The organism is Acinetobacter sp. MYb10 (assembly GCF_002980175.2).
Classification (GTDB): domain Bacteria; phylum Pseudomonadota; class Gammaproteobacteria; order Pseudomonadales; family Moraxellaceae; genus Acinetobacter; species Acinetobacter guillouiae.
On the sequence record NZ_CP058272.1, the window covers coordinates 4,382,059 to 4,439,729 of the forward strand.

Sequence of the window (57,671 nt, forward strand, 5' to 3'; positions counted from 1 at the left end):
TAAAGACTTTGTGAACCGCAACGATGTTGATTGGAATAAAATTATTCTTGCTCAAAAGGGATGGGACTATAAGTCTCAAGGTTTAACTGGAGCAGCTGCTGCAATTATTGTGATTATTGTTGCAATTGTTACCTATGGAGCAGGAACAGCAGTCGCAGCAGGAACAGCGGCGGGTGGGACAGCAGCAGGAGGTACAACAGTAGGTTTGGGTGCCAGCATGATAGGTACAGCAGGTATCACAACCACAACAACTGCTGGAGTAACAACAATTGGTGTTTCGACATTAGGAACTATGGCAAATGCTGCTGTAGCTTCGATTGCAACACAAACGAGCATTAGCTTGATTAATAATGGTGGGGATGTCGCTGCAACATTTAAAGAGTTAGGTAGTAAGGAATATATAAAGAGTTTAGCGACTTCTGTTGTTACTGCTGGAGTAATTGATAAGCTTGGTGGTACAAACTTGATGTCTCAGTTAAAAGGTACAGGAATAACAGATCGGGTTGCTACAAATTTAATTAATTCAACAGCATCTGCATTAGTTAATTCGGGAATAAATGGGGGGAGTCTTTCAGATAATCTACAAACAGCCTTATTGACTGGTTTTGCAGATGCAATTCAAGGTTTTACAGCTGAAAATATTTCAGGTCTACAGAAGGGAACAAATTTAGATATAGATTATATTGTTCATAAAGTAGCTCATGCAGCAGCTGGTTGCGTGGCAGGAGCTATACAAAAAGACTGTGAGGCTGGAGCATTAGGAGCTTCACTTGGTGAGATTTTTGCGCAAGCAATTACAGGAGATAAGTTTACTTATACTGATCAAGAGCTGATTAAAATAAAAAATATTAGTAAAGTTTTTGCTGCATCGGTTGCAGCTGCTGGTGGATATGATGTAAATATTGCTGCAAACTCTGCAGAAAATGCATTAACTAATAATTGGCTCGGAACACAGCAAAAATTTCAAAAAGATTTAGAATATGCTAAGGCTAATAGTTTAGGTGATGTGGCTGTATATGTTAAATATGGCAGTTTAGATAGTGTGCAAGATAAATTAACTAAGGCAGGATTTGCTGCAGGGGTAGTCTATTCTGCTGGTTCTGATGCAAAAGGTGTTGTAGAAGCAATACTCAGTCCAGTTGATACATTTAATGGATTAAAATCGATAATCACTGATCCAGAAGTTAGGGCTCAGTTAAGTGACTCAGCCTTTGCTAGCTTAAATACAAAAATGCAAAGGATAGATAATAATTTAAAAACTGGCGGTTTATCACAAGCGAGTCAAGTAGGCTATGATTTAGGGACATTAACTTGGGAGGCTGCGGGATTACTTGTACTCGTCAAAGGGGCTGCAACTGCAACTGCAAAATTAGGTACTGTTGGTGTAAAAATTACACAAACTACAGCAACCGCTGCTAAAAATGCAGCGACTTATAATATGCCTGTCCTGACAGGAATGTCAGCAGTTCAATCAAAAAAAATCATTAAAGCCATTCAAGTTCCTACTCTATTTAGAAAGTTCAATGATGTTGTATTAGACCCTAAACTACCAGATCCTGTGGCTGGGTATGATTATAAACCTCCAGTTTTAACTAACGGAACATCAAAAAATCAATATTCTCAAGTAAATGGTTATAAAACAGAATTATACTTAGCAAATGATGTTGCGAATCTACCAAACCAAGTGGTTTTAAAATATGGTGCAAAAGGGCATGGTTCAGACATTATCTCTGTTGATGTTAGTAATGGTAGCGTATACCTTTGGGATGCGAAATATCGAAGTGGGAAAGTAAACTTGAAGGAGGCATCAACTACTTTTACAAGTCCATCAGCTTTTGCTAACGTTAAGAAAGAAGCATTGGACTATATCCAAAAGTCTAATTTATCATCAGATGTAAAAATATTGGCTTTAAATAACATTAATTCAGGGACTTTCACAACTTACACTGTTGCGGCTGGGAACGTTAAAAACTCAGTAATTTATAGGTGTGTAAAAGGTGTGTGTAATTAATTCGGAGATTTTAAATGTTTGATCCAAAAAGAAATAAAGTGGTCTTTTTTGAGTTTACTTTAGGTTACATGCATCATATGACGACAAGTTCTGAGCCATTTCCTCTAGGAAATTCAGCTATTTATTTACTAGATCAAGTTATATCCGGGTACTTAGTTGATATAAAAAAAGATGTTGATATTTATCTACCTACAATACATAGATGGCTTGATATAGCAATTGAAAAAAAAGAGATTTTTGGTCAAGGTGATAGTCTAACATTTTATCACTCTCAATTAATTAAGAACAAAGCATTAGCACTATGGTTGTCTAATACAGTTAATGCTGAGGAAGAGTGGGAAAAGTCTTTTCAATTTTGGTCAAAATTTGATGATCCAAATATTAATATTTATCCGAAAAGGTCCCTTAAAACAGATTTTTTAGATGATTTTATGCAATTGTGTGTGCAATGTGAGCAATATCAAGCAGGTATAGATCGTTTTGAGCAATATCATGGAAAAAAAGAAATCTCTATTAAGCGTAAATTAACACCTCGAGAGTATGGATATTTATTATGTCTAAATCATTTAGAACCGAAATATACTCCTTTAGAACTTGCTGAGTGTGGTGGCAAAATGCTCAGTCGATATATGGAGGAGCCATGGCTGCGTATGGGACTTTATAGTTATGCTGCTACTTGGCTCAAAATAGTCTATTGGGATCATAAAGTTACGACGAATGCATTTGATACAATTAAAAAAGCCTATGAATGTATGCCAAATACAGAACCACTTTAATTAAATAAGCATTCAAATTATGATTTTTTAACTAAGTAGAGTACAAAAATGAATAAAACGTTATTCGCTATATTTGCAACAACATTTCTTTTTACAGGATGTGCGTCTGTACCTGTTGCTAATCAGGAACTAACAGCATCAGCTAAACAATTTAAGCAACCTGAACAAGGTAAATCTGGATTATATATTTACCGTACTGGTGGGTTTGGTGGTGCACTTAAAAAAGATATCAAAATCAATGGTAACTGCATTGGTGAAACAGCACCAAATGTTTTCTTTCATGAGGAAGTTTCAGGCGATCAGGAGTATACCATTTCAACTGAATCAGAATTTTCACCTAATGACCTTAAACTTCAAGCCAAGAGCGGAGAGAATTATTATATTAAACAGTATATGAGACCTGGTCTGGTGGTCGCTGGAGCAGGGCTAAAATTGGTTGATAATGCAGAAGGTCAGAAAGCTATCCAGAAATTGAAACTGGCAGAAAAGGGTACTTGCAATAAATAAAATACTTCCATTTCATGATATCAAATTAATTGAAATTTTTAGATTTTTTATTTATAGACTTCTGAAAATATGGGCAGTTCATCATGATGATAAGCTGCTCCAATAATTTTTAACGAGTTCCCATCTTATTGATAATGGTAATAGGTACTGTATATCCTTGAGTCGCATTAGGTCTTGGTTCGAGGAACTCCTGAATTGGTTGATACGTAATAGGGTCCGCTCGCCATAACTCTACACCATTAACAAGTTCAGTCACAGGTTTTTTTGCTTCTAAATCATTAACCCAAAACACACAACCTTGTTGTTTATTTGGATTTAATTCATAGCCGACTTGGTAACTTTTATTTGGCTGAATATGTACTTTGACTAAATTTGTATAGTTAAATGCACCTCGACCACACCAAATTTGTAAATCATGTTCACCAGCTTGCAGAATTAAAGGCTCTTTGAGCTGATGGTAGCCATTCTCTACTTTCTTTTTATCTACTGCAAAGACAAAAGCAATCGTGTCTGCTAAATATTTACGATCATAGAGATCACCAATGATGGTTGCTGTTTGTGATGGTGCTTGAGGTGGAGAATAGTATTCAATAGCTGGTTTACTCTTGGGTGTACTAATACAACCAATGAAAATGATCGGTACACTTAGAATTGAGATTTTAAAAAATAGATGCATATTCAATCCCTTTATTTATTAATAATGACAGGCATATAAATTTGTTGAGGTTGATTTGCTACTGTATGAGCAAATTGCTTTTCTGTTATCACCTCACCCGTTGTTAAATCTTCAATCCAAAACTGAATGCCTTGTTTATGGCTGTTTTTATCCGCTTGATTGGTTTTGATTTGATATTTTTGCCCTGTTTGAGCAGTAAAATTGAGCTCACCTGAAGAAAATAATTGCTGAGCATCAGAGGTGAAGCGAACAGTTGTCTGTGTGGGTAGAATGGAATAGGTTTTATTCCAGTCTTTTGATTGGTTTAATGTGGCTTTGCCATTGATTTGATTAATATAAATACGGGCATTTACAAACTTAAATGGCGTACTTGTATTTTGAAAACCTTCAATTGTTGCGAGTTGTGCTGAATCAATATTTTGAGGTACTTGATAAAGTAATTCTTTAGGAATCTCTGCAAAGATTACGTGTGAATATAAAAGAGAAGCAAGCGATATTGTCTTAATTAATTTATTATTCATACAAAATTAAGCCTATAATGTTAGAAGCTATCTTTAGAATTTTACTAAAACTGTTCATTAGTAAGTATATAACAAATGACATTGGCTCAGCAGACTACATTTATATTCTTTTAAAGTAACTCATTCTGAATTGCTAAAACAGTACATAATTCTTTCCTAATGACATTTCTTGGAGTGCCTGAAAAAGTGATTCATTTGACGCGAGTGCATCTAAATCCACAGCCAAAACTTAACAATTGCTTTATCCTAGGCCTGTAATTTTTACTATTACAGACTTAAACCAGCTTTATTGAACAAACTTATTCTTAAAGTCTTCTTTAGCAATATAATTTTCGAATAAAGAAGCCTGCGCCAAAACTCTTTCGTACAACTAATTGGTCCTCATATAATCGTGCTTTAACAAATCGTGGAAATATGTCAATTTGGTTTGATACTAAGACTCCATACTATGCTTATTCGCAAGGAAAGCATGGACGAAATCAAACCTATTCCGATACAGCGATTCAATGCTTTTTGATGATCAAATCTCTATTCCGACTTTCTTTGCATATATTAACAGAGCTTTGCTTAAAGCCTCATTAGCTTATAAGGTTTGACTTGGACAGTCCCAAAGTTTTTCAATGTAAACTTCGCGTAAGGGGGGAATTATTACGAGTTTGAAAATTGATACGATATAGAAATAGTATCGAACTCTAATCAGCTAAGGTAAACAAGTCTTGGTTTTGAAATAGATAGATACAAAGAAATTATAATGAAGTAAAAATAGCAGTAAAAAAATTAAATATAAAATATTTTATATATTAAATATTTATACCTTAAATGTGGCTATAACCGCTTCCGCCAAATATCTTAAAGGGAATCAAATGAATAGTTTGATTCCCTTTTTCTTTGGCACAATTTTGGAACTATTCGAAATTGTAGCTGATGACTATTCAAGTCCATTGACGACGCTACGCAACATTTGGCTGCTATTGTATTGATCGCGATCTCAGCGAATAGCGACATCCAGAGCCATTCCAAAATGGACAAAATATTTTTCTATAGATTTTAGCTGCAGGCTTATTCACCTAAGAATCATATTGCTGAATAAGCCTTAGAGATAGGTTTGTGCAACAAAACCGTTTCTAAGCAAAATGCCGCTTTAAAAAGGGTATTACGCATTCTGAATATTGTTCAGGGAAATCTCGGTAAATATAAGTATGTTCTGCATCCGCGAAGATTTTAATTTCTACTTTTGTTACATGGTCGAGCCCTACTTTAAGCCGGTGGCCAAACTCGGGTGGGGTATAAATATCTTTTTCTCCATACATTAATAAGATGGGTGGTTGATATTTTACCTGTGTAGATTTTGCTAACGGATTGAGTTCCTGATTAAGCTTAGGTAGCAGTGTATTTGATACCTTGAGCATTGCATGAGCGACTGGATAATGTTTCCAAAACTCTGGTAATGTCGGAAATGCGCCTTCAAATACTGCAATTTTATATGGGTGTCCATCTTTTGCTAATGAGCATAGTCCCCAAGCTGCACCAAATGACGCACCAATTAAACCTACATTTAATTCGGGTGTTCGCTTTTGAGCATATATCCCTGCATGATATACATCATTGGGATAGTCAAATGAGAATCCTTCACTTTCTCCAAAACCATTAGCATCATAAATAAGTACGTTATAGCCATTTTTTAAAAATAGATCCGCATGTCCGTAACGGAGCCAAAATGCTTTAGCCGCTTTTCCCATTGGATGAGCAAGTACTAAAGTTGCTTTTGCCGCTGGTGCACTTTTCCAATAACCAGCGAGTGTTTGCTGGTCAGTTAAGGGAATAGTGACAGCCTCCCAGTCTTCTTTAGAAATAGCTTGAGGCCAAATCCAAGGTACTTCGAATCTTCCAAAAAATGGCTTTCGTAGAATTTGGTGAGCAATTTTTTTCATTTTGGTTATCCAATATTTTTCAAAGTTTATAATATCTAATAAAGTTCCTTTTTGGAACTTGTATTTCAAAATGTATTACTTATTGATTTTCTTTATGGAAATTGGGTATAGCTCATATTTTAATCATCTTAATGATACATCGGAAAAACATGACGAATACGTTGAAATCAAGAAATGGAATAGATCAATTATCATTTATTTTTTAATTACATATAGAGCTCAATACCCATAATTCGAGTTAATAAGCCAAATTACTGAAAAAAGATCCTGCAATAAAAAAATTGTCGTGTTTTAAAAGTCCAAGTAGTGTTTCTGGCATATTGTTGTTTTACCTTTATGCAGATTAATAAAGGCAAAATCATCATTTGCGGTGTGAACCAGTAAATTATGTTTTTGTTAGTGCTAATATCCGAGACTACAACCAGAATATACAATACGACAAGGTTGTAAATTTTCACTTAAACAAAACACTAATGCACCTTTTTTAGCCCCATCCTCTGAAAAATCAAGTAAAATTTTTGATTTTTGACCATCATTAATTGGATCAGCTATAGCAACACAGCGATTAGAATATGTTTTAGATACTTCACATTTTTGTCCGCCATCCTGTTGACACGCTTTTAATGCTTTTGTTTGTGCCTCATCTTTAGATTTAAAATTTCTTGTAAAACCAATTGGACGCCCTTTTAAGCCTTTACTTTTATCTTCTGCAATTGCACCCCATAATGTTTCAATCATAGGGTACAAAGTTGGATTTTGATTCGTATATCCACCACTTCCTCCACCTGGAATAGGTGCGCAACCTTGAGCACCTTGCCCACCTATTGGATAATAGCCTGAAGGACAATTCCCTTCAGCATGTACATTCTCAATAGTTAAATAAATGATAAGAATAAAGAAAATGGATAAATAAAAAAACTGATTATTTGTCAATGTCATTCATTAAACTCCTTTAAGATCATGGCTTAATAATAAGAAAAGCTATGAATTATTTTAAATAAATTCTTTATTCTAAAAACTAGCATTTTTTCAAAAACAAAGGAAATGATTCTTCGGAATACTATTATATTTTCGCAGTATTCTTTTCGCTTGATTCCAAAAATTTTCGATTCCATTAATATGATTTTTCCCATTTGCAAAGCGATTAGAACAATTAATTCTATGATGGCAGAACCCCGCATCATCTAGAGCATTGTAACTACGCCATTGATCAGTATAGACGATGCTATCAGGTGTTATTTTCTTTGCAATTACAGACATTAAGGTACTTGATTTAGTATCTCGAATAACAACGGTATAGGCCACGCCATTACGCTTTAATAATCCAAAAACTATCATTTTATTCGTGGCACCACGACAAGGCTTACCCTTAGAAGTGCAGCCAAAATAGCTTTCATCTAACTTAATCTCACCATCAAATATTTCGAGAGCTTTTATCTCTAAATAATAAGCAATAATTTTACGAATTTTAGTAATGAACAGCGTAGCCGAATTATGATGAATTTCTAATAAATCAGCAGCTGCTCTTGCAGTCAGATCGAGCACGAAAATACTCGAAATTTTAATTGAGTTTTCTTGTTTAATTTACAATTGGTTCGCTTTATTTTCATAGATTAGCACCTTGTTAATCTAGTATAGCTTCTAATTTTTTATACCCAACGAAATTTTAATAGGGAACTAAATTGCCTAAAACTAATTGATTGTATATAAAAAAAAAGTTGTTGCTCTCCTTATTTAAAGAGGAAAGAAAATATAAAAATAAAAGGTGTAAATATATTTAAAAGATAAATAATTTAATATGATAGGAACGCAAAATCACCCACTATGAATCAAGGTGGCTTAGTAAAGAATTTTGAAGCATTATCAGCCCTCCTTTTTTAAAGGAGGGTGTTTTATGAATTTTTATCCAATAATTTAGCTTAATTAACTGGCAATACTTACTAGTAGATACTTTCTTATCAGTTCAAGTTCACTACTATGGGGAGTTTAATTTCAAATCATTCAATACGCTGTATTTTACGAGGAGCTGTTTCTTTAATAAAGAAACTGATGACTACACCAATACTTGTACCGACTAAGCTCAAATAAAAAATATTTTGAATACCATAACGTTCTGCGACTATTCCCGATAGGACTGGCGCAATACCTCCACCAAATATTTCTCCAGCACCGACGACTAAGCCGATTGAAGATGCAACTAAACCCGCGGGCGCAGATTCTGCCGCAATCGGTCCAGAAAGAAGTGCAATCAATCCTAAACTGAAAAAAGACAAGATAAATAATAAACTGAATAGACCAAGTAACGAAGGTGCTGCATTTGAGAATAAAAGAATAAAGATGGTTGAGCCAATGAAACTTAAGATTGATGCTGCACGACGGCCAATCCAGTCAGAGAATGATGGGATCAAGAATTGTCCTAAAAAGCCACCAAAACCAATTGCAGATACAATGATTCCCATGTCCTGTACATTCAATTTAAGGTGATTCTCTAGATAAAGTGGTAGCATTGCACTGATGACAAATACACAAGACATTGTGCAAAATAATCCAATCATACTGAGTAAAATATTACGGTTTTTTAATACAGCAATCCAATTCACTTTTTCTTGATTCTGAGTTTGTTTCTCTAAAATAAGTAATTGTCCACCTTGCGTTTGTTCAGGTTCACGTAAAACAAAAAAGAGAAATACTGCAAGAATAAAACCAGGAATAGCCACGACCCAGAAAACTTCACGCCATGAAGGAAGAACAAGCATTAATTGCGTCGCAATAATGGGTCCTAATCCTAAACCAAATAAAGCAAATCCACTCTGTTGTAGTCCTTGTAACATTCCTCTACGTGATGGTTTTGCTGCTACAGCAGTTGCTGCAAAACTGGTCGGACAAAAGGCACCCTCTGAAACACCCATGAGCGCACGTATAAGAATCAAACTAGTTAGCCCCATGGCAGCACCAGAAAAGCCAGATGCGAGTGAGAAAACAACCAAAGAAAGAATGAGGATTTTACGATGACCAATTTTATCTGAAAGCCGACCAGCAAAGATTGCGAAAACACCCCAAGTAACACCTAGAGCACCAAAAATTAAACCGACATCTTGATAGTTTAAAGAAAGATCTTTCATGATGGACGGAAGAAGAGGGGCAATGATCCAGCGATCTAATCCGACTAAACCAAATCCGAGTGTGAGTAAAAGTACGATCTTCCATTCGTAAGACGTGTCCCATTGTTTTTGCATTTTGTATTCCTTGTCATTCGCGAAGTGTTTAACTCGCGATTCCTGCGAGTTGACAAAAAGTATAATTTGCTTTTTTGGACTTTTTTGTTCGATTAGACCGAACAGTCTTGTCGATAAAACGTCCATTGTTATCGACTGTGGTATGACTTAATTTTTAATTGTGTCATGAGGACGATTGAGGAAATAGGATGAATACATATACAACAAAATTCGGAAGTATAGATAATTTCGAAAAAGGTTCAATTGAAATGATTCAAGGCAAACCATCACATTATGTATTTTCTAATGTGTTTGAAGTTGCGAGTCTAGCGGAGCCTTATGAAAAAACGGTTGTAGGGATTAATCAAAAATATGTGATCGAATCAATTCGTGCAGAAGGTACTTCAGAGTGGTTCTGTTGTGCACACGATGAATTTGTCATTTCAATGGATTGTGAGGTTCGTGTTGAATTTTTAAAACTGGAACAAGCAATAGATACTTCAATCGAAGGGACTCAGGCTGCAGGTGATCAACCGAAAGGTAAACCCATGGGTTATGTGGTGCTAAAAAAAGGCCATCAAGCCATTCTGCCTGTAGGCACAGCCTATCGTTTCAATAGTCAAAAGCCAGCAACGCTGATTTTACACACAATTAAAGGACCACTTTCTGTCGAGAAATGGTCAGAAATTTGTTTGAAGTAATAGGAGATTAGGGATGAACTCTGCACAAAATACATTTGCAAGTGAGCAAGTTGAAATCATTGGGAAAAATGAAACTACAGGGTATATCACATTTAAACTTGGCAATTTCATGCTTAGTCGTGATGAGTATTTTGCCAAGATTACATGGACTGCAAAAGGGAGTGAGCACTCACACTTAATGTCTGTCGATGCATTTTTAAGAGCAGTTATGCGTGATGTTGCTTGGGGGTTCTTCTACGGTTGGGTCAACTTCGATCATGTGATTGGAACTCAAAATCACTACGGTAGCGTCGATATGTATGCTGGTACATTTAATGGTGTACTCAATGCTGCTGGTGTGGACTACGTTGAAAATTTTGAAACACCAAAAATCATGGCAACATTTAAAGCCATTTTACATGATTGGGTAAATGCAGACTTTGATCCATTTGCAGCACCGGAAGAAACTGGTAGCGCGTTCGGTCGAAAAAATGGTGAAAATATTGAAGCGATTGATCGTTATCGTATTGCAACCAAGCGCATGCCAGGTATGACAGGAGATTCGCCATTACGTGATGATTTACCAGTCAATCGCCAGTTTGCAGATGTAGATCAAGACGAGCCTTTAGTGCATTGTGAGCCTGGATTTGAAGGTGAACTCAGCGCATTTAATTTGTTTAAATATATGTCTCGTTCAGATGTGACGTGGAATCCGTCAGTGACTTCAGTTTGTAAGGCGAGCTTATTCTGTCCAACCACAGAAGAATATATTTTACCGATTTTCCATGGCAATGACCGTGTGGAATGGTTTATGCAAATTTCTGATGAAATTACATGGGATATTGCTGATAAAAATGATGGAAAACCTTTTGCACGTATTCTCATGAAAGCAGGTGATATCTGTGCAATGCCTGCCAATATTCGTCATCAAGGCTATTCAACAAAACGTTCGATGCTTTTAGTTTGGGAAAATGCAACACCTGATTTACCAGAAAAATATGCATCTGGTGAGTTACCACCTTATCCAGTGTCATTCTAAGCACATGTTCTCGGGCTAAGTTGAACTGTGAAGTAGATTTAGCCCTATTCAAAAGGTTTTTAAATATGAATACGCAATTACGTGTTGATGGGACAGTTGTACCTGAACAAAAGGTATTGGATCTGATGAAAGTAAATACACAACTTTTTATCAATGGTGAATTTGTTCCTGCCAAAAATGGTGGAACGATTGATGTACTCAATCCAGCAACAGGTGAAGTAATTACCAAAATTGCTGCAGCAGAAGCAGAAGATGTGGATGTTGCAGTGCAAGCCGCACAAAAAGCTTTTCCTGCATGGGCGGAAACACCAGCAGCAGAACGCGGTCGTTTATTATTGAGATTGGCTGATTTGATTGAAGAAAATTCAGAAGAATTGGCTCAGCTTGAATCTTTGGATACTGGGCATCCAATCAAGGATTCACGCCGTTTAGATGTACCGCGTACAGCAGCATGTTTCCGTTATTTTGGTGGTATTGCCGACAAGATTGAAGGCAATGTGATTCCCGTTGAACAAGGTTTTTTAAACTATACCACACGTGAGCCGATTGGCGTGGTTGGTCAAATTGTGCCATGGAACTTCCCACTGATGTTTACCAGTTGGAAACTTGGTCCAGCACTTGCAGCAGGTAATGTTGTGGTGATGAAGCCTTCAGAAATTACACCATTATCCACCCTTAAAATCGCTGAATTGATTAAAAAAGCCGGCTTTCCTGATGGGGTGGTGAATATTGTTCCTGGTTATGGTCATACCGCAGGTCAACGCTTAGCTGATCATCCTGATATTGGAAAAATCTCTTTTACAGGTTCAACACAAACAGGGCGCAGTATTGTCAATGCCTCTTCAGGCAACTTGAAACGTGTACAGCTTGAACTGGGTGGTAAAGGGGCAAATATTGTTTTTGAAGATGCCAATCTTGATGCCGCTGTAAATGGTGCGGCTTGGGCAATTTTCCATAATCAGGGACAAGCATGTATTGCGGGTTCGCGTTTGGTATTACATGAAGAAATTGCAGATCAATTTTTAGAGAAGTTCGTTGCTTTAGCACAATCTATTCGTTTAGGTGATCCTTTAGATCCGAATACAGAAATGGGGCCTTTAACATCAGAATTACATCGTGACAAAGTTTTGGCATACGCCAAAATTGCAGTGGAGCAAGGTGGGAAAATTTTGCTCGGTGGTACTGCGCCGCAAGATGTTCGTTTGAAAAATGGATATTTCGTCATGCCAACTATCGTTGAAGCAAAAGTAGATGATCGTGTTGCGCAAGAAGAAGTTTTCGGTCCTTTTGTTACTGTTATTCGTTTTAAGGATGATGCCGAAGCATTACAAATCGCCAATGGGACTGAATACGGCTTGGGAAGTGGTTTATGGACAAACAATCTACAACGTGCACATTTATTTGCTAAGAAAATCAAAGCTGGCATGTGCTGGATCAATAGCTATAAACGTGTCAATCCAGGTAGCCCATTTGGTGGTGTAGGCAAGTCAGGTTATGGGCGTGAAATGGGCTTTGAGGCGATCCATGACTATACCGAAGTTAAATCGGTATGGGTCAATGTTGATGCCATAATACCGCCGCACTTTCAACGAGGGGAATGAAATGCAAAATTTTCATTATAAAGCACTCCCAATCAATGTTTATTTTGGAAATGCAGAATCGCAAAAGACCAAAAGTATTTTAGTGGACAATGGCTTTTCTTCAGTTCTGGTGATTACAACACCAGAACAAGAAGAAACAGGCTTAATGATGGCAAAGCAGTTGGGTGAATTGGCTGTGGGTGTTTACCCACATGCAGTGATGCATGTTCCAACCGGTGTTGCTGATGAAGCGATTCAGTTTGCAACCAAAAAGAATATTGACTGTTGTTTGGCTTTGGGTGGTGGTTCGACGATTGGACTTGCTAAGGCGATCGCATTAAAAACTGGAATTCCAATTGTCGCTATTCCAACGACTTATGCAGGTAGTGAGATGACCACAGTCTATGGTTTGACTGAAAATAATCTCAAAAAAACAGGCAAAGATATCAAAGTACTTCCTAAAGTCGTGATTTATGACCCTGAATTAAGTCTGACTTTACCTGCTGGTATTTCCGCAAGTTCAGGAATGAATGCAATGGCACATGCGGTTGAGGCACTGTATGCACAGGATAAAAATCCGATTATTAGCATGATGGCAATTGAGTCGATTAAGTCACTTAGTCAGGCTTTGCCAAAAATTGTGAAAAACTCACAAGATATCGAAGCGCGTAAGCAAGCCACTTATGGTGCTTGGCTTGCTGGGATTTGTTTGGGTTCAGTTGGCATGGCAATTCATCACAAACTTTGTCATACCTTGGGTGGAACTTATAATCTACCCCATGCACAGGCACATGCTATTACTTTGGCATATTCAGCACATTATAACCGCAATGCAGATATCCAAGCGATGGATCAACTTGCTCAGGCACTCGGTGGGCAAAGTCATGAACAAGTTGGACAACTGATTTATAAACTTAATCAACAACTGGGTATTCCATTGGCTTTAAAAGATATTGGGTTACCAGAAGACGGTCCAAGCGAAGTGGCTCGCATTACCTGTGAAAGTCCATATTACAATCCGAGAAGTTATGAAAGAGATGAATTGGAAACACTTCTTCAACGGGCTTATCTCGGTTTAGAGCCGAGATAATTTGCTTGATCAAAATGGAGTTTTGATATGCATGACGTCACGATGAGTGCAATAAATAGTTTTGAACAGATTCAAAATCCACGTTCTAAAATGTTAATCCAAAAATTAGTTAAAGCGATTCATCATTATATCAATGAGGTGGAATTAACCCAATCAGAGTGGGAAGTGGCAATAAATTTCTTGACGCGAACAGGGCAACTTTGTCATGACCAGCGTCAAGAATATATTTTACTTTCAGATGTACTTGGCGTATCTATGTTGGTGGATGAAATTAACCATAGTAAAAATCTAGCACAAACACCGAGTACTGTTTTTGGTCCATTTTTTATTGCCAATATGCCGATCCGTAACTATGCAGAAAGTATTAGTGAGGAAAATATTGGTGATGAAATTCCTCTGTTGGTTAAAGGGAAAATTTTAAATCAGCAGGGTGAAGCAATCGTGGGTGCCAAAATAGAAGTATGGCAAACAGCAGAAAATGGCATGTATTCGGGGCAAGATCCTCTGCAAGCAATCTCCAACTTACGTGGTGCATTTATCAGTCAGATGCAGGGTGAATATGCATTTAAATCTATTTTACCAGTCAGTTATCAGATTCCTTCTGATGGAACAGTAGGTGAACTTTTAAATTATTCCAAACGTCATTTTTGGCGGCCTGCACATATACATTTCATGATCACAGCTGAAGGGTATCAACCTTTGGTCACTCACTTATTTATTCAGGATGATGAATATTTGAATGCTGATGCCGTATTTGGCGTCAAAGATCGGTTAATTGTTGGTTTTCAGCAACAGTGTTCCAGCGTGGAAGATCAGACTCAATTTACCTTCAATCAAAACTATAACTTAATCGAATATGACTTTGTTCTCAGTCAAGGGGAATGATGATGTCGACACGAATCAAGCTTTGTGAGGTCGATGATTTTTCAGATCAACAGGTCTTAAAAGTCAATCATCCGTTAAAAGTAGACAAAAGCATTGTGATTATTCGCAAAGATGGGAAGTTTTACAGTTATGAAAATGTTTGCCCTCATTTTTTAGTACAGCTTGATTATCGTTCAGGGCAATTTTCAATTTACCAAAATCAAGTGATCATGTGCGCACACCATTCAGCACTTTTTGATATAGAAACAGGTTTATGTATCGATGGACCATGTAAAGGTCAAAGTTTAATTAAAGTTGAAAATGAGCAAATTAATCAAGATATCTATTTTAAATAATTGTTCTGAATTCGTGAACACTGAAGTTGATCAAAGATGATTTTTTAAGCGATGGAACTAGATTAATTTAGACATGTTTAGGATGACATTTATTTTAACTAAATTAAGGAAAATTCAATGTTTATGAAGAAACTTATACTCGCATTATTTATACCGACAATACTTGTTTCGTCTTTAGCGTTTGCAGCTGACACTAAAAAGCCCAATGTTTTAGTGATTGTGGCTGACGATCTTGGGTTTTCTGATACAGAACCTTTTGGTGGTGAGATTTCTACCCCGAATATTAAAAAATTGGCTAAAGAAGGTGCTATTTTAACTAATTTTCATACGGGTCCTACTTGCTCAGTGACACGTTCAATGTTGTTGACAGGTAACGATAGTCACCAAGCTGGCTTTGGTACGATGGCAGAATATTTACAACCAGAACAGAAAGGTAAATCAGGTTATGAAGGTCGTTTGAATAATCGTGTTATTACCCTAGCTGAAATTTTAAAAACGCAGGGATATGTATCATTCGTTACAGGTAAATGGCATTTGGGTGCAACGGAAGATAGCCATGCAAAAGCGCGTGGCTTCGATCGCTCATTTACACTCATGCCAGGAGGTGCTGCACATATGGATGCTAGCCAAATGTTCCCTGGAAATTATAAAGCACGATATTTTGAAGATGGTCAGGAGGCAACTTTACCAAAAGAATTTTATTCAAGTGACTTCTTTACCAGTAAAATGATTTCCTATATGGAAAATGACCGTAAAAAAGGTCAACCATTCTTTGGATATTTGGCTTTTACTGCACCACACTGGCCTTTACAAGCACCAGATCAATATTTAAAGAAATATGATGGATACTACAAAGATGGCTATGAAAAAATTCGTCAAACACGCTTAGAGCGTATGATCAAATTAGGCATTATGCCAAAAGGAACCAAGGTTAATAACCCGTTGGCAGATGCATTCCCAGCTTGGGATAAGTTAACCGAGGTACAGAAAAAAGATCAAGTGAAGACCATGCAAATTTATGCAGCGATGATTGATAACATGGATCACAATATTGGTCGTGTGATTGATTATCTCAAACGTAGTGGTGAACTTGATAATACTTTGATTTTATTTATGTCTGATAATGGTGCAGAGTCTGCCACACCAGAATCATTAGGCACCACTGAAGACAAAAATGGTATTCGTGAATGGGTAGATACCACATTTGATAACAGCCCAGAAAATATGGGTAAAAAAGGTTCTTATGTAACACTTGGGCCTCAATGGGCGCAGGTTGCATCAACGCCACTGCCTTATTTCAAAAGTATTTTGTCAAATGGTGGAATTCATGTTCCAGCCATTATTCGCTATCCAAGCGAAATTAAATCTGGACAGATTCAACCTGAAACGATTCATGTGATCGACTTTGTCCCAACAATACTTGAGCTGACAGGTGCTCAAAGACCTGAAAGTTATAAAGGTAACCCATTATTAAAAATGGAAGGTCGTTCATTCTTATCTGCATTTAAGGGAAGAGCATTACCAGAACGTGCATTAGGGTGGGAATTTAATACACGCAGAGCTTTGTATAAGGGCGATTGGGCTGTTCAATATCAAGCACCACCTTATGGCACTGGTGAATGGGAACTTTATAATCGAAAAATTGATCCATCATTCTTGAAGAATTTGTCATCTCAAAATCCAACAAAATTGCAAGAGTTAGCAAAAGATTGGGCGGATTACGCACAGCGTGTTGGTGTGGTGGAGGCTCCTGTTCGTTATAAATATGGTCAAATGAACTGCTTCTACGATAAGTGTATTCAACCTGAGTTCTTAAAAAAATTATCTAAGCAATAACCCATATAGAAACCAAAAGTAGTTTTTTATTGAATCAAGGTACGAGCTTATCAATGTTGATTGATCATCTACTGGTGATGAGCTCATCTTGTATTCACTAGAAAATATCATTTTGCTGGTTGTCTAAGAGATGTTGGCATGAAGAGTTTTCATAGTGTAGTGCTGTTGGGGAGTATTTTTCTAGCAGCCTGTGGTGCTCCTCCAAAGCAGGAACACGTAAAAACTTCACCGAAGTTAGGAAGTTTAGCTCAATGTAAACAATATTTGGGACTTCCTCATGATTGGCGAAAAGACCCTCAGGCAGGTATGGTCAAAATTCATGGTGGAACGTTCAATATTGGGAACAATAAAAGCTACCCAGAAGAGCAAGCACTTTATAAAAGTGAGCGTACAGTCAGTGACTTCTGGATCGATGCGACAGAAGTTACGAATGCACAGTTTCAAAGTTTTGTAAACGAAACAGGTTATGTGACTGAAGCGGAAAAGCAGGGTGAAGCAGTTGTATTTTATCAACCGACACAGCCAGTATCAGAATTGGCATGGTGGAGTTTAGTCAAAGGAGCAAGCTGGAAGCAGCCTTGGGGAGAAAATGTCGAACGGAAAACTCAGGCAAATGAACCTGTCCGGATGATTACACTGAAAGATGCGTTAGCTTATGCAAACTGGTTAGGTCGAGATTTACCAACTGAAGAGCAATGGGAATATGCAGCTAAAGGTTTTAGTAAAATAAATGAAACTCATGCCAATAGCGAACATGTTGATGCGAATATTTGGCAAGGAGAGTTTCCATATCAAAATGAAAATAAAGACGGTTTTACTGATGTTGCACCTGTAGGATGTTTCAAAGCCAATGGTTTTGGTTTATTCGACATGATTGGAAATGTTTGGGAATACACAAATAGTCCATTTAAAGGGACGCATGATGATCACATGGGCATGCAACAACTTAATACGAATCAAGCCCAAACATTTAATCGTTACACCATCAAAGGAGGATCATTCCTTTGTGCAGTGAACTATTGTCAGCGATATCGAGCTTCAGCCAGACACCCGCAAGAAATTGATTTAGGTATAAGTCATGTGGGATTTAGAACGGTAAAAAACATACTATAAATTAATGGATTAATGATGAAAAAAACACTTTATATTGTGCCATTGGCTTGTGCCATGGCTGCAACGGGTAACTATGTCTTTGCAAAAGATGTCAATATTGATGTAACCCTGAAAAACTTATACGCAAATCGTGATCCTGATGAACAGACTAAACCAATTACTGGAAGCTGGAGTCAAAGTGTTATTGCACTTGGAAATACTCAATATGCATTATCAGATGACACAAAGTTGCTTTTTACTGGATCGGTACAATATGCGAGACGTTTGAGCGAAGATAAGCATTTAAATGACATGATTTTACCTTTTGATGTAAATACACAAAAACAGGCTTCAAGCTATAATAAAGTAGCTGGGTCAATGGGTGTACAGCATAAAAATCACAAAGTCACTTGGGGAGAACAATGGGTAGATACGCCACTGGCGACTACAGATTATAGTCGGCAACTGATCACTATTTATCAAGGTCTATTATATTCTGGTCAATTGAATGAACAGTTAAATGTGGATATTGGCTATTTAGATAAATATTCACCACGAAATGAAGAAGATTTTAGAAAAATTTCTGTCAACAAAAAAGAATCTGATGGATTGGCTTATATTGATTTAAAGCACAAAGCTTTCGATAATAAATTACAGACTCAGATTTTTGTGAGTGAATTAGATGACTTATATAATCAATACTCTATAGGACTGAACTATAAAAATAGTATTGAACAATTTAGATTCAATACTAAATTTAGATATTATTATACAGAAGAAACAGGTGTTGAACTGCTTGGTGATATTGATAACCAATATATTGGGCTACTTCACGAGATTAGTTACGGGCCAAATACTATTGGTTTGGGCATCCAAAAAATTGAAGGAGATAGTAATTTTCCAATGTTAGATGGTGCCGTTCCTGTCCTCAGTTATATTAACTGGACACAAGGTACATTCAATAAGGCAAATGAACTTTCATATCATGTTACCTTTAATCATGATGCAAGTTGGGCATTACCAGGTTTAAATCTTTTACTCCGTTATGTAGAAGGCCAAAACTATATGATCAATGGTCAAAAAGGATTTGATGAAAGTGAATTTGATATCATTATGAATTATCGTATGAATGAAGGACGATTTAAAGGACTTGGTTTTCAGTGGCTAAACTTAAATTATAAAAATGATCTTAAAGGTGATTACATTGAGAATAGATTCTTTACCACTTATACGATGAATTTTTAAAGATTTTAGAATCAAGAGGGGATTTTTCCCCCTTTGATTTATTTTATAGGCGTCGGTTGATAAGCAAAAAGAACAACACTATCTTTGGTTTTTTTCCATATCGACAGTGTGCGATTTTTTAATTTAACAGGTTTACCTTGTAAAAGCAGTTCAGCTTCAAATATTGCAAAAGTTAAAAGGTTATCTGAAAACTCGACAATATTTTCAATATTATAATCAATTGTTTTATAAATATAATACTGACTTTCTAATTTTTGCATATAGCTAGAAAGATGATCTATTTTAGCACTACTATGCACATAGATCAGTTCTGGATCACATAAGCTTTCAAATTTTTTATAATCTTTTTGTGTTAAGGCTTGAAAGCGTTCTTTCTCAGCCATTTTTACAAGGCGAATATAATCCATAAAATAAAATCCGAGGTTTAAATCATTTATTCTATTTCAAATTGGAGGAGGAATTTGTTTCTAAAATGGAAACAATCAGTTTGTATAATTAAAAGAATAGACAATTTCTTTATTCAATATAATAAATATAAGCCTATAAATGATAAGTAAGTCCTATGATAGACAAAAGTGTGGCATCCTTAGCCGAGATGCTCTCTCAAATCCAAGATAGATCGACCATTATGATTGGTGGCTTTGGAACAGCAGGACAACCCGCAGAGCTGATCGATGGGCTGATTGAACTTGGCGTTAAAGATCTGGTGATTGTCAATAACAATGCAGGCAATGGCGATTATGGTCTGGCTAAACTGCTTAAATCAGGTGCAGTCCGTAAAATCATTTGTTCTTTCCCACGTCAGTCGGACTCTTGGGTATTTGATGAACTCTACCATGCGGGCAAGATCGAACTTGAACTGGTTCCACAAGGTAATCTCGCGTGTCGTATTCAAGCTGCAGGAATGGGTTTAGGTGCAGTGTTTACCCCAACAGGTTTTGGCACCTTATTGGCAGACGGCAAAGAAACTCGTCATATCGATGGCAAAGACTACGTGCTTGAATATCCGATTAAAGCAGACTTTGCACTGATTAAAGCACATCAAGGCGACCGTTGGGGCAACTTGGTTTATAACAAATCAGCACGTAACTTTGGTCCAATCATGGCGATGGCTGCAGATGTCACCATTGCACAGGTTTCAGAGGTGGTTGAATTAGGTCAACTCGATCCTGAGCATATTATTACCCCAGGGATTTTTGTTCAGCATGTGGTTGCAGTTGATGCAGCCAATGGTAATGGAGAATAACAATGAGCTACCAAAAACTAAGCCGTGACCAAATTGCTGAACGTGTTGCCCAAGATATTCCCGATGGTGCTTATGTCAATTTAGGCATTGGTTTACCAACCAAGATTTCAAAATATCTGCCAACAGACAAAGATGTATTTCTACATTCTGAAAATGGTTTATTGGCTTTTGGTCCTCCACCCGCCAAAGGTGAAGAAGATCCTGAGTTGATTAATGCAGGCAAAGAATATGTGACTATGCTAACGGGTGGTTCGTTTTTCCATCACGGTGATTCCTTTGCCATGATGCGTGGTGGACATTTGGATATTGCTGTATTGGGTGCATTCCAAGTGGCGGCTAATGGTGATCTTGCCAATTGGCATACCGGTGCGCCAGATGCGATTCCTGCGGTGGGTGGTGCAATGGATTTGGCTGTAGGGGCCAAGAAAGTCTTTATCACCACCGATCATGTGACTAAGCAAGGTGAACCTAAGATTGTTGAAGAACTGAGCTATCCAGTAACAGGCAAACATTGTGTTGATCGTATTTATACCGACTTATGCGTGATTGATGTGACTACAGATGGCTTAAAAGTGCTTGAAAAAGTTGCAGGTCTGAGCTTTGAAGAATTACAGGCTTTGACGGGTGCTCAATTGATTGATGCGACACAGGGATAATAAATCCCTGAAGAATTACAGGCTTTGACGGGTGCTCAATTGATTGATGCGACACAGGGATAATAAATCCCTCCCTTGCGGAATGATTAAATCTCTCCTAACCCCTCTTTATGAAAGAGGGGAACTTCTTCTTTTACAAAGAGGTGAGCTACGGTTGTAGCAGCGCAAGTGAGATTATTTAAGGATATAAACAACATGAAAAACGCTTACATCATAGATGCCATCCGTACTCCATTTGGTCGTTATGCCGGTGGTCTTGCGCCAGTCCGTGCAGATGATCTTGGTGCTATTCCAATTCAAGCATTGATACAACGTAATCCAACAGTAGATTGGCAGCAAGTCGATGATGTGATCTATGGCTGTGCCAATCAGGCCGGTGAAGACAATCGTAATGTCGGGCGTATGTCAGCATTATTGGCTGGTGTGCCCTATCAAGTGCCAGCAACCACTGTGAACCGTCTATGTGGTTCATCACTGGATGCGATTGCCATGGCAGCTCGTGCCATTAAAGCCAATGAAGCAGATTTAATCATTGCCGGTGGCGTAGAAAGCATGAGCCGTGCGCCCTATGTGATGGGTAAGTCGGACAGTGCTTTTGGACGTAGTCAAAAGATCGAAGACACCACCATGGGCTGGCGCTTTATCAACCCAAAACTCAAAGAATTGTATGGTGTGGACAGCATGCCGCAAACCGCTGAAAACGTGGCAGAGCAATTCAATATTAACCGTGCGGATCAAGATCAGTTTGCGCTGAATAGCCAACAACGTACCGCAGCAGCACAAGCTCAAGGCTTTTTCCAAAATGAGATTGTGCCTGTCACTATTCCACAGCGTAAAGGTGATGCTGTGCTTGTGGATACCGATGAACATCCACGTGCATCAACCACTTTAGCTGCACTGACAAAACTTAAAGGTGTGGTCAAAGCTGATGGTACGGTCACGGCGGGAAATGCGTCTGGGATTAATGATGGTGCAGCAGCCTTATTAATTGCTTCAGACGAAGCTGTAGAAAAATACCAATTAAAACCACGTGGCAAAATTATTGCAGCAACCACGGTGGGTGTTGAACCAAGAATTATGGGCTTTGCGCCAGCGCCTGCGATTAAGAAACTGCTTAAACAAGCCGATCTTAGCTTAGCGCAAATGGATGTGATTGAGCTGAATGAAGCTTTTGCCGCCCAAGCTTTGGCCGTAACCCGTGATTTAGGTTTGGCAGATGATGATGCACGTGTCAATCCCAATGGTGGGGCGATTGCTTTAGGTCATCCTTTGGGTGCATCAGGTGCCAGACTGGTGACCACTGCCTTAAATCAACTTGAACAAATCAAGGGTGAATATGCCTTATGTTCAATGTGTATTGGGGTAGGGCAAGGTATTGCCTTGATTATTCAAATAACTTAACTTTATCAGATAAGTGATTATGTTGTATTAATTCAATATCCCAATCAGGAATTGTATCTAGACGAGCAATTAAAAAGTCTAAAAGTTTACGAATTTTTGAAAGATTTTTTGAATTCGCAGGAAAGACGGCTCGTAAGCTATAATTTAATAATGGAAAGTCAGATAGGATGGCGGTAAGTTGGTTGTTCATTAAGTATTTATGGGCAACTAACGTAGGTAGACATACTATCCCCCCTTCACTTAACGCAAAATCACGCAATAAATGAACTGATGAAGATACGATCTGTATATTTATTTCCATCTCTTTAAATTCATTATCATTTAAATATTGAATTCTATTTCGAGTAGGGTAGCCAGAGTAATATCCAATTTGAATTTCTTTTAACTGTTCAGGAACTAGAATATGTTTAATATTCTGGAGATACTTAGGCGAGCAACATAAGACACGATTGACATTAAATAGTTTACGTTCAATTAAGCTTTCACCTGTTGGAGGAAACATTTGAAAAACAATGTCAAAACCTTCTGCAATAGGATCAATAATTCGATCATTGACGACAATATCGATATCTAGATCAGGGTACTCTTTTAAAAAAGTAGCTAAAAAATGACCAAAATAATCTATGGCAAAACCAGGTGCCATATGGATTCTCAGACGACCTTGCATTTTTGAAGTAGCATGTGCCATTTCATCAGCTAGTATTTCAAAACTTTTTATAAGCGATGCGCACTCCCTATAATATTTTTCACCAATATCTGAAAGCCTTACGGAGCGGGTGCTACGGTGAAAAAGTGGCGCTTTAATAAAATTTTCTAGTTGTTGAATTCGATTGCTAATTACTGATCGAGTTACTCCTAATTGTTCTGCAGCTTTAATAAAGCTGCCACTCTCAGCTACTCTTACAAATGCTTCCATGCATTGTAATTTATCCATTTCAGCGTTCCTCTAATAATTTCTTAATTTTGCTGGTAAAATTAAAATTTCTTAATTCCATAATAGCATTTGTTAGACTAAAATTTAGTTTGGAGTTTATTTACAAGTATAGGCGAAATCAGCAATATAATTTTAAGATGAACAAGCCTGTACCAAAAAAGCTATCTCACAATTAATTAATCTTCTTACAACCACGCTTTTGATCAATCGCAGACATCTCTCGAACTGGTTGGACTCAAACAACCTATGATATACCGGATCAAAAGATAAACACACAAAATCAAAACTACTTAGACAAAGATTAATATTTAAAGTTTTATCAATTTTTTGAGACGATGGTAAAGCCTCATACCCCGATATAACTCTCACTTGCAATGGGAGCTTTAGAAAATATGCTGAAAGTTGTTTATATATAGCCGAAATTGATAAAATGAATTTGGTTGAGCGCTTAAATTATTTTGTGTAAGTTACCTTTTTATAAAGGATTAGTGGACGTGATAGCTATTTTAAATTATCTAAATTATCTAAATTAGGCTCAAGATTACCTTTCAATTGAGTCTTAATCTTGTAATTTCATACAGTTTCCTCTGTAGCATAATTTTTAAGTTAGAAATGACAATAACCATAATTGTATGTTTTCAATAATTTTAAGTTGTTATATGAGCATTTTGGTGAAAATTTGTTTAAATCAAAGCAACTATTAGTAGACTAAAATAATATAAGTATCTGATTAGTATTGAATAATAAATATGGCATTGAGTTTGCAGAAAGCAGATCATTTTCTAGGAAATGCATATGAATATACTCACACCATCTATCTTGAAATCTTCAATATTTGTTCTGAGTGCTCTAACTAGTGCCATCGCAATTGCAAATGAAACACCACAAAAAAGTAATGAGGATATTGATGCTGTTACTTTAGCGTCAGTGGTCGTAACGGGAAGTCGCCGAGCTGTTAAAAGCCCGTTGGATACACCAGCACCTGTCGATATTTTGTCTGAAGAACAGTTGAAAAATACTGGAACGTCTGATTTATCTAAAGCACTAACAATTTTAGCACCGTCATTTACATTCCCTTTAGAACCAGCGGGTGCATTTGCTGCGCAAATACCAGCAGGAGCATCATTACGCGGTTTAGCCTCTGATCAGGTTTTAGTCTTGATTAATGGTAAGCGTCGCCATACAGGTGCAATATTTACTCGACAAAATTTAGCGAATGGTCGTGGTGCGGCATCTGTAGATTTAAGTTTAATTCCATTAAATGCAATTAAACGAGTTGAAATTTTGAGAGATGGTGCTGCTGCGCAGTATGGTTCAGATGCAATAGCAGGTGTGATTAATATCATACTCAAAGATGATGATGACCATGGTGCAGCCTCTTATCGTTTTGGGCAGTTTTCATCAGGTGAAGGCGAACAACATAAGTTATCATTATGGAAAGGATTTTCTTTGCCGAATGATGGAAGCTTAACCTTCGCCATTGAATATGGCAGTCAAGATTATGCCAATAATACCAACCCAGATAACCGTAGATTCTATCCACAAAGTTATCCTAATGCGGAATATTTAGAAGCAAACTCACCATATCGTAATTGGCGTTTTGGTTCACCAAAGGTAAATGACCAAGTCAATTCAGTGTTAAATGGCGAATTACCACTTACCGATACGATTAAATTGTATGGTTTTGCAACTTATGGTTATAAAGAAAGCGTTGGGCAAAACTTTTATCAGCCACCTTCAACCAATACAACTTTAAATCAAAACCCATATTATTTAGCACGTTATCCACATGGAAGAATCACGACATCAGTATATTCATTGTATGACCATGCAATTACAGCAGGGTTGAAAGACAATGATTTTCTGGATGGAAAATTAGATTTCTCAGTGAATTATGGTCGTAATAAAGCAGCTCAACTTTACACTAATGGGATAAATCCAAGTTACGGTTATGACTCTCCATCTGAGTATAAAGTTGGCGAAAATATTAATGAACAAAGTAATGTGAACTTGGATTATCAAAAACAAATTGCTTTAACATTTTTAAATGAGCCAATCACTTTTGCAACAGGTATAGCCTACCGTAAAGAACAATACCAACAAATTGCAGGTGACCGAATTTCCTATACACGTGGTCCATACTTTAATCCTAGTCCAGTCATTGGCGTGGGTGTACCAGAGATTTATTCAGGTATTACTGACCAAGATGAACGTAAGATATCAAGAAATGTATTTGGTGGATATGTTGATGTAGAAGCAAAAATCCTTCCTAAATTAATTGCTGGGGCAGCTTTTAGAGCTGAAAATTATTCAGATTTTGGTAGTACTGCCAATGGGAAGTTGTCTTTAAAATATGATATTGACCCTAAAATTGCTGTGCGTAGTACTTATAGTACAGGTTATCGTGCACCCTCAATTACTCAGTTGGGTTTTTCTGCGTATAGTCGTCAAACTGTTTTACAAGCAAATGGTGAATATCAAGACGTTTCACAACGAACATTATTGCCTGGAAGTGAAGCCGCTTTACTTTTAGGTGGTAAGGCTTTAGACCCAGAAAAGTCAAAAAATGCGTCTATTGGATTTGTGTTTAAACCCACACAAAATTTATCTGCGACTTTAGATCTATATCAAATTGATATAAAAGACAGAATTTTATTATCAGATAATATTACTGGAGATGTAATTAAAAATGCCTTTGCAGGTACCCCTTATGTCGAGATTAATAATGTCGCATTTTTTAATAACTTATTGGATACCCGAACTCGTGGTTTAGAAATTACTTCAAATTATCTGATGGATTTGGAGAAATATGGCAAGTTAAAGCTGAATTTAGGCTTTAGTACAAATCAAAACAAAATTACCAAGACACGTAATGCAATTACAGCCAAAGGTGAAATAATTCCATTTGAATCAATTGCGGGGCGTAGTACGCAAGGAATTATTGAATCAGCATCACCTAAAAATAAGCTCACTTTAGGCGCAGATTGGCGTATTCACAATTGGGATGTGACAGCACAACTTCGTCGTTATGGCGAATGGAGCACAGTTGATAGCACACGTCCAGCATTTGACCAAAATTTCTCAGAGCAATGGGTTGCAGATTTAAATATTGGTTTTAAACCAGATGTTTTAAAAGGTTTACGTTTAGATATCGGTGCTTATAACTTATTCAACTCATTTCCAGATCATGTAAAAAATACCAGTGTTGGTGGGGTAGTGAAGTATAGTTTTAATGCTCCTGAAGGGGGAAATGGAACATTCTTGTATAGCAAATTAACCTATGATTTCTAAGGAGATGTTCAATGAAAATGCGTATTTTAAATGCTGTTTTAGCATTGAGTTTACTTGTTTCACCTTTAACACAGGCAAAAACGTACCCAGAGAACTTGGTTGGGGATAGTTATTTATCCGATTTTTATGAGTGGAATCAAGAAATTCCTAAAGTATCAGGTACTTTACTTAAAATAGAGGATTTAACCCCCTCTTATATTGGTCAATCAAAAGCATCAGCTCAATATCGAATTTTATATTCATCGACTAGTGGTATAGATTCGAGTAAAGCATCTATTGTTTCGGGGGCATTATTCATTCCTCAAGGGACGCCACCCAAAGGTGGATGGCCACTTTTAGTTTGGGGCCATGGAACTGTTGGTTTAGCTGATACATGTGCACCTTCTTGGGCAGGTCGTTTATATATCGGTGTTGAACATTTAGACAAATGGCTTGACGAAGGGTTTGCAGTGGTTGCAACAGATTATGAAGGCTTAGGAACGCAAGGCGCACATTGGCTAATTAACAATCCAATGTTAGCCTATAACATGCTCGATAGTGCTACGGCAGTAATTCAAGCAAACTTAAAAATTGCGAATAAAGTGATTTTGTCAGGAGAATCACAAGGTGGGGCAGGTGCATTTGCTGCAGCTGCATATGCACCACAATATGCGCCAAAGCTCAATATTAAAGGTACGGTTGCAACGGGGGTTATTTATCGAGATCGAAATGCAAATAAACAAGAGATCATTCGTTCTAATCCACATGAAGTTGTTACAGCAATTGCTTTACCGATGTATAGCTTCATCGCAGCACAAAGTTATAATCCAAAGTTGAAAACAGAGGATGTCTTTACTGAAAAAGCGTTGCCTTTCGTGGAGCGAGCAAGAAATACATGTATTATCACTTTACAACGTGATGTGACGAGTGCAGGTCTGACTTTTGCCAATGTATTAAAGGAAAAACCAAACGAGACTTATACTAAAACTATTGAAGAAATGCAGGAAAAATTTGGCTATTTTCCAACATTAAAAATTAACCATCCTGTATTTATTGCTACAGGTGCAAATGACAAAACACCCGATGTGAGGGGGCAGCTTAAATTAATGAAAGACAGTTGTCAGGCTGGTACAATTATTGAAGGGCATATTTATGCAGGCTATGGGCATAGTGATGCTGTGCCTATCTCCATGAAAGATGCTGTTCCTTTTGCAAAAAAAGTTTTAGCAGATCAGAAGATTAAGCCGATTTGTCAGCCTATTCTGGAGTAATTTTTGAATCAATATATGCTTTTTTAAAAAGCGTGACTTGTTCATAAAGGAAATAGTATTTAGCTCTTAAATGCTATTTTTTTGTTGATTTATTGTATTTAATTTTCATCTAACTAGTAATTAATGTTTTGATTAAAATGTATAATAATAGTACATTTAGAGAAAATGAACTAAAGAAAAACACTAGCTGGAGCTACTCTTAGTTGTTTGATGGAAGCACCAAAATTAGATCTAAAAATAAATAAATTTATTGCTTTAATAATTTGTTTTTTAATAATAATTTGGTGTTTGTTGTATGGATATTATTTATAATGTTTTTATTGTTAATTATTGAGCGAGAGAATTTAACTAAAGAAGCAAAGTTTATGCTGTTTTTTGATATATCTGCTGGTGTTCGTTTACTTTTATATAAATCTAAGAGAAAAAATATACTTAGCTAAACTGTATTGAATTTAATCTGATGTATACTGAAATTTTTTAAAAGAAAATTTAGCTTTTAGAAAGTATAAGATTTAGAAATGAGAAACTTAAAACGTATTTATCCAAAAAGTATGATTTTTTAATTGCTAAGGATGTAATTAAAATGACTAAGACTCTAAAGCTTTCTATGAAGACTACTTAGGAGTTTATATTGAGTTTAATTACGAGAATAATTATTTTAGCCAGATATAAAAGGTGTGAGGTCTAATCTTGTGAATAAAATAATGTCTAGCCCTAAGAAAGATGCATTGTCTAAGAGTTGTTTAAGAGATTTTTCAGTACATTTTAGACGGCCTTATGAAATTGGAAGACCAGTAGATGAATATAATGGTGAATTTGGTTTTGATTGGGTTCGAGATGAATATATATACCCTATTTTGACAATAAAAAAAATAAAAGACCCTGTTATTTATGCATATAGTCATGATTTTACATTTTCATTATTGAAAGATAACTATGTTCGAAGTGTAAATAAAGAAATTAGTTATCCTAACTATTTTCCCTCTTGGTTATCAATTTTTGCTTCTGGTTGTAAAGGTGTTTTGGGTAGTGAAGAAATAAATGCTCAAGGTGCAGTTCTTGATTTAGAAATACATCAAGATGTAATTGATGCATATTACCAAGATAAACTTACAGTCAATGGTACAGTTCTGATCTTTGAAGCATCTAATACCTCAATAAAAATTTCAACATTTAATAATAATCAACAGACAGATTATATTGAAGAACCTTTAAGTCGATTTATTGACTCAGAGCGTGTTAAGGTGAATTTAGGTACCAAAACTAGATATGCTTATAAAAAGAAAAAGGCAATAACAGTTCATTGTTTAGGAGATGTTTTAATGCAAAATGAAAGTATTACTGTTATAGCAAAATGTGGCGAAAACAAAAAGGAAGTTGGCATAATTTATCTTTCCAGAAATGATCAAGTAATCACAAAAGGATTAGTGATTGTTGATGTAAAAGTAAATGGGGAAATACTTAAAAGACCTGAAAATTACGAAAAAGCTTTAAAGTATAATATTTTTAATCAGTGCCTTATGGTTGTTCAAGTCCTTAAGACTGATATTTTTGATCTAGATAGATTGTCGAAAACAGATGCTGAGGTAAGTGCTTTTGTAAAAAAATGGTGGACCAAAGAAATATCAGAAGCCTATGGTAAAAAATTTCTTGAGGTTTGTTCAAATACTCTAGAGCAAGAAAGTCAAAATAGCATAAGAAATAAAACGATTAACGTGGAAGAAGATTTGTCTCAAGAATTTCAACGCGAGTTAATTGATCTATATGATAGGAAGAGAAAAGTAGAAGACAAGTTACTATCAATATATTCAGAAGTTGAGCAAAAGAATTATATTTTCTTTGCACCGATTTGTGTAAGTGAAACTCCAAAAACTGAAAATGTATATGATCCAATTTCAAAGAAAGAAATTAGCCAACCAGTGTGGATGAATGTTTTAGGTAGTGCTAGTTATAAACCTAAATCAAAATTTTTGACTCCGAGAGTTAAAAAGATAGATATGAACTCTAAAGAAGCATTTAATGAGCTTAAATGGGCGAATACAGTTGCTGTATTTAAGGATGCAATGGCGACCAAAGAAGGATTCCTAAAAACATTTTCTCATGAACTTTGCCATACATTTGGCTTGTTACATACATTTAATGTTCATGGGAACAAATTCAGATACCAGCAAGGCTATACAGATAATATTATGGACTACAGCTATACTGATGATGGTGAAACTTCAAAATTTAATAAAAGACAACTTGTGTTTAGAAAAGATCAAGTTGATGAAATGTATACAATAAATAGCAAGGAAAAAATATTTGGTGATCATAATCATTAATGAAGTTTTACGTTCGAATCTTTGAGATATATCCTTGTGGTTAACGTAGAGCAGGACGGATTAAAGAGCTTACCAGATCTGCACAGTTTGCACTTTTATATGATGTGGAGGGAATCAAACATCAGTTGGGTATTTCTGTACGGGTATGTGATGAAACATGTATCAAATAAAACAGCTCGGTCAACGTAAAGTGTCTCAACAAGAAGCCGCTACTTATTTCGATGCAATGCTTAATAACAGCAGTTTCTGTATTAAAGAACAAGATGAACATTTTATTATTCAATTCTATCGACAAGTAGCTAGTACAGCTGATGCCAATAAAACTGAACTGAATGGAAAAGAAGCTGTAATTGGAGGTAAAGTTTAGCAATGTTATAAAGGTCATAGTATGTTGACCACTATAGATTTACCTGTCATATCGTATGTTGGATAAGCATCTTCACAAAAGCTATTTTTAGCTATTTTGGAGGTAATGAATGAGGTTATTGCAAACATGCTTATAAAAGAGTTACCTACTTTTTCTGATGATACCCATGAATCCTTTACAGTTATGTTGATAGATATACCACCCAATATAATTCTGGCTGACTAAAATATCATTTTCATGTCACTTTAAAGTTTGGCAAATTATTTTATTGTAAAAGTCAACAAACTTAATCTGAGAGAAACTCATGAAAAATGTACTTAGTCGAAGTGTAACAGCTTTAATCTGTATGGGTGCTTTAATGACCACAGTTCAAACATGGGCACATGAGGATGAAGATAAAGTATTGACTAGAACAGTCGATGAACAGCCAAAAGACAAAAAACAAAAGAAATGTGAAAAAAATTGTAAACCAAACAATGATCCTAAAACTCAAACAAATAACTCAACGCAACATCAGCATGGAAACGCTTCAGAAATGTCACAAATGGATCATTCAAAAATGACCAATATGCCTTCTTCGATGAAGGATATGGATCATTCAAATATGGAGATGCCAAACAAAACAAATAAGTAATTCTTTGAGAAAAATCATGAGTCTTTTTGACTCAACACATTTCAGTGTGATCTCAAAAAGCTCATCAAAAGATGAGCTTTTTTAAAACATAAAATTTGTTATGAACTATGCTTATTTTAAAAATGTCATCGCTTAGACATGATATTTGAGTATATTAGAAGAAATTTTCACAAAATAAATGTGTATGCCTGTTCAAGAAACGACTTCTCCACGTATTCCCAAATATATTGCCATTCGAGATGCTATTGCCCATGAGATTGAGTCAGGGCAATGGAGTGCCAATACCAAACTGGCTTCAGAGCGTGTGTTGATGGAACAATTTGCTACCACACGTGTCGCTGTTCGAGAAGCATTATTGGCTTTGGAAATGGATGGTCTTATTTATCGTTTAGATCGCCGTGGTTGGTTTGTTCGTGCGCCACGAATTATTTACCGTCCGCAATCGACCAAAAGTTTTAACCAATATGTGACTGAGCAAGGGGGTGTACCAAGTACGGAATTGATTTCTGCGGAATTGGTGCAAGCGACCTCTTGGGATGCAGCACATTTAAAAATTTCGGTGGGTGATGATATTTATTCGATGTGGCGGCGTCGTAGTATCAATGGTCGTCCTGCGGTAGTTGAACATTTACGTATCAATGCAAGTTTATTTCCTCAATTCTTAGAACAACAATTAGAAGGTTCTATTACGACTTTGATGGCAGAGCACTATCAACGGCAATTGACCCGAGCGCATATTAATCTCTATCCAACAGTATTGTCAGAACAACAAGCCAAAGCTTTGCATGTCAATGTTGGTAGTATGGGTTTATATATTTGCCGTACCAATTGCGATCAAAATGGAGTGATTACCGATGTTGACCAAGAATATTGGTTACATGATGTACTCGATTTACATTTTGAAGCGTCATGATAAAGAATTAAAATAATTAATCTGGTTTAAACCAGATTAATTAAATTGTCATAAACTTTTGTTGAAATACAGGCTATCAAGAAGCAGCATTCGTTAGGAATGTCATAATGAGCCCGTATCTAAAACAGCAGCAAAAAAAGCTCCTCGCCATGGGCACAAGTATTCTCTTTGCTTGTGTCAGCACAGCATGCACCACGTCTTCAACCTCGAATGATGTTGAGCAAATCACAGTCTATACCGCGGTTGAAGCGGATCAATTAAAGCGTTATCAATGGGAATTACGCAAAGCACATCCTGAATTAAAAGTAAAATGGGTGCGTGATTCGACAGGTGTGATCACCGCAAAATTATTAGCAGAACAAAAGAATCCACAAGCCGATGTAGTGATGGGACTTGCTTTGACCAGTTTATTGGTCATGGAAAAAAAAGACTTATTGCAACCGTATCGCCCGAAACATGTCGAACAACTTAAAATCGATTTTTATAGCCAAAAAGACATTCCAACATGGACAGGCATGACTGCTTGGGAGTCGGCTGTTTGTGTCAATACTGTTGAATTGGAAAAGAAAAAATTACCGATTCCGCAAACCTGGCAAGACCTGACTAAACCAATTTATAAAGGGTTAATCGTGATGCCAAATCCAGCATCGAGTGGCACAGGCTATTTGGATGTGACTGCATGGATGCAAATTTTTGGTGAAAATCAAGCTTGGCAATATATGCAGGCACTCGATAAAAACATTTCTCAGTATGTACATTCAGGCTCGAAGCCTTGCAAGATGGCGGCTCAGGGTGAAACGGTCATCGGAATTTCGTTTGGTTATCCGGGCTTTAAGTTGAAATCGCGTGGTGCGCCTTTAGAAATCGTCTATCCGAAAGAGGGGCTAGGTTGGGAAATGGAAGCCTCAGCCATTGTCAAAGGTACGAAAAAACTCAGCAGTGCAGAAAAGTTTATTGATTGGAGCATTAGCCAAGCTGCCAATGAAGCTTATGCACAAAACTTTTCAATGGTGGCACATCAAAATGTTCATAGCAAAAATCAAGATTTCCCAAAAAATCTTGCGCAGCAATTGGTGAAGAATGATTTTTATTGGGCAGCTGAACAGCGTGAATCAATTCTAAAACAATGGTCAGCAAAATTTGAAAAGTAATTGAATCATGTACATAACAAGCTATTCAGAATCAGTTATTCAAAATTAACGATAAAAAACTAGGTGCAGTATGCAAATTCCATCGCATTTACAAAAAAGTAGGACAGGGCAAGCCATGCCAAATTCGGCAGGGCATCTGCTCTCAACTTTAAGAACGTTTAAAATGGCAGAATCAAAAACAGTGCTTGAAGTGATGGATATTCAAAAATCTTTTGGTTCAAGCCGTGTCTTGGAACACATTAACCTTGACCTGAAAGCAGGTGAATTTGTTAGCTTTTTAGGTCCATCAGGTTGTGGTAAAACAACATTGCTACGCATCATTGCTGGGCTTGAACAGCCTGATTATGGCAAAGTGATTAAACAACAAATTGATATTACCCATTTTAATACGGCAAAACGTAAATGTGGCATTGTTTTCCAAAACTATGCACTCTTTCCAAACTTAACTGTGGCGGAAAATATTGCATTTGGTTTGCATAAAAAACACTGGTCAGCGCAAGAGATTCAATTTCGTATCAATGAATTATTACACTTAATTGAATTGCCCAATATTGCAGAAAGATATCCCAATCAATTGTCAGGTGGTCAGCAACAGCGTGTGGCTTTAGCCCGTGCGATTGCGCCCAATCCTGATGTTTTATTGTTGGATGAACCGTTGTCCGCTTTGGATGCGTTGGTACGTTTAAACCTCCGCCAAAAAATTCGTACCATTCAATGTCAGTTAAATTTGCCTGCGATCATGGTTACGCATGATCAGGAAGAGGCGTTAAGTATTTCTGACCGTGTGGCGGTGATGAATCAAGGTGTGATTGAACAACTCGATACGCCACATAATATTTATTACAAACCGCAAACTCGTTTTGTAGCACAGTTTATTGGTTCGATGAATTTTATACAGACAGTAGCGGTCGATACGCATCTTTTACAAATGAATGAGCAATCTTTTATTGAATTTCCACATTTAAACTTTGCCCAAGATGAACATTATGAAATCGCTTTTCGACCTGAAAATGTCAAATTAGTTGCTGGAAATGAACCTTCTACTGAATATTTAAATTTAGCTGTAGATATTGTCAACACTGAGTTTTTAGGTGCAAAACGTCGTTTATTCTGCGTGGTGCAAAACCAAGATCAGGCAGATGACAATATGTTGCAAGTTGATGTGGATCATCAACATATGGCGGTGGTGCAAGATGGAATGTATCTGCAAATGCCGATTCGTGACTTACATGTGTTTGATTCACGAGGGCATGCGAGATGTTAAATCAGTCTGCTGCAGATGCTTTATTAAGTAGTCAAACAGCACATCGTTTTCGTTATTCATTGCGTTCAAGTGCGGTGTTGTTTGTCGCAGCAATTCTATTCACCTTGAGTTTGATTGCACCCTTAATCGTATTGATGCAAAGCGCATTTTTAAATGAACAGCATCAATTTGTCGGGTTGGATAACTTTACAGCTTATTTTTCCAATCCGGCTTTAATCTCATCGATTTTTAATTCGATGTGGATCGCCATTACAGCCATGTTGATTACGGTGAGCTTGGCAAGTGTTTATGCTTTTGCATTGATCAATTGCAATATTCGAGGCAAAGCTTTCTTTAAAACCGTGGCATTTTTACCGATTCTTGCACCTTCACTTTTGCCTTCATTGGCTTTGGTGTATTTGTTTGGTCAGCAAGGTGTTTTTAAGGGCATGCTGGGCGAGGTGGAAATTTATGGTCCACTAGGCATTTTGATCAGTTATTGCTTTTGGCTATTTCCTGCCATGGTCATGTTGATGATGGGGGCATTTCGCCATATTGATCAACATTTGATTGAGGCTTCGCATGCTTTAGGAAAAAATACACTACAAACCCATTGGGCTGTGACTTTTCCTGCGATTCGTTATGGTTTAGTCAGTGCCTGTCTGGTAGCATTTACTTATGTCATCACAGATTTCGGGATTCCCAAAGTGATTGGCGGGTCATTCAATATGATGGCGTTGGATGTGTATAAGCAGATCATTGGTCAACAAAATATGAACATGGGTGCCGTCATTTCGATTTTGTTGCTCTGTCCTGCGGTGTTGGCATTCATTTTTGATCGATACCAAAGTCGTCATCAGGAACGCTATCAAAATTTCCAAATTCAGCCTTATCGTTTGCGTGCCAATCCTCGAATTGAAAAAGCATTAACTGTATTTTGTGGGGTGATTTCAGGCGGTATTTTACTGATTATTGTGACTGCGATTCTCGCATCATTCATTCGCTATTGGCCCTATGATTTGTCAATGACCTTAAATCATTATCGTTTTGACTATGTTGATGGTGGTGGTTGGGCAAGTTATTTTAACTCAATCAAATTGGCATTGTTCAGTACCGTTTTCGGTACGATGATAATTTTCATCATTGCCTTATTTAGTACCCGTTTTAAAGCACATCCTTTACTCAAAAACTATGTAAAAGTCTTGGTGTTATTGCCTTTGGCTGTGCCGGGCTTGGTGTTGGGTATTGCTTATATCTTGTTCTTTAACGCACCGCAAAATCCTGTGTCTTTCGTTTACGGTACGATGACGCTGTTGGTGATTTCAACCATTATTCATTATTACACTGTGCCACATTTGACCTTAACGCATGCGATTCAACAGATCCCAAATCAACTTGATCATGCTGCACAAAGTTTAGGATCTTCACATTGGACAATGTTCCGCAAAGTATATTTGCCTTTAACCTTTCCTGCGCTGTGTGATGTGTTGGTGTATTTATTTGTCAATGCCATGACTACTGTTTCAGCTGCGATTTTCCTTTATTCATCTGATACCAATTTGGCGTCGGTGGCGGTGCTGAATATGGATGATGCAGGTGATACCGTGGCAGCTGTGGCGATGAGTATTTTGATTTTACTCACCTCATGTGCAGTTAAGTTGGTGCATTGGTTATTCACTCGGAAAATGATGACGTCAACACAACGTTGGCGTGAGCAAGCACATTCATAACAAATTGATCTTTCAGTCAATCTTTTTAATTAACTAAGCCATTTGAATTGAACGCTTTCTTTTAGGCGCTGGGGATTTTGCGTGCTAAAAAAAGTAGATAAGGTGGAAAAGACAATGAATACAGCACAATTTGACTTAATTATTGTCGGTGCAGGCATTTTAGGATTATCGGCTGCGATCCAAGCGGCAGAGCAAGGTTTAAAGGTACAAGTCTTTGAAAAATATGCACAACCTATAGGTGCGACTCGCCGTAACTTTGGCATGGTTGGGACTTCGACGCTAAGCCGTCCTGATGCGAAATGGCGTGAATATGCTTTGGCAACCCGTGAATTTTATCAACGGATTCAGGCACAAACCGATATTTCATTTCAACAGCGGAACGGTTTGTATCTCGCGAATACCGAACTTGAATGGCAAGTATTAAACGAGTTTGCTCAAGCTGCAGCTGATTATCAGATTCCTGTAAGTCTATTGTCTAAGCAACAACTGTTTGATCAATATGCTTATTTAAACCCAGAAACTGCGCTACGTGGCGGTATGGTGTTTCATGAAGATTATTCAGTTGAGCCACATTTGGTTGGACTGCGTTTGTTGCAATATGCCGAAAAACTTGGTGTACACATTCATTGCAATGCTTCTGTGGTACTGACGCAATTTAACCAAGGCATGGCGCATATTCGCTTGGCATCAGGTCAAACATTTACCGCAAATAAAGTCATGATTTGTCATGGTGAAGAGACACAATTGTTGTATCCCGAGCTCTTACAACAAAAAGGTTTATTGCGTTGTACTTTACAAATGGCATTAACCAAACCGCTAAAAGTCAATCTCAAAGCTTCGATTTATTCAGGATTGTCGATCTCTCGTTATCCCGCTTTTGAGATTTGCCCAAGTCATCAAGATTTACGCAATGAATCACAAATCGGTTTAGTTGAAAAATACGGTATTCATATCCTGATTAAACAAAATGAATTCGGACAAATTATTTTGGGCGATAGCCATGAATATTATCCGATTGAAGACATACCACAATTTAATCAACGTGAAGAAATTAACCAATTCATTTTGCAATATTGCAAAGAAAATATTGGCTTAGAACTACCTGAAATTGAATCTCGTTGGAATGGTTACTATCTGACTCATCCTACGGAATTGGCATGTGTGATGGAAGCTGAAACCAATATTTTCCTTGTCAGTGCGATTGCAGGCAAAGGCATGACCACAGGCGCAGGATTTATGAAAGAAATTTTAGAAAATTATATTTTGTAATCTGGTTTAAACCAGATTTGTTTATACTATATGAAATTGAACAAGGTTAGGCGAAATGAACGCACAAATTGAACTTGCAAACACAATTGAAAACGATGTTGAAAATAAATACTTACTGTTGACACCGGGACCATTGTCTACCTCGAAAAGTGTGCGTCGTGTGATGCAACGTGATTGGTGTACTTGGGACAAAGAATATAACGCATTGGTTCAGGAGATCCGCAGTCGTTTGGTGGCGTTGGCAACTGCAAAACCTGAACAATATAGTGCTGTGTTGATGCAAGGCAGTGGGAGTTTTTCTGTAGAAGCAGTGTTAGGTTCGGCGATTCCAAAGGATGGTAAAATTTTAATTATCAATAACGGGGCATATGGTGCACGCATGGTGCAAATGGCTCGATGTTTGAAAATTGACGTGGTGGAATTACGCTACCCTGAAATGCAAATCCCTCAACTGGCTGATATCGAAAAAGCACTTGAAGATGACAGCATCACTCATGTGTCATGTGTCCATTGCGAAACCACCACTGGTTTATTAAATCCAATTCAAGCGATTGGACGCATTGTCAAAGCCAAAAACAAAGTGTGGATTGTCGATGCGATGAGTTCTTTTGGTGGTGTGCCAATGGACATTGCAGAGCTTGAAATTGATTTCTTGATTTCAAGTGCCAATAAATGCATCCAAGGTGTACCAGGCTTTGGTTTTGTTTTGGCAAAACGTGAGCAATTACAAGCGTGCAAAGGTTTGGCTTGTTCAGTCAGTTTAGACCTATACGACCAGTGGAACACCATGGAACAGCATAATGGTAAATGGCGTTTTACTTCGCCAACTCATGTGGTGCGTGCTTTTTATCAAGCGCTTTTAGAATTAGAGCAAGAAGGCGGAGTAACCGCACGTTATCAGCGTTATTTCAATAATCAACAACGTTTAGCCGCAGGTATGCAAGCGCTTGGTTTTGAAATGGTCTTAGATCAAGACGCACCACAATCACCAATTATCACCACATTTTTGTATCCAAATGAAGCCGATTTTAGCTTCCCAGCCTTGTATGAAAATCTGAAACAAGCAGGGTTTGTGATCTATCCCGGCAAAGTCACTGACTTAAATTGCTTCCGTATTGGCAATATCGGAGAGATTTATTTAGATGATATTGAACGACTTTTAACAGCGATTGAGCACTATCGAATTTGATTGGAATTCACAGTTCCTTTTCTTGTGCCATTTATGGCTCAGGGCGGAGGTTAGGATGGGGAGATTATAGATCCTCTTCCTAGCTCTCCTTTTAAAAGGAGTGGGTGCTGCCATTAGAAATTAAATATTACGCAAAACTTAACTTACGCAATACAGCTATTTTTAACTTTGAGAAATGAATAGGACAAACTTATGAACGCTTCAACTTCAGCATTACAAGCCGTGGTTTTTGATTGGGCAGGTACAACAGTAGATTTTGGTTCACGCGCACCAATTTTGGCATTTATGGCTTTATTTGCAGATAATAAAGTTGAAATTTCAATTGAAGAAGCACGTGCGCCAATGGGTTTGGAAAAACGCGATCACATTGCGGCAGTTTTGAAAATGCCACGTGTTGCAGATGCGTGGAAGCAGGCACATGGTGCTGAAGTGACTGTGGCGGATATTGACCGTTTATATCAGGACTTTATTCCATACCAATTGAAAAGCATCCCAAGCTGCTCAAAATTGATTCCGGGGGCATTAGAGGCATTTGCTGATATTCGTGCCCGTGGTGCAAAAATTGGCAGTAATACTGGTTATGCTTCGATGATGATTGGTCAATTGGTGCAAGATGCAGCTGATCAAGGTTATGTGCCTGACTGTACTATTACAGCCAGTGATGTGAAACATGGTCGTCCATATCCTGAAATGTTGTGGAAAAACTTAATTGAACTTGATGTGTTAGACGTTAAAAATGTGGTGAAAGTGGATGACACAGTGGTCGGCATCGAAGAAGGTTTAAACGCTGGTTGTTGGACTGTGGGCTTGGCCGTCAGTGGTAATGAAGTTGGGCTAAGCATCGAAGAGTGGTCTGCACTATCAGCGTCTGAACAACTAGGTTTAAAAGAAAAAGCATACGCAAAAATGAATGCTTCAGGCGCACATTATGTAATTGATAGTATTGCTGACTTACCTGCGGTATTGGATGCGATCGAACAGCGTTTAGCAAATGGTGAAAAGCCTTAATAGATGATGAATACCAGTCTTTATGACTGGTATTTTTTTAGAGCTGAAATATTAATTCTTTTTTTAATTTCCTCATGCTGCATGAAAATGATGAATCCATGAGAAATTGTTTAATCAGCATGAGTGTATGCTTGATTATTTGTAGTGAACAAAACTAAGGTTCAAATCGATTTAATTAGAAGGTGAGTGCGGTTTTCCAAGATTATTTTTATATAACCTATGTTGCCTAATAGCATCTATTCAATGTTTTGCAATGTAAGTTGCCCCCCTTTCATGAGGGACGAAGGGAGGTTTTATACAGTTACATCAATCAACTTCGCACCCAGCCAGTCACTGCAATTCGTCAAAGCTTAAACCGTCTACATTTTCAATGATTTTCACACCTTTCTCAGCCACATCAATCACACAAAGATCAGTATAAATACGATCAACACATTTCAAAGCTGTTACAGGATAAGATAATTTAGTCTTAATGTTATTTATCTAAAATTGATTCAAAAGCTTTTAAACGTTTGTGAATGGAAAGTAACTCTATAATAGTCTTCCAAGAGTTAATCAAATATTGAAAAGATTGACGTACTTGATCAAAAACGTTGGTAATTTGGGTAATGAGTCCTAATGTCATTTTTCCAGCTGCAATGGATGGAAATAAAACGAATAAGCTAAACAAAATATCTAATTGAATATACCAGATGCTTGCTAGGTTAAAATAGGTGTAATGAAAGTACAATCGGAAATAGTTTTGCCGAACACTTCCAAATAGTGCTTTTAATGTTTTAGGTTGTGCCCGTTGCTCATGATCCTCTCCATAAACCAATTCTTTGCGATATGCCGCTTCAACCTTTTGATTATTAAATTGTAGACCGGGTAATTTAATCCCAACCAGCATAAGTAAAACTGTACCGAATATTGCCCATACGATTGCTGCCCAGACTAAAGAATGATCAATATTTCCAACCAGTGGTAATTCTGTTACTTGTTTAGAAAGTTCAAATAAAATCGGCAGGAAAGCAATTAATACCATGATCGCCTTAATAAAATTTACACCAAGGTCTTCTAAAATTGTTGCAAAACGCATGGTATCTTCTTGAACACGTTGGGAAGCACCTTCTACATGACGTAGTTCTTGCCAGTGCTCGGTATAATATTCATTCATAGCTGTGCGCCAACGAAATACATAATGGCTGGTAAAAAAAGAATTGATTACAGCTAAAGTAACTGCAACTAGAGCAATCAATAAGAAAGTAATTGTTCCCATATAGAGTTCTTTAATATCACCTCCACCATTTTCTAACATGTTTTGAATAAGGTTATAGAATGGTTGATACCAAGCATTGATTACGACGCTTACTTGAACACCAAACCAGATATTAAATAGAATAAATGATGACCCCCATACGGACCATCTTTGCCAACGGTTATCTGATTTTAAATGCCAAAAACCTGCAAAAATAGACGTTGAGATGAAGAACCATAAATAAAACCATATAAAAGAGAGTGACCAGAAGCGACTAACGCCTATGGGAAGTTCTATATTTGCATAACCTTTGGGTAAACCTAAAAACTCACCCCAATGGCTTCCACCAGAATTCCACAAAAATAAATTAATGATGAACCAAGCAATTAAAGATAAAAAAAACCACTTTGGATTGGGAAAAAACGACCTAAACATGTAAAAAATGCCCTGTGACTTGAAGGAACGCAGTTAATAAGATTATTTAAGTGTTATGTTATAATATAACAATAAAGGGCATTCAAGTGCATTTCTAATGTTGAGTTTTCATTTCATCTGAAATTTAAAAAATAAAAGCTTACGGTGAACTTATCGTTCTGTACCAAATGACTTTTTGGGATAGTTACAATCGAAATTGGCCAACAAAATAAGCAGTTATCATTTAACTAATGTGCTTTAGACCATAAGAAAAATCTGAGTTTTGCCTAGTATCGTTTGAGGTGTATTTGCAGTAAAATTTTGATTTTATGGAAAAATTTATATAAATAATGAATTTGAAAACGGACAAGTTAAATCAAAATTTAAGTAATGGGATTCATTTTTTGTAAAAGTATTTCAGTGGGTTGCATGGAAGTGCTGCGGTAACTTTTGAAAAATGGAAGGTTTTTCATAGTTAAGTTATTCAAAGCCCCACCAATAAATAATGATGACTATTCGCATGTATCTGTTTAGGTGGTATTTAGCCAGCGGGACGATTTTCTAGGCTTCACACAGCATCTCTAAAGTCGTATCTCAGCTTTTTCAGCAAAATGAACTGATCAGTTACTTTTTGTTCGGCTCATATCCTAAACAACAAAGCCGCCAACAGCTGCTTAATAAAATTCAGAAATATTTTAAATATTATCAATAGGTTTTCTTAAATATGAGAAAGCTGCAAAACCTATTCCTTATGGATTGAGAAATCGACGATCTGCTTGGGTAAGTAATCGACTTACAATATTTACACAGTCAAGCGAATAAACGTGATAGATCATGAAAATCTTTCAGCTACTAAGCAAGCTCAAAACTGGAAAAATAATTCAATACACTTTTAGAAAGACCGAAAAGAAGAAATTCAGCAACAGTCAAAACTAAAAGATATGAGGACACTGCATGATTTAGTCAAACAAATGCAGTCACTTCATTTATGCAATCAACCAGAATAAATGTGCCTACAGAATTTTGAATATATCTATGACTAAGGAGGATAAATAGGATTGAGTAAATAAGGCTTTTAGATGACAGCTTTATTTATGAGGAGCACTATGCAAAAAAACAAAAAATGCATGGTTATAGAGGATTTATAACGTGAATGATGCTGATTTCTAAAGAAAAGAAATCAAGATAGCAGGGAAATATATGAAACAGACTTTACTCACCGCTAGTATTGTGGCTTTGGCCACATTGGCTATGCCAGTTTTTGCTTCTGGTTTACAGAGCGTTAGTAGCAACTATGTGGCTTCTGATTATGCAAAAACCAAATATCCAGTTGTATTTAACCATGGGATGTTTGGTTTTACTCGACTCGGTCCGACAGCTTTTGGGATGGATTATTTTTATCAGGTTCTTCCAGATTTGGCACGTAATGGTGCGACGGTTTATGCAACCCAGGTTTCTCCACTAGAATCCACCGAAGTTCGTGGCGAGCAGTTGCTACAACAAGTAGATGAAGTTTTGGCACTCTCAGGAAAGTCAAAAGTTAATCTGATTGGTCATAGTCATGGTGGACCGACCATTCGTTATATTGAAGCAATTGCACCTGAGAAAGTCGCTTCACTCACTGCTGTTGCTGGAACGTTTAAAGGGTCCAAAGTGGGAGATGATATGTTGGATAATCCTGCTGAGAAATTTTTATTTACCGTCTTAGGACAATATATCGTTGCTCCAGTGGAGTTACTTCTACAAGGTAATCCTGATTTGCCGATTAGTCTGGATCGCTCATTAAAATCATTAAGTGAAAAGGGTTCTGCAGAATTCAATGCAAGGTTCCCAACTGCAGCAATTCCATCTGATTGTGGCAATGGTCAGAAGATTACCAGTAATGGGGTTTATCATTACTCGTGGGCAGGTAAAGCTCAAGCAACCAATCTACTTGATGTCATTGACGTTGCCATTTCCACCATGGCACCAAGATCTTATAAAAATAATGACAATGATGGTTTGGTTAACCGTTGCAATGCACATTTCGGACAGGTGATTCGAGACGACTATAATCAAACGCACCTAGATGAAATTAATCAGATTTTGGGCTTGAAAGCATGGTTTGGACCTGATCCTGTGTCACTTTATCGTCAACAGGTTAATCGACTAAAACTTGAAGGCTTATAAGGGAATACTATAAGAAATAGACTCTAAGCGCATCATAAGGGAGTCTGAATATTCAGGCTTCTTTCATCTATGAATAGAAAGCTGATAGAGATCCATAACAGATCCTTACTAGCGGGGAAGATGACATCCATGTCGATCACTACACTTGTCTTTAAGACCAGCTTTATGCTGATATCCTTATACAGATCATAACGAGATCATACTGGTATCGATTTATAGAAAATCCACCTTTCCTGTTTTTACATCATAAATACCACCTGCAATGCCAATTTCACCTTCTTCGACCATCTTTTTCAGTACTGGGCTATTTCTTAAGATATAGGCAATATTATTTTGTACATTTGCGATGGTCACCGCCTGAATGAAATTACTGGTGAGTTGGTAATCGGTCATTTCTTTATGCACATTTTCTGCCGCCTGCATAATCGGTTTAAGAAAATATTGTACATGTGGGGTTTCGCTGAGTTGAGTAATATCCTTTTTTTGTTCATACATCTGACAAGCTGCTGTCACTGCACCACAATCTGTATGACCCAATACTAAAATTAATTTGGAACCCTTACTCTTACAGGCGAATTCTAGAGAGCCTAATACTTTTTCGCCCGCTATATTTCCAGCGATCCGTAAACTAAATAAGTCACCAATACCGACATCAAAAATCCGTTCTGTTGGTGCACGTGAATCCATACAGCCTAGAACGGCGGCAAATGGATGCTGTCCAGATTGTGCAGTGACTTGAATTTGACGAGCAATATTATGATAAATCCGTTCATGGTTAACGAACCGCTGATTGCCTTCTTTGAGTAGCTGAAACACTTGTGCAGGCGTAAGTTGTCGTTGAATTTCCTGAGTACTGACATCAATATCCAGTTCTTCTTCTTTAATTTCAGGATAATGTATTTTAAAGCCAATTAGTTTTACATCGATGCCATTTTCTGCAGCTGTTTCATCCCTAAAATCTTTAATCACTTGATATACATCCGGATCAATATAATAGGTATTCGACGCATCGATCACTACAGTATCGCCACTGACTATTTTCTCTAAGGCAGAAACTAATGCGGAACGATTTAAAAAGCTAATATTGGGTGCCAGTTCAATACGGGTAATATTTCCATGCAAATGTGCTTCATGGATGATACGAACACCACGGAATAAATTATTTTTTAATACAATGATAAAACTAATCAACAGCCCTAACAAAATACCGATAAGTAGATCCGTCGCGATAATTGCAACAACCGTTACAATGAAGGGTAGAAATTGCTTCCATCCTTGACCATAGATCCGTTTAAAAAGTGAAGGGCTGGCTAATTTTACGCCAGTTAAAATTAAAATGGCGGCAAGGGAAGATAATGGAACAACATTGATTAATGGTGTCAGAAATAAAACCGCAATAATCAATAAAATACCGTGAAAAATTGCAGAGAATTTGGTCTTTGCACCACTTGCTGCATTGACTGAACTTCGGACAATCACTGAGGTAATCGGCATACCTCCAATTAAACCAGACATGGTATTTCCGATACCTTGAGCCACCAACTCTTTGTTTGGCGGAGAGGCACGCTTTTGCGGATCCATTTTGTCCGCAGCTTCTAGATTTAATAGTGTTTCAAGCGAGGCGACGATCGCCAGCGTAATGGCACCTGTATAAATTATAGGATTATTCCATTGAGTGAAGTCAGGGAAACTGATAATTGATTCAACACCTGAAAAAATATTGGGAAGATTGACTAGATGTTCAGTGCCGACTGCGAGGCTGGAATTGGTACTGATAAAAAAATAGTTTAAGAGTCCCGCAAAAATGACCGCAATAAGTGCAGAGGGTACAACCATTTTTTTTAAAGGTGTTTTATCCCACAATAAAATAATGAATATACTTGAGATACCAATGATTGCCGCACCATAATCAAGATGCTGTAATAGGCCTGTCCCTTCGGACCAACGTTGTTGAAGAATTTCGGTTTTAATCCCAAAGAGCAGAGGAAGTTGATTGATAATCAAGATTAATCCGATGGCAACAAGAAGCCCCATAATCACATTGGTTGGGATAAAATTTGAATAGGTCCCCAACCGAAATAACCCGAAAAATAATTGGATGAGGCCGGCTAAAACTAAACAAAATAAAAAAGCTTGGTAGTTGCCTTCAAGCTTATCTAGCTGTGTTAAAACAATAGCGGTAAGCCCAGCAGCGGGACCTGACACACTAATATGAGAACCACTCAAATAACCGATAACGATTCCACCAATGACACCCGCAATAATACCGGAAATCAAGGGTGCACCTGAGGCACTGGCTATACCTAAACAGAGCGGTAGAGCAACTAAAAAAACAACTAAACCTGAGAGCAAATCATTTGTATAAAACTTTCTTCTGGGAACCAATTCCTGTTGCATAAATATTCTCGGCAAATTTATAAGTTTGATATGCATTTGGATACAGCCTATTTCATGCTGTACACAAACTTGCCTAAGTTAGATGAGAATGCGTCCGTAAACTTTAATAAAGACCAAATGACAACAGATTATGAAAGAAACTCTATATCAGCTTTACAAATGATAAATTTTTCTGAATATTAAAGAAATTCTTAAATATTTGTTCGAACAATTTGGTTAAATTATAAGTATTTTAATACGTTAATTTTAATTTGATTTTTAGGTTTTTGGCTAAAAAGTGCTGATGAAGTCTGTATAACTTATGGCTTGAGCAATAAGGAATGGTGATGTATTTGTTTTTTAATAGGTAAGTTTTACTTTCGAGCCGTGAGATCCTTTTCCAAAAAATTATTCAGATGTAAAACTTTTATTGTTTTTATATTGGGTTTTGTAGGGTTTATGAAATATTTTAGAAAATATGTTTTTCACGTGAATTTGGTTGTTTATTTGAGTGGGTAAAATGAGTATTGCGGTGTTTTAACTACACAATGCTTGCGGAGATATTTACTATATCTACTCATCTGTTGGTGCTATATCATGTGAAAAAACATGTTATATTTCATTTGTATCTGAAATGGATTTTCAACTAAAACGGTCTGTTGAGTACAACTCGTTTAGTAGGAGGCAGGAGCTGATACAATTTCATTAAAAAATACTTTTTATCTTCACGACTATTTTTAATATTATTCGCAACATTGATTTTGAAAACTTTTGCGCTATAAATGTCAAAAAATATAAATGGATGGATTACTAGATGGATAATTATTTAAGGGACTAAATTGAAGACGACATTCGTTTTTTAAAAGCTAATCAAGCATATTAACAAGTCAGATATTTATAAATTATAAGTATTTTTAATAGCTTAGTGTTTATTGATGTGATTCTGAAATTGTGTATAAAACAATGCGGATACTTGATCAATAAATATTTGTAATGGGGGTATTTATGGTCGTTTTATCCTATTTAAAAAACCAAAATAAACATTTCAACGCCATAAAAAACCAACAAATAACGATTGCAGCTAAAGCAAACATTGTTATCTGTATCGCATTTTGCCTATTTTGGACAATATATTTTAGCTTTGCTGAGATGTGGTTCATTGTTTGTATTGATATTTTTTTTACAGCAATGTCTATCTTCAGTTTATTTTTGATTTATATACAGCGGATTTCAGCGGGCATATTGGTTTCACAAATTGTCCTCTTTGTTTTTCCTGTGGTTTTTTGCTTAATATTTGATGTGGCTACAATAGATCACCCCAGAGTTGCGCATTTATTTCTTCCAGCAGGAGCTATATTGGGATATTTGAATTATCGAAGAGATCCCAATGCGTTACAACTGATTTTAATTATCTTATCCATTGTCGCTTTTATCTTTTTTAGCGGGAGTGCGTTTACTTTAGATGGAGCAATACCTTTAGCTGAAAGCATTCGAGCTTATGGTGGTTGGATTGCAATATCCGTTGCCACTTTAATGATTTGTATCTCAATTTTTGTGATGCAATTGGAGTTGCAAATTGAAAACAAGTTGGTGCAGGATCTACGTTTAGCGCTTTCAAAACAACAGTTTGAGCTCTTTTATCAACCTCAAGTAAATTCTTCTGAAAAAATTATAGGCGCTGAAATTTTGTTACGTTGGTGTCACCCGACACTTGGCTATATCCCTGCGAAAGATTTTATTCCTGTAGCGGAAACTTTGGAGTTAATGCCTAAAATTGGAGATTGGATACTGATTCAGGCAAGTAAAGTATTACAAGACTGGCGTAAAAATGAATCTACAAAAGATCTTACACTTTCAGTCAATATAAGTGCTGATCATTTCATGCAAGAGAATTTTGAGCAAATCGTTACTTCCATGGTGCAGAAAAATGCAGTGTTTCCATCCCAACTTATATTAGAAATAACTGAAAGGGTTGCGTTAAATAATATTGAAAGTGTTATAGAAAAAATGGGTTTTCTACATAAAAATGGCATTCAGCTTTCTTTAGATGATTTTGGTACTGGCTATTCATCATTAAGCTATTTGCAGAAAATGCCGATTAGCCAAATCAAAATTGATCAGAGTTTTGTGCAAGCGGCTTTAGAAGATGAGCGGTGTAATAAATTGGTATATGGGATTGTTAAAATTGGCCTTGATTTAAACCTGCGTGTTTTAGCAGAGGGGATTGAGACCATTGAGCACTTTAATCGCTTTCAAGAAAATGGTTGTACTGAATTTCAAGGCTACCTATGGGGATGTCCTATGCCTTTAACTGATTTTATGAAAAAAGTAGCTGAGGAAAACCATTAAAGTTTAGATAAAAAATCCACTCAAGATAAACTATAAAAATTATTCAAATCCCTAAAATAACTCAAAACAGTGCCTTACTAAACTAGCTTACAATTTTAACCACAAGCGTGTCGTAAAATGCTAAGTCAGTGTCGTCTTATGTAAAGTGAGCTGCATCTGCTGTGTTGTAGTTTTAATCATGATTTTTAAATATTGATAAAAATACGGCATGGATAGGGAAATGGCATTGAATAAAGCAATACGGTTTTATGAAACAGGAACACCAGATGTTCTGCAATATGAAGACATCGATGTTGGTGAACCAGCAGCAGGGCAAGTGCGTCTGCGTCATGTGGCAGTTGGATTAAATTATGCTGACACTTATTTTCGTGACGGCACATATAAGATTCCACTGCCAAACGGGATGGGCGTAGAAGCGTCTGGTGTAGTCGAAGCCGTAGGTGAGGGTGTAGCTCACATTCAATTGGGTGATCGAGTCACTTATACCGGTTTTTTAAATACGTTAGGTGCTTATAGCACTGCACGTTTAATCTCAGCTGATGTATTAATCAAACTACCTGAAGAAATTTCTTGTGAAACAGCCGCAGCAATGACCATGCGGGGTTTAACCTCTGCTTATTTAATGCGTCGTATTTATGACTTTAAAAAAGGGGACAGCATTTTATTACATGCTGCCGCTGGTGGTGTGGGCTTGATTGTTTCTCAATGGGCAAAGTTACTCGGTTTAACTGTGATTGGTACAACCTCTTCAGAAGAAAAAGCACAAATTGCCCGTGCACATGGCTGTGACCACGTCATTAATTATAGTTATGAAAATGTTGCAGAACGAGTACGAGAATTAACCGATGGGGTCGGTGTGAATGTGGTCTTTGATAGTGTCGGTAAAGATACTTTTATGGCATCGCTTGATTCATTAAAACGCCGTGGTTTATTGGTTTGTGTGGGGACTGCTTCTGGTGCAATTCCAGAATTTAACCCCGTCTTGTTGGCAATGAAAGGCTCTCTATATATGACTCGTCCAGCACTGGCAGATTTCATTGCTGATCCTATAGAAAAACAAGAACTTGCCAATGAACTATTTGACCACGTCCGACATGGATGCATCAAAATTGAAATCAATCAACGCTATGAACTCAAGGATGCAGTTCAAGCTCACCGTGATCTAGAAGCACGTAAAACCACAGGATCATCAATTTTTGTCATTTGAAGGGATATCTTATGCAAGTTGAACAATTAAGTTGCAATATCGGTGCAGAATTGTTGGGGGTCAATCTGGCAGATGCCATTGACGATGATGGGCTATTTACTGAAATTCGTCAGAATTTATTAAAGCATCGGGTTTTATTTTTAAGAGATCAAAACCTAAGCCGAGCAGAACATGTGGCATTTGCTGAGCGCTTTGGACAACTAGAAAGTCATCCTGCTGTCGGAAGTCATCCAGAGCATCCTGGACTGGTACAAATTTATAAAAGCCCAGAGAGTCCAATTGATCGTTATGAAAATGCTTGGCATAGCGATGCAAGCTGGCGCAAAGTTCCGCCAATGGGTTGTGTACTACGTTGTATTGAATGTCCGACAGTGGGTGGAGATACCATGTGGACCAATATGGTGATGGCCTATGAAAATTTACCCATAGAAATCAAAACAAAAATTGCAAATTTACGCGCCTATCACAGTATTGAAGCCAGTTTTGGCGCAATGATGCCGATTGAAAAGCGTTTGGCATTAAAAGAACAGTTCCCCGATGCAGAACATCCTGTGGTACGTACGCATCCTGAAACGGGTGAGAAGATTCTTTATGTCAACGCATTTACCACTCATTTTAGTAATTACCATACCAAAGAACACGTCCGTTTTGGACAAGATGCCAACCCTGGTGCAACCGATTTACTGCGTTATTTAATTACCCAAGCCTATATTCCTGAGTACCAAGTTCGTTGGAGTTGGAAGCCGAATAGTATCGCAATTTGGGACAACCGCAGTACACAACATTATGCCGTAATGGACTATCCACCATGTCATCGAAAAATGGAACGGGCAGGCATTATTGGTGATGCAACTTACTAAGCTGAGCAGTTAACGATTTTATCCAAACCCTAATTTTAAAATACATATGGAGATGTTTATGCAATTCTTTGATGACTCATTGCACCCTGAAAACATGGACAAAGTGGTGATTACGGTAGCGCCTTATGGGCCTGAATGGATGCCTGAGGATTTTCCTGAAGATATTCCGGTGACCATGCAAGAACAAATTCAAAAAGCGGTAGAGTGCTATGAAGCAGGTGCTTCAGTCCTCCATTTGCACGTTCGAGAGCTGGATGGGAAAGGTTCGAAACGTCTGTCTAAGTTTAATGAACTCATTGCAGGTGTGCGTGAAGCGGTGCCTGATATGATCATTCAAGTGGGTGGATCAATTTCTTTTGCCCCAGAAAGTGAAGGTGAAGCTGCAATTTGGTTAAGCGATGATACGCGTCATATGTTGGCCGAATTAATGCCAAAACCAGACCAAGTAACCGTGGCGATCAATACCACTCAAATGAATATTATGGAGTTGCTCTATCCTGAATATTTAGAAGGCACTTCTTTGGCACATCCAGCAATTCAGGCAGCATATGCAGAAATGACAGTACCCGCAGGTCCAGCTTGGGTTGCAGAGCATTTAAAGCGTTTAACTGAAAATGGCATTCAACCGCATTTCCAATTAACTGGGATGCATGGTTTAGAAACGCTGGAACGTATGGTGCGTAAAGGGCTGTATAAAGGTCCGTTGAATCTAACCTGGATTGGAATTGGTGGTGGATTTGATGGGCCAAATCCTTTTAACTTCTTTAACTTTATTCATCGCGTACCTGATGGTTGTACTTTAACTTCAGAGTCTTTACTTAAAAATGTTTTGCCGTTTAACACCATGTCAATGGCGATGGGCTTACATGCACGCGTCGGAAATGAAGACACCATTATTGATCATCAAGGTCAGCGTTTTTCTTCAGTACAGCAGATTCAACAGACCGTGCGTATTGCCCATGAATTAGGTCGTGAAGTTGCATCAGGTAAAGAAGCACGTGAAATTTATCGTATTGGCGTGCAATACGACACGATTGAAGAAACTTTGTTGGAAAATGGTATGGCGCCCAATCGTAAAGCAGGTCAAAAGGGTGTTCCACAGCGTAAATAATGATTTGAGCCAAAAGGATTTTTGATTCAAACAGTGAGAAAAAGATGATTACGTTACTGTGAAGTCGCGTAGTCATCAAAAATGAATGAGAAATTATAAAAACACAAGGAGAACGTATGGATGCGCATCAATATTCAAGTCCTGCGGACGGTGTAGATACTTCGGTTGGCATTCCACGTAAATATGCATGGTTGGTTTTTGCACTGACATTTGGTTTGTTGATTTCTGACTATATGTCACGGCAAGTCTTAAATGCAGTATTCCCACTGATCAAAAGTGAATGGGCTTTGACAGACAGCCAACTTGGATTATTAAGTGGAATTGTGGCCTTGATGGTGGGTTTATTAACCTTACCTTTGTCGATCTTGGCAGATCGTTTTGGCAAAGTAAAAAGCTTAACTTTGATGGCCGTGTTATGGAGTATGGCAACCTTAGGCTGTGCAATTGCTGAAAGTTATCAACATATGTTTATTGCCCGATTTATGGTGGGTGTTGGCGAAGCTGCCTATGGCAGTGTCGGGATTGCTGTTGTTGTATCGGTTTTTCCTCGTGATATGCGTGCAACTTTAGCAAGTGCTTTTATGGCAGGTGGTGTGTTTGGCTCATTCTTAGGCATGGCTTTAGGCGGTGTAATGGCTGAACATTTTGGCTGGCGTTGGGCATTTGGTGGAATGGCAGTCTTTGGGCTGATTCTGGCATTTTTATATCCTATTGTGGTTAAAGAAAACAAGATAGGAACCGTTCAAGGCAAAATTAAGACCCAACAGAAACAGGAGAAGTCGAGAAGTCCTTTACGATCAATTTATTCAAGTCGGTCTGTGATCGCCACTTATATTGGCAGTGGCTTGCAATTGTTTGTGGGTGGCACGGTCATCGTTTGGCTTCCCAGTTATCTCAATCGATATTACGGATTGGGGACAGATAAAGCGGGGCTGGTCGCGGCAATGGTTGTACTCAGTAGTGCAGTTGGCACGATTTTATGTGGGATGTTATGTGATCGTTTAGGACGAGATCGACCAGACCGAAAAGTCAGTTTAGCGATTGCATTTTGTTTGATCGGTTGTGTGTTGTTATCCATTGCTTTTGCCATGTCTGTCGGAAATGCTCAATTGATCATGATTTGTATTGGGATGTTTATCGCATTGGGTACCAATGGACCATCCAGCGCAATGGTTGCCAACCTAACACATCATTCTGTACATAGCACAGCATTTGCAACATTAACTTTGGCAAATAATTTTCTCGGCTTGGCTTTAGGACCTTTAGTAATTGGAAAGCTATCTGACGTGATTGGTTTACACCATGCTTTTCAATTGATGCCTCTGATGAGCATTGTGGCTGCTGCCGTATTCTTCTATGCAAAACGCCATTATGGCCATGATATTAAAAAATTTAATGCACAAGCAGCACGACAAGGTCAAACAGTACAAGCACAGTCATGCAATATGGGTAATCAGTAATGACGCGTAAAATGAATATTGAAGTTTTTTTTGATTTTATCTGTCCTTGGTGTTTGATTGGAAAACGTCATTTACAGACTGCGATTCAAAAATTAAAACAAAGTGATCCAGATGTTGTGGTCAATATCCAGTGGCGTGGTGTACAGCTTTTACCCCATATTCCACTGGTGGGTGTTCCTTTTGATGCCTTTTATTTACAACGACTAGGCAGTTCAACAGCCGTTCGAATGCGTCAAACTCAAGTTCGTCAAGCCGCGAAAGCGGTCAATGTCGATATTGATTTTGATCGGATTCGTCGTATGCCAAACACAGCTATGGCACATCATTTTTTTGCAAATATTTCAAAAGTATATCATTCAGATCAAAGTGAGCGATTTTTAGATGCGCTATTCACAGCCTATTTTCATCATTCGGAAAATATAGGCGAGTTAGCAACATTGCAGAAAATAGCCATGTATTGCGGTTTTGCGGATGAGGTGGTTGAAGGTATTTTAGCAAAACCATTCGTTCCTTTTATCTCAGCAGATACAGGGGGTAAAGGGGTACCATATTTTGTTTTTGATGGAAGTTTTGCAATGGCAGGAGCGCAACCTGCAAGTGCACTTTATCAAGCAATGCTGGAAACGCTTCAAACACAAGGACAAATGGTATGAGCTTGCGTTTTCAAGTTCCTCAAGAAAAAATCCCAACTTTAGGCAATCGATCCTTTTTGATGATCGGTGACCGATCTCTAATTTTATTTAATATTGCTGAACAATTTTATGCGATTAATGACAGTTGCCCGCATCAGGGTGCCTCATTACTCAATGGGAAATTAGAAGGCAAGGTAATTCAATGTTGTGCACATGGTTTACGTTTTGACTTGTCAAATGGTTATTTACTCAATTCAACACAGCTACAAGTTCAATCATACCCAGTAGAAGTGATTGGAGAAAATGTTTTTATTGGTTTGGATTGTGGAGTAGCACTAGATGAGTAAATTAGATTCTATGGCTTGGCAGCCACGGCTAAGTGCGCTTATGCCCGGATTTATTGTTAGTACTGTGGTTGCCGCTGCGGCCTGCTTTTTATCTGAGCATTATGGTGCACCAGTAATGTTATTCGCTTTATTGCTCGGGATGGGTGTGAACTTTCTTGCAACAGAAGGAAAGTGTAAAGCGGGTATCGAATTTACTGCGCGAGAAGTACTGCGTTTTGGGATCGCCTTACTCGGAATGCGCATTACCCTTGAGCAAATGACTGCGCTAGGTTGGCAGCCCATTGTTTTGGTCATTTCATTGGTCGTCATTACCATTCTTGCTTCAGTCATCGCAGCAAAAGTGCTCGGGTTTAATAAATTTTTCGGTATGCTGACTGGTGGCGCGACAGCGATCTGTGGAGCTTCCGCAGCATTGGCCTTGTCTGCAGCTTTACCCAGTCATCCACAAAAAGAAAAAGCAACCTTATTCACCGTCATTGGAGTATCTGCACTTTCAACTTTAGCAATGATTGTTTATCCCATGATTGCGCAATGGTTGGAATTGAAACCACAACATGCAGGGATTTTTTTAGGTGCAACCATCCATGATGTCGCCCAAGTGGTGGGGGCAGGTTATAGTATGTCTACAGAAACTGGCGATACTGCAACAGTGGTGAAATTGATGCGAGTTGCCATGCTTTTACCTGTCATCATCTGTGCAGCCATGATTACCCGTATGCAAGGCGTACCCTCTACGGGCAAAAGACCGCCATTATTGCCTTGGTTTGCAGTAGGATTTTTAATTCTTGCCTGTATAAATAGTACTGGATGGGTACCTACAGTTGTTCAAACAGGAATGAATGAATTATCTCGTTGGTGTCTGATTATTTCGATTAGTGCGCTAGGAATGAAAACACAATTAAAAGAGTTATCAACGGTGGGTATTAAACCGATCCTGCTGATGATTGGAGAAAGCGTTTTTCTGGTATTGTTGGTACTCAGCCTGATGCATTGGTTATTTTAGTCGAGCTTTGATTTAACAAAAGTTTTGCAAGGTACAAGGTTAAAGTTGGTCTCCGCAAAACTTTTGTTTTAAGTGGCTTTTCGTATTATTGTTTTGATGTTAATACCAAGTTAGTCGTACGTTGATTGAATTTATAGCGCATTTTCATCAATGATCTCAGCCTTATTATGGGTACGCCAAGCATTGGGTGTTATACCAAATTGACCGATAAACCATCGTGTAAAAGAGCTTGGCATAGAGTAACCAAGAATATCTGAAACTTGAGCCAGTGAATAATTGATATTTCTTAAATAGCGAAATACCAAATTTCTACGGACATCATTCATTAATTCACTAAAATTTGTATGTGCAGCTTCTAGACGCCGTTGCAGCGTTCTGACATTGACTTCATGAGTCTGCGCGACTTGATCAATCGTGGCACGTCCCATCGGTAAAAGCAGATAGATACTTTTACGGATATCAAAAATAAGTGATGATTCATTGTCTTTTTGTAAGATGTCGATATCGAGATAGCGCTGTGCATGGTTTGCCATTGCTGTATTTGCTTGAGGATTGATTTTATCAAGCTCTGATGATGAGCAGACAATACCATTAAACTCGCTACCAAATTCAAGTGAACTTCCAAAAACACGTTGATGCACTGTTAAGTCTTTTGGTGAATCGTGGGTAAAATGAATACTTAATGGGTGCCATTTTTGAGCTAATAATGCAGCACAAAAACGATGGGTAATCCCCAAAGCCAATTCAATCGCTTGACGACTATACTTTGCTGAAGCAGAAATCACTTCTACCCGAATAATCACGGTTTTTCCAACTTCTTCTATATATATTTCAAGCGCGTTATTGATGATATTTCGGTATCTTACAATTGTTTTTAAGGCATCACGTAACGTCTGTTGATAGCTTAATAATAGGCTTAGCTCACCAAAATCAGCAATTTGACGTTGTTCGGCCATATGTAGACCAAACACTTCACAACCACTTATTTGAGCAGATTGCTCTAATAGTGTCATGACTTTGTCGACGGAAATACGTTGTTTTGAATCATTTAATTGAGCAGAATAAATTCCAGCATCAGATAATAAATGGTATGGATTAAGATCTAATTGTCGGCTTACATCCAGATAATTCTTGAGTACCGCTGTATGTGCAAGAGGAACCAATTTACACTCTCCTTGTCTTTTCATTAACCGTCCTGGTCAATACATCACTGTTTGAAGACTTTACCAATACGCATTTATAAAAAGTTTTTGCGTATGTGTAATCTCACAATTTTATCAAAATTTTTTAAAAAGTATCTCAATTCATTACACATTGAGACCATTGAAATAGATTAGCAAATTTGCTCAGCAAAGAGGAGTGTTTTAAAAGGACTGCACTTTATTAAGTAAAGAACAGCCTTTTAAAACGTATTAATGTGCGACACAACTTAGGGATATTGCTTACACATTAATTTTTTAGATGGGTCATTGCGACTCATATCGTATTGTAGATATTCAGTACACAATATCGTTAAAATTAAATTAATGGTTATAAGACCAATTTCAATCCATTTAATTAAAAACGATAGCCTACCCCAAGGTATGTGACCAAAGGATCTAAATCAATTTTTGTCGTGGACTTGATCAATTGGGTACCTGTCGATGTATCTGTGACAGTCACAGTTGCTACATTATTAAAGTTTGGCATATAACTTAAAGATCCAGTGGTAAACCAACGATCGGTTAAATCAAAGGTAAAACCTGCTGTGAGTACTGGTGCAAAGGCATCACTGGTTTTAACTTTGACTTTTGGTGTCGCTGTTGAACTGCCTTGACCACCGTGCAATGCTTCACCCGCTCGATCATTGAGGATATTATCAATCATATAACCTGCTTGAATAAGGTCTTGTTCTACACCGCCATTGAGCTTTAACTTATTAAAATGACCATATACAACACCTGCGCCAACAAAAGGTCGGAACTTATTTTGTCCTGAAGTGCCAAAATGATATTTAACTGTTGCTGCAGGCGTCCATGCAGTTACTTCTGCAACTTTGCCATGTGCATCAAGATCGGTAATTAAGGTATCTTTTAGCAGTTTTAAACCATTTAAATAGGTCGGTGGTGTGCCTTTTCCGGGAGTATTGGCAGTGGAAAGTGCCGAAGCTCTAATTTCTCCTACGCCATCAATATCAATTTTTGGTGGGATACCACCGACTAATTCAAGAGATACATGATCATTTACAAAGTAGCTTAGAGTTAAACCCAATGTATCGGTATCCGCGACCTCCATTCCACCTTGAGCGGTATAATCAGAAATACCTGTGATATCCGATCTGGCTCCAGTGGTTAGACTTGCTGGAACTTTATAATTGGGGTCTGCTTTACCATTTTTGATAAAAGTATTTAATAAAAGCCCACCCATTCCCTTAATTTCAGATGCATTGGTTTCGTAGTTGGCAATATCACTTCCCCATAATGATGATCCAACGCCATAGCT

Annotated in this window: 46 protein-coding genes and 4 pseudogenes (2 of these 50 only partly in view); 37 read left to right on the forward strand and 13 right to left on the reverse strand. The window is 37.5% G+C overall.

Annotation, left to right across the window (positions count from 1 at the left end; translation table 11 throughout):
- The 3 genes in view from CQZ96_RS20380 to CQZ96_RS20390 are tightly spaced (at most 48 nt apart) and all read left to right on the forward strand, a layout consistent with a single transcriptional unit that may run on beyond the window.
- A protein-coding gene (locus tag CQZ96_RS20380; RefSeq protein ID WP_105713658.1) for a DUF637 domain-containing protein crosses the window boundary here: on the forward strand, window positions 1–2,011 show its end. It extends 4,331 nt beyond the left edge of the window; the window shows 2,011 of its 6,342 coding nt (coding positions 4,332–6,342); its start codon lies off the left edge, out of view; it ends in the stop codon at window positions 2,009–2,011.
- 14 nt (window positions 2,012–2,025) lie between these two features.
- A complete protein-coding gene (locus CQZ96_RS20385; RefSeq protein WP_004724874.1) occupies window positions 2,026–2,787 on the forward strand; it encodes a hypothetical protein in 762 nt (253 codons plus the stop codon).
- Window positions 2,788–2,835: 48 nt separating this feature from the next.
- Window positions 2,836–3,294 carry a DUF2846 domain-containing protein gene (locus CQZ96_RS20390; protein ID WP_004724873.1) on the forward strand — a complete coding sequence of 153 codons (459 nt, stop codon included), beginning with the start codon at window positions 2,836–2,838 and terminating at the stop codon, window positions 3,292–3,294.
- Window positions 3,295–3,403: 109 nt separating this feature from the next.
- On the opposite strand, the gene CQZ96_RS20395 is transcribed toward CQZ96_RS20390, so the two are convergent.
- Window positions 3,404–3,970, reverse strand: coding sequence for a hypothetical protein (locus CQZ96_RS20395; RefSeq protein ID WP_004724868.1), 567 nt, complete (start codon window positions 3,968–3,970; stop codon window positions 3,404–3,406).
- Window positions 3,971–3,981: 11 nt separating this feature from the next.
- Complete coding sequence (locus CQZ96_RS20400; RefSeq protein WP_004724866.1) at window positions 3,982–4,491, reverse strand: hypothetical protein; 510 nt, start codon at window positions 4,489–4,491, stop codon at window positions 3,982–3,984.
- A 336-nt stretch (window positions 4,492–4,827) separates the two neighbouring features.
- Here CQZ96_RS20400 and CQZ96_RS20405 point away from each other — a divergent pair.
- Window positions 4,828–5,049: pseudogene (locus CQZ96_RS20405) on the forward strand (transposase); the annotation flags it as partial.
- Window positions 5,050–5,615: 566 nt separating this feature from the next.
- Here the strand turns inward: CQZ96_RS20405 and CQZ96_RS20410 are convergent.
- From CQZ96_RS20410 to CQZ96_RS20425, 4 genes and pseudogenes are all read right to left on the reverse strand, one after another.
- On the reverse strand, window positions 5,616–6,422 hold the full coding sequence (locus CQZ96_RS20410) for an alpha/beta hydrolase (protein WP_004724865.1): 807 nt from the start codon (window positions 6,420–6,422) through the stop codon (window positions 5,616–5,618).
- 402 nt (window positions 6,423–6,824) lie between these two features.
- The gene (locus tag CQZ96_RS20415; protein WP_105713659.1) at window positions 6,825–7,361 is read right to left on the reverse strand and encodes a DUF4189 domain-containing protein; all 537 of its coding nucleotides are present in this window, start codon (window positions 7,359–7,361) and stop codon (window positions 6,825–6,827) included.
- A gap of 82 nt (window positions 7,362–7,443) precedes the next feature.
- Window positions 7,444–8,032 (reverse strand): annotated as a pseudogene (locus CQZ96_RS20420) (IS1595 family transposase); the annotation flags it as partial.
- Between the two features lie 387 nt (window positions 8,033–8,419).
- Window positions 8,420–9,658 (reverse strand): MFS transporter, encoded by a 1,239-nt coding sequence (locus CQZ96_RS20425; protein WP_004724861.1) that lies wholly within the window; start codon window positions 9,656–9,658, stop codon window positions 8,420–8,422.
- Between the two features lie 188 nt (window positions 9,659–9,846).
- Here CQZ96_RS20425 and CQZ96_RS20430 point away from each other — a divergent pair, with 188 nt between their 5' ends.
- The 9 genes from CQZ96_RS20430 to CQZ96_RS20470 all read left to right on the forward strand — a co-directional run bounded on the left by CQZ96_RS20430 (window position 9,847) and on the right by CQZ96_RS20470 (window position 19,419).
- Window positions 9,847–10,338 carry a hydroxyquinol 1,2-dioxygenase gene (locus CQZ96_RS20430; RefSeq protein WP_105713660.1) on the forward strand — a complete coding sequence of 164 codons (492 nt, stop codon included), beginning with the start codon at window positions 9,847–9,849 and terminating at the stop codon, window positions 10,336–10,338.
- Between the two features lie 13 nt (window positions 10,339–10,351).
- A complete protein-coding gene (locus CQZ96_RS20435; protein WP_105713661.1) occupies window positions 10,352–11,356 on the forward strand; it encodes a hydroxyquinol 1,2-dioxygenase in 1,005 nt (334 codons plus the stop codon).
- Window positions 11,357–11,421: 65 nt separating this feature from the next.
- A complete protein-coding gene (locus CQZ96_RS20440) occupies window positions 11,422–12,957 on the forward strand; it encodes an aldehyde dehydrogenase family protein (protein ID WP_228722747.1) in 1,536 nt (511 codons plus the stop codon).
- Between the two features lies 1 nt (window position 12,958).
- Window positions 12,959–14,026, forward strand: coding sequence for a maleylacetate reductase (locus tag CQZ96_RS20445; RefSeq protein WP_004724853.1), 1,068 nt, complete (start codon window positions 12,959–12,961; stop codon window positions 14,024–14,026).
- A 27-nt stretch (window positions 14,027–14,053) separates the two neighbouring features.
- Window positions 14,054–14,911 carry a dioxygenase gene (locus CQZ96_RS20450; protein WP_105713662.1) on the forward strand — a complete coding sequence of 286 codons (858 nt, stop codon included), beginning with the start codon at window positions 14,054–14,056 and terminating at the stop codon, window positions 14,909–14,911.
- A gap of 2 nt (window positions 14,912–14,913) precedes the next feature.
- A complete protein-coding gene (locus CQZ96_RS20455; protein WP_105713663.1) occupies window positions 14,914–15,246 on the forward strand; it encodes a Rieske (2Fe-2S) protein in 333 nt (110 codons plus the stop codon).
- Between the two features lie 117 nt (window positions 15,247–15,363).
- Window positions 15,364–17,082, forward strand: coding sequence for an arylsulfatase (locus CQZ96_RS20460; RefSeq protein ID WP_105713664.1), 1,719 nt, complete (start codon window positions 15,364–15,366; stop codon window positions 17,080–17,082).
- A 138-nt stretch (window positions 17,083–17,220) separates the two neighbouring features.
- Window positions 17,221–18,195 (forward strand): formylglycine-generating enzyme family protein, encoded by a 975-nt coding sequence (locus CQZ96_RS20465; protein ID WP_105713665.1) that lies wholly within the window; start codon window positions 17,221–17,223, stop codon window positions 18,193–18,195.
- 54 nt (window positions 18,196–18,249) lie between these two features.
- A complete protein-coding gene (locus CQZ96_RS20470) occupies window positions 18,250–19,419 on the forward strand; it encodes an OprD family outer membrane porin (RefSeq protein WP_228722748.1) in 1,170 nt (389 codons plus the stop codon).
- 38 nt (window positions 19,420–19,457) lie between these two features.
- Here CQZ96_RS20470 and CQZ96_RS20475 read toward each other — a convergent pair whose 3' ends face one another.
- A complete protein-coding gene (locus tag CQZ96_RS20475) occupies window positions 19,458–19,826 on the reverse strand; it encodes a nuclear transport factor 2 family protein (protein WP_105713667.1) in 369 nt (122 codons plus the stop codon).
- Window positions 19,827–19,981: 155 nt separating this feature from the next.
- Here CQZ96_RS20475 and CQZ96_RS20480 point away from each other — a divergent pair, with 155 nt between their 5' ends.
- The 3 genes from CQZ96_RS20480 to pcaF all read left to right on the forward strand — a co-directional run bounded on the left by CQZ96_RS20480 (window position 19,982) and on the right by pcaF (window position 22,722).
- Window positions 19,982–20,665, forward strand: a complete 684-nt coding sequence (locus CQZ96_RS20480; protein ID WP_166782140.1) for a 3-oxoacid CoA-transferase subunit A — start codon at window positions 19,982–19,984, stop codon at window positions 20,663–20,665.
- A gap of 2 nt (window positions 20,666–20,667) precedes the next feature.
- Window positions 20,668–21,321 (forward strand): 3-oxoacid CoA-transferase subunit B, encoded by a 654-nt coding sequence (locus CQZ96_RS20485; protein WP_004722148.1) that lies wholly within the window; start codon window positions 20,668–20,670, stop codon window positions 21,319–21,321.
- 195 nt (window positions 21,322–21,516) lie between these two features.
- The gene (pcaF, locus tag CQZ96_RS20490) at window positions 21,517–22,722 is read left to right on the forward strand and encodes a 3-oxoadipyl-CoA thiolase (RefSeq protein WP_105714766.1); all 1,206 of its coding nucleotides are present in this window, start codon (window positions 21,517–21,519) and stop codon (window positions 22,720–22,722) included.
- Here pcaF and CQZ96_RS20495 read toward each other — a convergent pair.
- The gene (locus CQZ96_RS20495; protein WP_004724832.1) at window positions 22,706–23,656 is read right to left on the reverse strand and encodes a LysR family transcriptional regulator; all 951 of its coding nucleotides are present in this window, start codon (window positions 23,654–23,656) and stop codon (window positions 22,706–22,708) included. The genes pcaF and CQZ96_RS20495 overlap by 17 nt on opposite strands.
- A gap of 795 nt (window positions 23,657–24,451) precedes the next feature.
- Here CQZ96_RS20495 and CQZ96_RS20500 point away from each other — a divergent pair.
- From CQZ96_RS20500 to phnX, 12 genes and pseudogenes are all read left to right on the forward strand, one after another.
- Window positions 24,452–26,947: a TonB-dependent receptor plug domain-containing protein gene (locus tag CQZ96_RS20500; protein ID WP_105714767.1), complete on the forward strand. Its 2,496-nt coding sequence runs from the start codon at window positions 24,452–24,454 to the stop codon at window positions 26,945–26,947.
- An 11-nt stretch (window positions 26,948–26,958) separates the two neighbouring features.
- Window positions 26,959–28,197 (forward strand): lipase family protein, encoded by a 1,239-nt coding sequence (locus CQZ96_RS20505; protein WP_105714768.1) that lies wholly within the window; start codon window positions 26,959–26,961, stop codon window positions 28,195–28,197.
- Window positions 28,198–28,901: 704 nt separating this feature from the next.
- On the forward strand, window positions 28,902–30,521 hold the full coding sequence (locus tag CQZ96_RS20510) for a hypothetical protein (RefSeq protein ID WP_105714769.1): 1,620 nt from the start codon (window positions 28,902–28,904) through the stop codon (window positions 30,519–30,521).
- A gap of 98 nt (window positions 30,522–30,619) precedes the next feature.
- Window positions 30,620–30,861: pseudogene (locus tag CQZ96_RS20515) on the forward strand (hypothetical protein); the annotation flags it as partial.
- Window positions 30,862–31,192: 331 nt separating this feature from the next.
- Complete coding sequence (locus CQZ96_RS20520; RefSeq protein WP_004724819.1) at window positions 31,193–31,522, forward strand: hypothetical protein; 330 nt, start codon at window positions 31,193–31,195, stop codon at window positions 31,520–31,522.
- Between the two features lie 178 nt (window positions 31,523–31,700).
- On the forward strand, window positions 31,701–32,435 hold the full coding sequence (locus tag CQZ96_RS20525) for a UTRA domain-containing protein (RefSeq protein ID WP_004724818.1): 735 nt from the start codon (window positions 31,701–31,703) through the stop codon (window positions 32,433–32,435).
- Window positions 32,436–32,584: 149 nt separating this feature from the next.
- The gene (locus tag CQZ96_RS20530) at window positions 32,585–33,586 is read left to right on the forward strand and encodes a putative 2-aminoethylphosphonate ABC transporter substrate-binding protein (protein ID WP_416377035.1); all 1,002 of its coding nucleotides are present in this window, start codon (window positions 32,585–32,587) and stop codon (window positions 33,584–33,586) included.
- 70 nt (window positions 33,587–33,656) lie between these two features.
- Entirely contained in the window at window positions 33,657–34,850 is a 1,194-nt protein-coding gene (locus CQZ96_RS20535; protein ID WP_105714772.1) for an ABC transporter ATP-binding protein, read from the forward strand.
- Window positions 34,844–36,559, forward strand: a complete 1,716-nt coding sequence (locus tag CQZ96_RS20540) for a putative 2-aminoethylphosphonate ABC transporter permease subunit (RefSeq protein ID WP_105714773.1) — start codon at window positions 34,844–34,846, stop codon at window positions 36,557–36,559. The genes CQZ96_RS20535 and CQZ96_RS20540 overlap by 7 nt, the downstream gene beginning before the upstream one ends.
- Before the next feature lie 114 nt (window positions 36,560–36,673).
- A complete protein-coding gene (locus CQZ96_RS20545; protein WP_105714774.1) occupies window positions 36,674–37,828 on the forward strand; it encodes a TIGR03364 family FAD-dependent oxidoreductase in 1,155 nt (384 codons plus the stop codon).
- Between the two features lie 55 nt (window positions 37,829–37,883).
- Window positions 37,884–39,017: a 2-aminoethylphosphonate--pyruvate transaminase gene (phnW, locus tag CQZ96_RS20550; protein ID WP_105714775.1), complete on the forward strand. Its 1,134-nt coding sequence runs from the start codon at window positions 37,884–37,886 to the stop codon at window positions 39,015–39,017.
- A 192-nt stretch (window positions 39,018–39,209) separates the two neighbouring features.
- Window positions 39,210–40,025 (forward strand): phosphonoacetaldehyde hydrolase, encoded by an 816-nt coding sequence (gene phnX, locus CQZ96_RS20555; RefSeq protein WP_105714776.1) that lies wholly within the window; start codon window positions 39,210–39,212, stop codon window positions 40,023–40,025.
- A 293-nt stretch (window positions 40,026–40,318) separates the two neighbouring features.
- On the opposite strand, the pseudogene CQZ96_RS20560 reads toward phnX, so the two are convergent.
- A pseudogene (locus CQZ96_RS20560) lies at window positions 40,319–40,499 on the reverse strand (3-oxoadipate CoA-transferase); the annotation flags it as partial.
- A 1-nt stretch (window position 40,500) separates the two neighbouring features.
- Window positions 40,501–41,697: a peptide antibiotic transporter SbmA gene (sbmA, locus tag CQZ96_RS20565; RefSeq protein ID WP_105714777.1), complete on the reverse strand. Its 1,197-nt coding sequence runs from the start codon at window positions 41,695–41,697 to the stop codon at window positions 40,501–40,503.
- Between the two features lie 1,179 nt (window positions 41,698–42,876).
- Here sbmA and CQZ96_RS20570 point away from each other — a divergent pair.
- On the forward strand, window positions 42,877–43,845 hold the full coding sequence (locus tag CQZ96_RS20570) for an esterase/lipase family protein (RefSeq protein ID WP_105714778.1): 969 nt from the start codon (window positions 42,877–42,879) through the stop codon (window positions 43,843–43,845).
- Window positions 43,846–44,058: 213 nt separating this feature from the next.
- On the opposite strand, the gene CQZ96_RS20575 is transcribed toward CQZ96_RS20570, so the two are convergent.
- A complete protein-coding gene (locus CQZ96_RS20575) occupies window positions 44,059–46,242 on the reverse strand; it encodes a solute carrier family 23 protein (protein WP_004724799.1) in 2,184 nt (727 codons plus the stop codon).
- Window positions 46,243–47,226: 984 nt separating this feature from the next.
- Between CQZ96_RS20575 and CQZ96_RS20580 the strand changes: the two genes are divergently transcribed.
- The 8 genes from CQZ96_RS20580 to CQZ96_RS20615 all read left to right on the forward strand — a co-directional run bounded on the left by CQZ96_RS20580 (window position 47,227) and on the right by CQZ96_RS20615 (window position 55,190).
- Window positions 47,227–48,570 carry a putative bifunctional diguanylate cyclase/phosphodiesterase gene (locus CQZ96_RS20580; protein ID WP_105714779.1) on the forward strand — a complete coding sequence of 448 codons (1,344 nt, stop codon included), beginning with the start codon at window positions 47,227–47,229 and terminating at the stop codon, window positions 48,568–48,570.
- 220 nt (window positions 48,571–48,790) lie between these two features.
- On the forward strand, window positions 48,791–49,777 hold the full coding sequence (locus tag CQZ96_RS20585) for a quinone oxidoreductase family protein (RefSeq protein ID WP_105714780.1): 987 nt from the start codon (window positions 48,791–48,793) through the stop codon (window positions 49,775–49,777).
- 11 nt (window positions 49,778–49,788) lie between these two features.
- The gene (locus tag CQZ96_RS20590; protein WP_004724792.1) at window positions 49,789–50,637 is read left to right on the forward strand and encodes a TauD/TfdA dioxygenase family protein; all 849 of its coding nucleotides are present in this window, start codon (window positions 49,789–49,791) and stop codon (window positions 50,635–50,637) included.
- 58 nt (window positions 50,638–50,695) lie between these two features.
- Window positions 50,696–51,748: a 3-keto-5-aminohexanoate cleavage protein gene (locus CQZ96_RS20595; RefSeq protein WP_004724790.1), complete on the forward strand. Its 1,053-nt coding sequence runs from the start codon at window positions 50,696–50,698 to the stop codon at window positions 51,746–51,748.
- 116 nt (window positions 51,749–51,864) lie between these two features.
- Window positions 51,865–53,208, forward strand: a complete 1,344-nt coding sequence (locus CQZ96_RS20600) for an MFS transporter (RefSeq protein WP_004724788.1) — start codon at window positions 51,865–51,867, stop codon at window positions 53,206–53,208.
- Window positions 53,208–53,861, forward strand: a complete 654-nt coding sequence (locus CQZ96_RS20605; protein WP_004724786.1) for a DsbA family oxidoreductase — start codon at window positions 53,208–53,210, stop codon at window positions 53,859–53,861. Before CQZ96_RS20600 ends, CQZ96_RS20605 begins: the two co-directional genes overlap by 1 nt.
- A complete protein-coding gene (locus CQZ96_RS20610; protein WP_004724784.1) occupies window positions 53,858–54,187 on the forward strand; it encodes a Rieske (2Fe-2S) protein in 330 nt (109 codons plus the stop codon). Before CQZ96_RS20605 ends, CQZ96_RS20610 begins: the two co-directional genes overlap by 4 nt.
- Window positions 54,180–55,190, forward strand: coding sequence for a YeiH family protein (locus tag CQZ96_RS20615; RefSeq protein ID WP_105714781.1), 1,011 nt, complete (start codon window positions 54,180–54,182; stop codon window positions 55,188–55,190). Before CQZ96_RS20610 ends, CQZ96_RS20615 begins: the two co-directional genes overlap by 8 nt.
- A 131-nt stretch (window positions 55,191–55,321) precedes the next feature.
- Here CQZ96_RS20615 and CQZ96_RS20620 read toward each other — a convergent pair whose 3' ends face one another.
- Window positions 55,322–56,353 (reverse strand): AraC family transcriptional regulator, encoded by a 1,032-nt coding sequence (locus CQZ96_RS20620; RefSeq protein ID WP_105714785.1) that lies wholly within the window; start codon window positions 56,351–56,353, stop codon window positions 55,322–55,324.
- A 394-nt stretch (window positions 56,354–56,747) separates the two neighbouring features.
- Window positions 56,748–57,671, reverse strand: the 3' portion of a protein-coding gene (locus CQZ96_RS20625) for an OmpW/AlkL family protein (RefSeq protein ID WP_228722749.1). Its footprint extends 57 nt past the window's final position; the window shows 924 of its 981 coding nt (coding positions 58–981); the start codon falls outside the window, past its right edge; the stop codon is at window positions 56,748–56,750.

Excerpts from the sequence above, each read along its gene's own strand:
- CQZ96_RS20575 (WP_004724799.1), bottom strand. The coding sequence starts at position 46,242 with ATGCAACAGGAATTGGTTCCCAGAAGAAAGTTTTATACAAATGATTTG.
- CQZ96_RS20510 (WP_105714769.1), top strand. The coding sequence starts at position 28,902 with ATGTCTAGCCCTAAGAAAGATGCATTGTCTAAGAGTTGTTTAAGAGAT.
- CQZ96_RS20580 (WP_105714779.1), top strand. The coding sequence starts at position 47,227 with ATGGTCGTTTTATCCTATTTAAAAAACCAAAATAAACATTTCAACGCC.
- CQZ96_RS20590 (WP_004724792.1), top strand. The coding sequence starts at position 49,789 with ATGCAAGTTGAACAATTAAGTTGCAATATCGGTGCAGAATTGTTGGGG.
- CQZ96_RS20450 (WP_105713662.1), top strand. The coding sequence starts at position 14,054 with ATGCATGACGTCACGATGAGTGCAATAAATAGTTTTGAACAGATTCAA.
- CQZ96_RS20480 (WP_166782140.1), top strand. The coding sequence starts at position 19,982 with ATGATAGACAAAAGTGTGGCATCCTTAGCCGAGATGCTCTCTCAAATC.
- CQZ96_RS20465 (WP_105713665.1), top strand. The coding sequence starts at position 17,221 with ATGAAGAGTTTTCATAGTGTAGTGCTGTTGGGGAGTATTTTTCTAGCA.
- CQZ96_RS20530 (WP_416377035.1), top strand. The coding sequence starts at position 32,585 with ATGGGCACAAGTATTCTCTTTGCTTGTGTCAGCACAGCATGCACCACG.
- CQZ96_RS20525 (WP_004724818.1), top strand. The coding sequence starts at position 31,701 with ATGTGTATGCCTGTTCAAGAAACGACTTCTCCACGTATTCCCAAATAT.
- CQZ96_RS20415 (WP_105713659.1), bottom strand. The coding sequence starts at position 7,361 with ATGACATTGACAAATAATCAGTTTTTTTATTTATCCATTTTCTTTATT.
- phnW (WP_105714775.1), top strand. The coding sequence starts at position 37,884 with ATGAACGCACAAATTGAACTTGCAAACACAATTGAAAACGATGTTGAA.
- CQZ96_RS20445 (WP_004724853.1), top strand. The coding sequence starts at position 12,959 with ATGCAAAATTTTCATTATAAAGCACTCCCAATCAATGTTTATTTTGGA.
- pcaF (WP_105714766.1), top strand. The coding sequence starts at position 21,517 with ATGAAAAACGCTTACATCATAGATGCCATCCGTACTCCATTTGGTCGT.
- CQZ96_RS20615 (WP_105714781.1), top strand. The coding sequence starts at position 54,180 with ATGAGTAAATTAGATTCTATGGCTTGGCAGCCACGGCTAAGTGCGCTT.
- CQZ96_RS20495 (WP_004724832.1), bottom strand. The coding sequence starts at position 23,656 with ATGGATAAATTACAATGCATGGAAGCATTTGTAAGAGTAGCTGAGAGT.
- CQZ96_RS20470 (WP_228722748.1), top strand. The coding sequence starts at position 18,250 with ATGGCTGCAACGGGTAACTATGTCTTTGCAAAAGATGTCAATATTGAT.
- CQZ96_RS20400 (WP_004724866.1), bottom strand. The coding sequence starts at position 4,491 with ATGAATAATAAATTAATTAAGACAATATCGCTTGCTTCTCTTTTATAT.
- CQZ96_RS20460 (WP_105713664.1), top strand. The coding sequence starts at position 15,364 with ATGTTTATGAAGAAACTTATACTCGCATTATTTATACCGACAATACTT.
- phnX (WP_105714776.1), top strand. The coding sequence starts at position 39,210 with ATGAACGCTTCAACTTCAGCATTACAAGCCGTGGTTTTTGATTGGGCA.
- CQZ96_RS20425 (WP_004724861.1), bottom strand. The coding sequence starts at position 9,658 with ATGCAAAAACAATGGGACACGTCTTACGAATGGAAGATCGTACTTTTA.
- CQZ96_RS20430 (WP_105713660.1), top strand. The coding sequence starts at position 9,847 with ATGAATACATATACAACAAAATTCGGAAGTATAGATAATTTCGAAAAA.
- CQZ96_RS20435 (WP_105713661.1), top strand. The coding sequence starts at position 10,352 with ATGAACTCTGCACAAAATACATTTGCAAGTGAGCAAGTTGAAATCATT.
- CQZ96_RS20410 (WP_004724865.1), bottom strand. The coding sequence starts at position 6,422 with ATGAAAAAAATTGCTCACCAAATTCTACGAAAGCCATTTTTTGGAAGA.
- CQZ96_RS20610 (WP_004724784.1), top strand. The coding sequence starts at position 53,858 with ATGAGCTTGCGTTTTCAAGTTCCTCAAGAAAAAATCCCAACTTTAGGC.
- CQZ96_RS20605 (WP_004724786.1), top strand. The coding sequence starts at position 53,208 with ATGACGCGTAAAATGAATATTGAAGTTTTTTTTGATTTTATCTGTCCT.
- CQZ96_RS20520 (WP_004724819.1), top strand. The coding sequence starts at position 31,193 with ATGAAAAATGTACTTAGTCGAAGTGTAACAGCTTTAATCTGTATGGGT.
- CQZ96_RS20395 (WP_004724868.1), bottom strand. The coding sequence starts at position 3,970 with ATGCATCTATTTTTTAAAATCTCAATTCTAAGTGTACCGATCATTTTC.
- CQZ96_RS20545 (WP_105714774.1), top strand. The coding sequence starts at position 36,674 with ATGAATACAGCACAATTTGACTTAATTATTGTCGGTGCAGGCATTTTA.
- CQZ96_RS20535 (WP_105714772.1), top strand. The coding sequence starts at position 33,657 with ATGCAAATTCCATCGCATTTACAAAAAAGTAGGACAGGGCAAGCCATG.
- CQZ96_RS20600 (WP_004724788.1), top strand. The coding sequence starts at position 51,865 with ATGGATGCGCATCAATATTCAAGTCCTGCGGACGGTGTAGATACTTCG.
- CQZ96_RS20390 (WP_004724873.1), top strand. The coding sequence starts at position 2,836 with ATGAATAAAACGTTATTCGCTATATTTGCAACAACATTTCTTTTTACA.
- CQZ96_RS20500 (WP_105714767.1), top strand. The coding sequence starts at position 24,452 with ATGAATATACTCACACCATCTATCTTGAAATCTTCAATATTTGTTCTG.
- CQZ96_RS20455 (WP_105713663.1), top strand. The coding sequence starts at position 14,914 with ATGTCGACACGAATCAAGCTTTGTGAGGTCGATGATTTTTCAGATCAA.
- CQZ96_RS20385 (WP_004724874.1), top strand. The coding sequence starts at position 2,026 with ATGTTTGATCCAAAAAGAAATAAAGTGGTCTTTTTTGAGTTTACTTTA.
- sbmA (WP_105714777.1), bottom strand. The coding sequence starts at position 41,697 with ATGTTTAGGTCGTTTTTTCCCAATCCAAAGTGGTTTTTTTTATCTTTA.
- CQZ96_RS20570 (WP_105714778.1), top strand. The coding sequence starts at position 42,877 with ATGAAACAGACTTTACTCACCGCTAGTATTGTGGCTTTGGCCACATTG.
- CQZ96_RS20485 (WP_004722148.1), top strand. The coding sequence starts at position 20,668 with ATGAGCTACCAAAAACTAAGCCGTGACCAAATTGCTGAACGTGTTGCC.
- CQZ96_RS20440 (WP_228722747.1), top strand. The coding sequence starts at position 11,422 with ATGAATACGCAATTACGTGTTGATGGGACAGTTGTACCTGAACAAAAG.
- CQZ96_RS20595 (WP_004724790.1), top strand. The coding sequence starts at position 50,696 with ATGCAATTCTTTGATGACTCATTGCACCCTGAAAACATGGACAAAGTG.
- CQZ96_RS20505 (WP_105714768.1), top strand. The coding sequence starts at position 26,959 with ATGAAAATGCGTATTTTAAATGCTGTTTTAGCATTGAGTTTACTTGTT.
- CQZ96_RS20475 (WP_105713667.1), bottom strand. The coding sequence starts at position 19,826 with ATGGATTATATTCGCCTTGTAAAAATGGCTGAGAAAGAACGCTTTCAA.
- CQZ96_RS20585 (WP_105714780.1), top strand. The coding sequence starts at position 48,791 with ATGGCATTGAATAAAGCAATACGGTTTTATGAAACAGGAACACCAGAT.
- CQZ96_RS20540 (WP_105714773.1), top strand. The coding sequence starts at position 34,844 with ATGTTAAATCAGTCTGCTGCAGATGCTTTATTAAGTAGTCAAACAGCA.